Genomic DNA, 57,671 nt, shown 5'->3' with positions numbered 1-57,671 from the left:
AGAACCCCCGCACGACGTTCGTGGCCAACTTCCTGGGTCAGTCCAACCTGATCGACAGCACCATCAAGTCGCGCGACGCCGACCTGGTGACCCTCGACATGCACGGCATCCAGGTGTCGGTCCCCACCGCGCGCTCGCACGCCGACGGCGACCGGGGCTGGCTCGGCATCAGGCCCGAGAAGGTCCTGATCGGCGAGGTGGGCGAGGCGCTCGACGCCCCCGGCAACACCATCCCCGGCGGGGTGGTCACCGACGTCAGCTTCGTGGGCGTCAGCACGCAGTACCTCGTCCGGATGCCCTGGGGCCAGGAGCTCCAGATCTTCGAGCAGAACACCGGTCGCCGCCGCCTGTTCCGCTCCGGGGACAACGTCGAGCTGTCCTGGCGTCCTGAGTACGCCTTCCTGCTCGACGCCCAGCAGGATGCCAACGCGGGTGCGGAGGAGGACGCGTGACCGTCCGCCGTCGCGGCCGGACCGGGTACTTCCTGCTCCTGCCGGGCGTCGTCTGGCTCGCGTTGTTCTTCGTCATCCCGTTCTACTCGCTGGTCGCGACGGCGCTGTACGACCCCAACGGGTCGGTCGTCGGCGGCTACAAGATGACCTGGCACTGGGCCAACTACTGGAACGCGCTCAAGCAGTACGGCAAGCCGGACAGCTGGAGTGACTGGGGTCCGCTGCTGCGCTCGATCGAGTACGGCGCGATCGCGACCATCTTGTGCCTGGTCCTCGGCTATGTGCTGGCCTACGCCATCGCCTTCAAGGCCGGCGCCTGGAAGAACCTCATGCTGGTCCTGGTGATCGCGCCGTTCTTCACCAGCTTCCTGGTCCGCACGCTGTCCTGGAAGCTGATCCTGGCCGACACCGGCCCCGTCGTCGGCGTCCTGCGCGACATCCACGTCCTCGGCCCCGACGGGAGGCTGCTGGCGACGCCGATCGCGGTCATCGCCGGCCTGACCTACAACTTCCTGCCGTTCATGGTGCTTCCGCTGTTCGCCAGCATCGACAAGATCGACCAACGTCTGATCGAGGCGTCCTCCGACCTGTACGCCAACCCGTTCGTGGGGTTCTTCAAGGTCACCTGGCCGTTGTCGCTGCCCGGGGTCGTGTCGGGGACCCTGCTGACGTTCATCCCGGCGACCGGTGACTACATCAACGCTCAGCTGCTGGGCAGTCCCAAGCAACGCATGATCGGCAACGTCATCCAAGACCTGTTCACCAACGCCAACGACTATCCGGCGGCCGGTGCGCTCTCGATGATCCTGATGCTGATCATCGTGGTGATGGTGTTGTTCTACGTCCGCCGCGCAGGGACCGAGGAGCTGCTATGAGGTGGTTCCGCGAGCGCATCGTGCTGTTCCTCGGGATCCTGGTACTGGTCTACACGTTCGTGCCGATCGCGGTCGTCGTGCTGATGAGCTTCAACCAGCCCAAGAGCCGGCTGGTCTACCGGTTCGACAAGTTCACGCTGGCCAACTGGCTGCACCCGTGCGCCGACCCGTCGATGTGCCAGGCCGTGGGCAAGAGCATCACCATCGGCCTCTCGGCGACGGTGGTGGCGACCATCCTCGGGTCGATGATGGCCTTCGCCCTGGTCCGGCACGAGTTCGCCGGCCGCTCGACGATGAACCTCATCATCTTCCTGCCGATGGCCTCGCCGGAGATCGTGATGGGCTCGTCGCTGTTGGCGTTGTTCGTGGCCGCGGGCTTCGGCGGCCAGCTCGGGTTCTGGACGATCCTGATCGCCCACATCATGTTCTGCATCTCGTTCGTGGTGGTCACCGTGAGAGCCCGGCTCGCCGGGCTCGACGACACCCTCGAACAGGCGGCGATGGATCTCTACGCCAATCCCCGGCAGACCTTCTGGCGGGTGACGTTCCCGCTCGCGTTCCCCGGCATCTTGGGGGCGGCGCTGCTGAGCTTCTCGCTGTCCTTCGACGACTTCATCATCACCAACCTGAACGCCGGCACGACCGTGACCTTCCCGATGTACGTCTGGGGCGTGGCCCAGCGCGGCGTCCCGATGCAGGTCAACGTCGTCGGCACGATGATGTTCTTGATCTCGGTGCTGATCGTGGTCGGCGGCGAGGTCAACAACCGCCGCCGCCGCCGGGCCCTCGCCCTGTAGTTGAGCCAACTCAACGTCAGAGGAGAGTGCCGGCCTCGGTGAGGACGGCGCGCAGGATCTGCTCGATCTCGTCGAAGTGCTCCTGGTCGCAGATCAGCGGAGGCGCGAGCTGGACGACGGGGTCGCCGCGGTCGTCGGCGCGGCAGTAGAGGCCCGCGTCGTAGAGGGCCTTGGAGAGGAAGCCACGCAGGAGCTTCTCGGACTCCTCGTCGCTGAAGGTCTCCTTGGTGTTCTTGTCCTTGACCAGCTCGATGCCGAAGAAGTAGCCGTCACCGCGGACGTCGCCGACGATGGGGAGGTCCTTCAGCTTCTCGAGCGTCTCGCGGAAGGCGCCCTCGTTGTCGCGGACGTGCTCGTTGATCCGCTCCTTCTCGAAGATGTCGAGGTTGGCCATCGCGACCGCGGTCGAGACCGGGTGTCCGCCGAAGGTGTAGCCGTGCAGGAAGGTCTCGGTGCCGTGCCGGAACGGCTCCATCAGCCGGTCGCTGGCGATCATCGCGCCGAGCGGGGCGTAGCCCGACGTGATGCCCTTGGCGCAGGTGATCATGTCGGGCTGGTAGCCGTAGCGCTCTGCCCCGAACATGTGCCCGAGGCGCCCGAACGCGCAGATCACCTCGTCGGAGACCAGCAGCACGTCGTACTCGTCGCAGATCTCACGAACCCGGTCGAAGTATCCCGGGGGCGGCGGGAAGCAGCCGCCGGAGTTCTGGACCGGCTCCAAGAAGACCGCGGCCACGGTCTCCGGGCCCTCGTTCTCGATCGCGACGGCGATCTCGTTGGCGGCCCACAGCCCGAACTTCTTCTCGTCGTCCTCGAAGTACGGCGCGCGGTAGTAGTTGGTGTTCGGCACGCGGAACGTCGAGGGCACCAGCGGCTCGAACGGGGCCTTCATTCCGGGTAGGCCCGTGATCGACAGGGCGCCCTGAGGGGTGCCGTGGTAGGCGATCGCGCGGCTGATCACCTTGTGCTTGTAGGGTTTGCCGGTGACCTTGAAGTAGTTCTTGGCCAGCTTCCAGGCGGTCTCGACCGCCTCGCCGCCGCCGGTGGTGAAGAAGACGCGGTTGAGGTCGCCCGGGGCGTAGCCCGCGACCCGCTCCGCCAGCTCGATCGCGTTGGGGTGGGCGTAGGACCACAGCGGCATGAATGCCAGCTGCTCGGTCTGCTTGGCCGCCGCCTCGGCGAGCTCGCGCCGTCCGTGCCCGAGCTGACTGACGAACAGGCCCGCGAGGGCGTCGAGGTACCTCTTGCCGTGGACGTCGTAGATGTAGGCACCCTCGCCACGGACGATGATCGGGACCTCGGCCGAGTCGTAGGAGGAGTGCCGGGTGAAGTGCATCCACAGGTGGTCGCGGGCGGCCTGCTGGAGACGTGCGTTGTCGTAGACGATCTCGCCGGGCATGGATATCGGTCCTCGCGTCTGGGCTTGGGTGGCACCATCATGATGCGCCGAACAACCCCTCGCAAGCGAATCCGAAGGTCCCAACGGCGATTCGTCACTAAATCCGTAGGTAGGCGCGAGGGATACCGGCCTGGTAGGAAGGCCTCATGACGAGGTACGGCGCCCAGTTCGGACCTGACATCACCTTCCTCGGCGTCCCGGCGGTCGATGTCGACGACGCGGCCGCGCTGGCCGCGGCGGACGTCGTGGTCGTCGGCGCGCCGTTCGACGGGGGCACCTCCCATCGCCCCGGCACGCGGTTCGGACCGATGGCCATCCGGCAGACCGACTACCTGCCGCAGGACGGTTCGCGACCTCATCTGGCACTGCGGGTCGACGCCCTCCAAGACGTCACGGTCGTGGACATGGGAGACGTCGAGATGCCGCCCGGCGAGATCGAGCGCGCGCTGCACGCGCTGGAGGACGCGGTGTACGCGATCGCCGCCGCCGGGTCGGTCCCGCTCGTCCTCGGTGGCGACCACTCCATCGCGCTGCCCGATGCCACCGGCGTGGCCCGGCACCTGGGCATGGGCAAGGTGTCGATGATCCACTTCGACGCCCACGCCGACACCGGCGACATCGAGTTCGGCTCGCTCTACGGCCACGGCCAGCCCATGCGCCGCCTCATCGAGTCGGGTGCGGTGCGCGGTGACCGGTTCCTCCAGATCGGGCTGCGCGGCTACTGGCCCGGACCGGAGACCATGGCGTGGATGGCCGAGCAGGACATGCGGTCCTATGAGATGACCGAGATCGGCAAGCGCGGGCTCGACGTCTGCCTCGACGAGGCGTTCGAGATCGCCATGGACGACTGCGACGCGGTCTTCCTGTCGGTCGACATCGACGTCTGCGACCCGGGCCACGCGCCCGGGACGGGCACCCCGGAGCCCGGTGGCCTGTCGTCGCGAGAGCTGCTCGACGCCGTCCGCCGGATCTGCCGGGAGCTGCCGGTGGCGGGTATCGACGTGGTCGAGGTCTCGCCGCCCTACGACCACGCCGAGATCACGGCGTACCTCGCCAACCGGGTGTGCCTGGAGGCGCTCTCCGGTCTGGCGGCGCGCAAGGTGGGGATCACCCACGACCCCGCCGGCCCTCTGCTGGAAGGGCGTTGACCATGTCGACCCTGTTCACCGGCGGCTCCGTCTTCGACGGCCACCGCCACCGTGCCGGCTACTCCCTGCTCGTCGAGGACGGCAAGGTCGTGGCCGTGCTCTCGCCCCCCAGCCTGGAGCGGCTCGACCGCGCCGGCCACGACGTGGTCGACCTCGCCGGCGGCCTGGTCTCACCCGGCTTCAGCGACGCCCACTGCCACCCGATCCAAGGTGGCCTGGAGCGGATGCAGTGCGACCTGACCGACGGCAGCACCCGCGAGGAGTATGTCGCGATGGTCCGCGACTACGCCGAGGGCTACGACGGGCCCTGGGTCACCGGCGGCGGCTGGGCGATGGCCGCCTTCCCCGGAGGCAACCCGTCGGCCGCGGACCTCGACGTGGTGGTCGCCGACCGCCCGGTCCTGCTGCACAACCGCGACCACCACGGCGCCTGGGCGAACTCGCGCGCCCTCGAGCTGGCGGGCCTCACCGCCACCACCCCCGACCCTGCTGACGGCCGGATCGAGCGGCTTCCCGACGGCAGGCCGCAGGGTTCGCTGCACGAGGGAGCGGTCGACATCGTCGCCGCGCTGCTGCCGGAGCTGACCGCCGACGAGTACGCCGCTGGGCTCGTCGAGGGCCAGCGGTACCTGTTCTCCCTGGGCGTGACGGCCTGGCAGGACGCGATCGTCGGCGCCTACGCCGGGATGGCCGACACCGGCTCGACGTACCTGGACGCGATCACCAGCGGTGACCTGGTCGCCGACGTGGTCGGCGCGCTGTGGTGGGACCGCGAGCTGGGGCTGGAGCAGGTCGCCGGCCTGGTCGAGCGACGGCGGACCCAGTCCGGAGGGCGATACCGCGCCACGAGCGTCAAGATCATGCAGGACGGCGTCTGCGAGAACTTCACCGCGGCGATGCTCACGCCGTACCTCGACCCGCACGGGCAGACGACGGACAACGCCGGGCACTCCTTCGTCGACGCCGAGGAGCTGAAGCGGGCTGTCGTCGCGCTGTCGGCCGAGGGCTTCCAGGTGCACGTGCACGCGATCGGCGACCGGGGCACGCGGGAGGCGCTCGACGCCTTCGCGGCCGCGAGGGATGCCGGCCACGACGCCGACCTCCGCCACCACATCGCGCACATCCAGGTGATCCATCCCGACGACGTCGCCCGCTTCGCCGAGCTCGGGGTCTCGGCGAACGCGCAAGCCCTGTGGGCCTGCCACGAGGCGCAGATGGACGAGCTGACGATCCCGTTCCTGGGCGAGGAGCGGTCGACCTGGCAGTACCCGTTCGGCGGCCTGCACCGCGCCGGCGCCCGCCTCGTCATGGGCAGCGACTGGCCGGTCAGCTCGCCGGACCCGGTCGCGGCGATCCACACGGCCGTGAACCGCGCGACGTACGACGACCCGCGCGAGGCCTTCCTGCCGGAGCAGGCGATCGACCTGACGACGGCGTTCGCGGCGTACACCGCCGGGTCGGCGTGGATCAACGGGCGCGACCGGATCGACGGTGCCGGCGTGCTCGCCCCCGGGAACACCGCGGATCTCGCCGTGCTCGACCGCGACCCGTTCGCCGGGGCAGCCGAGGAGATCGGTGCCGCGCGGGTCGTGTCGACGTGGGTGTCGGGCGAGCGGGTCCACCAGAGCCCCTGACGGACGCGCCCTGGCCGGCTCGGGTCCTCGGTCGAGAACGTCGAGCTCGGCGGGCTCCCAGTCCACCTCTCCGCCTCGAACGGCACCGGGTCAGGGGCGAAGCTCGCGGTCCGGACCGCTCCGGTGAGGCACGAGACGTCCGAGCCCGACGTGTCCCGGCACGACCATGCGCCAGCCACGCTGTCGCCGTCCGTGTCCTAGACGACGTTCGAGCTCGAGATGCCGTGCACCGGCTCGCTGAGGCGGACGTGGAGCTCGTCCCCGACCGGCGCGACGAGGCGCGCGCCGAAGCTCTGGCGGTCGTGCGCCCGGATGCGGATGCGGCCCAGCTTCGCGCAGACGTAGTGCCGGCCGCGTCGCCGAGGGTCAGGCCGAGATGTCCGACCCCGTGGACGCGGCCACAACGGCTGATCGGAAGGGCGATCCGCCACACGCCTCGGCGCGCGGACCCGGACACCCGATGCAGGCGCATGGCCAGGGTCAGCCCGGTCGCGCAGGCGTGCCGCACCGCGTGGTCGTCGGCGAGGCGGACCCGCACCAGTGCCTTGGCCGCGTGTCGGCGGACGCCGACGTGCCGGGGTCACGTGGAGGCGTGGAGGAGTCGCGGCGGACGCCGGTCGGGACGCCCGGAGGTGACCCGGAGGCGGGCGTCGAACGCCGCCTCCCGGACGTCGTGCGCCGTCGACACCCGCTCGCGCCCGAGAGCGTCGACCGCGCGGAGCGCGACCTACCCCGAGTGGTCGCCGACGTTCTTGGGGATGGTGACCCACCCGCGGTAGCGACTGGAGCCCGGGTCACGCGTCAGGTGGCCGCTGCGTGCGTGCGGGAACGTGGGCGAGGCGACCACCCTGACCACCCTGGCCACCTGGCCGCCGCGCTCGTGGAGCACGGCGATCACCCGGATCCTGGCCGACCGCTTGGTGGTGTCGACGTGGTGGGGCGAGCCCCGCAGCGGGCACGACGAGGGTGGCTCCCGTGAGGAGCGCCACGGTGAGCAGGGCTGTCCGAGTGCGCATGAGTCGAGCCTCTCGTCGCGCAGGCGACGACGCTCGAGCCACCGCGTTGGTGCGCTGCGGGCGGCTCAGGCCGGCGGCAGGACGATCGTCCAGGCGATCGCCTTGGCGGAGGAGGCGGCAGCCGTCGCGGTCGCGCCGGGCCAGGTCCCGGCCGACTGCGCTCCGGTGTCACCGGTGGTCGACGTGATCATCGCGCTGCCGGTGCCCGCCGTCGCCGACCGCTGGGTGAAGCCGGCGGGGACGGACCAGCCGTGCGCGGTCGGCACCTTGTCCGCCCAGTAGCAGACCACGATCGACCCGGCGACCGAGACCGCTGCCGCGGGTGCCTTGTGCATCGTGCTGGTGCCGGTCTCGGCCGCGCCCTGGACGACGCTGGGTGCCGCGGCCCCGGAGTAGGCCAGCACGGTGGCGTTCGTCTTGGAGGCGGCATCGAGGCTCAGCGTCACGGTCGACCCGGGCAGGCCGGTGGCCGCCGACCGGGTGAGGATCCACGACCGCACCTCCGTCCCGTCACTAACGGTGCCGAGCAGCGTCCAGCCCGATGGCGTGGCGAGGGTCGCGGCCCGGTTGGTGGTCACGACGAGCACCAGCCGGTCGCCGACCTTGGCCTGGGTCGGGACCCGGATCGTGGAGCTGGTGAAGGAGTTGGTCAGCGTGCTGACGGCGTCGAAGGCGGCCGGTGGCGACGAGCCGTCGGAGACGGTCACGCCCTGGGTCGAGGTTCCGGTGGCCTGGTCGTCGTCGGTGACGGTGAGGGTGACCTGGAAGGTGCCCGGCTGGGCGAAGGTGTGGTCGACCACCGAGCCGGAGCCGGTGCTCTGGTCGCCGAAGTCCCACGACCACGACTGGACGGTCCCGTCCGGGTCGGTGGACGCCGTGCCGTCGAGGTGGCAGGTCAGCAGCTGACAGCTGACGCTGAAGCCGGCCTGAGGAGGCTGGTCGACCGGCGCTCCCGAGACCAGGACGACGGTGTACTCCGCGCCACCGCCGCCGGCGTAGGTCGCCCCCGAGACTCCGGGGACGACGATGGCGGTCCTGCGGTTCGTGGTGGTGCCGTCGCCGAGCTGGCCGTTGACGTTGTCGCCCCACGCCATCACGGTGCCGTTGGCGAGGACGGCGTCACCGTGGTCGCGCCCGGAGCCGATCGAGACGGCGTTCGCGACACCCAGCACCGATACCGGGCGCGTGCGCATCGTGGAGGTGCCGTCGCCCAGCTCGGCCACGTAGTTGCGCCCCCACGACAGGACGCGCCCGTCCGTGGTCAGCGCGTAGGAGTGGTTGGCCCCGGCCGCGAGCTGCGAGACCCCGGTGGTGATCTGGATCTGGACCGGGAGCGAGCGGTTGACGGTGGTGCCGTCGCCCACCTGGCCGTACTGGTTCCAGCCCCAGCCCCAGACCGACCCGTCCTGGCGGAGCACCAGGACGTGGTCGCGGCCGGGTGCGATGCTGGACACGCCGGTCAGCCCGCTGACCGGGACCGGAGTGAGGCGCGCGGTGGTGGTGCCGTCGCCGATCTCTCCGTAGGTGTTGTCACCCCAGGCCAGCATCGTGCCGTCGGCCCGGAGCGCGTAGGTCATGTCGCGGCCGGCGTCGATGCTCACCGCGTCGGTGATGCCCGAGACTTGGACGGGGGAGCGTCGGGTGGTGCGGGTCCCGTCGCCGATCTGGCCGTCGGCGTTCCAGCCCCAGCCCCACACGGTGCCGTTGTTGCACAGGGCGAACGTCGTGTAGTGGCCGGCGTCGACCGCCTTCACGCCTCCGGCGCAGGGCACGGTCACCTGCGTCGGCACGCTGCGGTTGGCGGTGTCGCCCAGACCGAGCTGCCCGTACTCGTTGCTGCCCCACGTCAGGACCGCGCCCGAGGTGGTCAGCGCCACGAGATGCTCCCGGCCGCCCTCCACGTCAGCGACGTCGGAGAGTCCGGGGACCATGGCGGCGCCCGACGGCGATGCCGACGTGGTGCCGTTGCCCAGCTGGCCGAAGCCGTTGGACCCCCACTCCCACACGGTGCCGGGAGCCACGGCCCCGTCGGCCGGTGCGGGCAGCTGGGCGGCCAGCGGCAGCGCGAGCACCCAGGCCACCGCGGTGGCGACTCGTCGTCCGGTGTGCGGTCTGGGACTCGTCATCATGGTTCCCCCTGCCGAGACCGTAGCGAGGTCCGCGGGCGCCGCGACACCCTCGGTGCGGGTCATTTCCGCCTGGGGCATGAGCAGCCCACGAGCGCCCCGTCTGCGGATCGGTGGGTTCCAGGCCATCCCAATGACGGATTCCGTTGTTTCCGCGGACCGCCACTGTCGGTTCCGCAGCGGGTCAGGCTACGCTCCCGCCATGGCCGACCAGACGTTCCGCAACGTGATCAACGGCGAGCTCGTCGACAGCGCCTCGGGCGAGACCTACGGCATCGTCGACCCCACCACCGGCGAGGTCTACGCGCAGGCGCCGCTCTCGAGCGCCGAGGACGTCGACCGCGCGTACGCCGCGGCAGCAGCGGCGTTCGAAGGCTGGGGCGACCTCACGCCCAAGGACCGCGGCAACGCCCTGCTCGGCATCGCGGGGGCCATCGAGGAGCGGATCGAGGAGATCAACGCCGTCGAGTGCAAGGACACCGGCAAGCCGCTCGGGCTGACGATGTCGGAGGAGATGCCCTACGCCTCCGACCACTTCAAGTTCTTCGCCGGCGCCGCCCGGCTGCTGGAGGGCCGCTCCGCCGGGGAGTACCTGGCCGACCACACGTCGTGGGTCCGGCGCGAGCCGATCGGCGTCGTCGGCCAGGTCACGCCCTGGAACTACCCCTTGATGATGATGATCTGGAAGATCGCCCCGGCACTGGCCGGCGGCAACACCATCGTCCTCAAGCCCAGCGACACCACCCCGGCGAGCTCGACGCTCCTGGCCGAGATCTGTCAGGAGTTCCTGCCTCCCGGTGTCCTCAACGTCGTGTGCGGCGACCGCGACACCGGGCGCCAGCTGGTCGCTCACAAGACGCCGCAGATGGTGGCCATCACCGGGTCGGTGCGTGCCGGCATGGAGGTCGCCGCCTCGGCTTCCACCGACCTCAAGCGGGTGCACCTCGAGCTCGGGGGCAAGGCACCGGTGATCGTCTTCGACGACGCGGACGTCGAGAGGGCCGCGGAGGGCATCGCGATGGCGGGCTACTTCAACGCCGGGCAGGACTGCACCGCGGCAACCCGGGTCCTGGCCGGACCCGGGGTCCACGACGACTTCGTCGCCGCCATCACCGAGCAGGCGAAGAACACCAGGACCGGGCTGCCCGACGACGAGGACGTGCTCTACGGCGCCCTGAACAACGAGAGCCAGCTGACGCGCGTCGCCGGCATGGTCGACCGCCTGCCCGGCCACGCCACCCTCGCCGCCGGGGGACGCCGGCAGGGCAGCGTCGGGTACTTCTACGAGCCGACGGTCCTGGCCGGGCTCGAGCAGGACGACGAGCAGATCCAGACCGAGATCTTCGGCCCGGTGATCACCGTGCAGCGCTTCTCCGACGAGGCCGAGGCGCTGCGCTGGGCCAACGGCGTCGAGTACGGCCTGGCCTCCAGCGTCTGGACCAGGGACCACGCGCGGGCGATGCGGATGTCGAAGCAGCTCGACTTCGGCGTGGTCTGGATCAACACCCACATCCCGTTCGTCTCCGAGATGCCGCACGGCGGGTTCAAGCACTCCGGATACGGCAAGGACCTGTCGATGTACGGCCTGGAGGACTACACCCGCATCAAGCACGTCATGAGCTACCTCGGCGAGTAGCCCGGCCCACGTCGTACCCCTGCACCGGTCGGCGGGGTCACTCCCCGGGCTCGGTGGCGACCGGGACGGCGACCGGGGCGGCGATCAGGACCGGGCCGGCGACCCGCTCGGCACCACCCCCCCTCGAAGCGACACCCACCCCCACCCACCACCAAGCCACAGAGAGGCTTTCCTGATGAGGATCCTGCTGGTCGGAGCCGGAGGCGTCGGCGGAGCATTCACCGCGATCGCGGCCCGCCGCGACTTCTTCGAGACCATCGTGGTCGCCGACTACGACGTGGCCCGTGCCGAGAAGGCGGCTGCGACCGACGCCCGCTTCGTCGCCGGCCAGGTCGACGCGTCGGACCCCGGGTCCGTGGCGGCGCTGTGTCGCGAGCACGCGATCACCCACGTCATGAACGCCGTCGACCCGGTCTTCAACATGGGGGTCTTCGACGGTGCGTTCGCGGCGGGCGCCGACTACCTCGACATGGCGATGTCACTGTCGAAGCCGCACCCCGACGCGCCGTACGAGAGGACCGGCGTCAAGCTGGGCGACGAGCAGTTCGCGGTGGCCGGTGAGTGGGAGGGCGCCGGCCGTCTGGCGCTGGTGGGGATCGGGGTGGAGCCGGGACTCTCCGACGTCTTCGCCCGCTACGCCGCCGACCACGACTTCTCCGACATCGACGAGCTCGGCACCCGCGACGGTGCCAACCTCGTGGTCACCGACGATGACGGCAACGAGACCTTCGCGCCGTCGTTCTCGATGTGGACCACGATCGAGGAGTGCCTGAACCCGCCCGTGATCTGGGCGGTCGACGAGTCGGGCAACGGCGACTGGCACACCACGGCGCCGTTCAGCGAGCCCGAGGTCTTCGACTTCCCCGAGGGGATCGGCCCCGTCGAGTGCGTGAACGTCGAGCACGAGGAGGTGCTCCTCATGCCGCGCTGGGTCGACTGCAAGCGGGCGACCTTCAAGTACGGTCTCGGCGACGAGTTCATCACCATCTTGAAGGTGCTGCACACGCTCGGGCTGGACCGCACCGAGAAGATCAAGGTCAAGGGGGTCGAGGTCAGCCCACGCGACGTGGTCGCCGCCGTCCTCCCCGACCCGGCGACCGTCGGGCCCCGGATGCGCGGCAAGACCTGCGCCGGGCTCTGGGTCACCGGGACCGGCAAGGACGGTCGGCCCCGCTCGACGTACTACTACCACGTGATCGACAACGAGTGGTCGATGCGCGAGTACGGCCACCAGTGCGTCGTCTGGCAGACCGCCGTCAACCCCGTCGTCGCGCTCGAGCTCCTGGCCCGGGGCACCTGGTCGGGCGCCGGCGTGCTCGGCCCGGAGGCCTTCGACAGCGTGCCCTTCCTGGACCTGCTCACCGAGTACGGCGCACCGTGGGGCCGCAAGGAGCTCAGCGCCTGACCCGTCCTCAGACCGGCCGGACGGACAGGGCGTCGGCCAGCAGCCGCAAGGTCTCCTCGCGATGGGGTGAACGGTCGGCGGGGGCGTCAGCGTATGCGCCGGCGACGGGGTGGATCATCACCTCGTCGACGGCGAACGTCGTGGCCAGCTCGGTCAGCTGCTCGGCGGCGGCCTGCGCGGTACCCACCACCCAGCGCGCCGACATCTGGTCGGCCAGGACGCGATGCTCGTCGGGCAGGCCTTGGGCGACGGCGTCCTCGATGGTCGGCTGCGGGCCCAGCGGCGCACCCGTGCGCAGGGCGACCATCGTGAGCAGGTTGGGCAGCGCGCGGCGGTCGGCCTCCTCCGGGGTCTCGGCGACGACCGCGTTCACCGTCAGGAACGTCCGGGGCTCCGGCCACCGCTCCGAGGGCTGGTAGCCGTCACGGTAGAGCGCGAGCGCCTCCGCGGTGCCACGCCCGGCGAAGTGGTGGGCGAAGACGTAGGGCAGGCCGCGGGCCGCCGCCAGCTGGGCGGAGAAGTCGGAGGAGCCCAGAAGCCAGAGGTCGGGCGCGGACTGGGCGTTGGGAGTGGCGCGGAGCGCCTGGAGCCGGCCGGCCACCTGCATCGAGACGCCGTTGGGCGACATCATCGCCGCGACGTCGTCGACGTACTGCGGGAAGCGGTTCACGGCGTCGTCGCTCACGCCACCCGCGCCGTGCCGCAGCGCGACGCTGGTCAGCGGGTCGGTGCCCGGCGCGCGGCCGATGCCGAGGTCGATCCGACCCGGATGCGCCGCCTCCAGCAGGGCGAACTGCTCGGCCACCACCAGCGGCGCGTGGTTGGGCAGCATCACCCCGCCCGAGCCGACCCGGATCCGCTCGGTCGCCGCCGCGACCATCGCGACGAGCACGGGAGGGTTGGTCGCGGCCACGGCCGGCATGTTGTGGTGCTCGGCCAGCCAGTAGCGGCGGTAACCCAGCCGGTCGGCCTCACGGGCCAGCGACCGCGTCGCCGCCAGGGCCTCTCCCGTCGTCTGTCCCCGTCGGACGGGCACGAGGTCGAGGACAGAGAGCGCAGGAGAGGTCACCTGGGGCGAACGCGTGGCCGGGCGCACCCATTCCGGGGGAGCCGCGGTGGGCCCGGCTCAGGCAGCCGGGCCCCTCGTGCGTACGTCGGCCACCTGGCTCATCGCCGCACGGAGCTCGGCCAGCCAGTCGTCCTCGTGCTGCGCGACCAGCCGGACGCACCAGGCCAGGGCCTCGGAGCGCGACCGGGCGACCCCGGCGTCCACGAGGGTGTCGAGGACCTGCCGCTGGGGCTGGCGCAGGCGGGTCATCGTCGGGGTGGCCAGGTGGGTGAAGAGCTGCTCGTGCTCGCCGACGCGCACGCCCCAGCTCACCGCGCGCTCGTAGCGGTGCTGAGCCTCTCTGGCGATGGCCATCCGCTGCTCGCGGGTGTCCTCACGAAAGGCGCTGGCGCGTCCGGCGCGGGCCTCCGCGGTCTCGGCCTCACCGGCACCCTCGGAGGCGGCGGTGTCCGGCAGGTTGAGGGTCACCACGATCTCGTCGCGGTCGACGCTGATGTCGGCGGGAGAGGCCTGCCAGTCCTCCGGGAGGCGGCCCGAGAACCAACCGCGCACCCGCTCCACTGCTTCGTTCGTAATCATGATTACATCATTACACGAGTCTCCAAATCCGGTAGTCCCTGACAGAACTGTCAATGAGACCAGCGATCGACGACCGTTCTGTCAGGGACTACCCCGTCTGTCAGGGGCTACCGCGCTGACGGCCTCACATCCGGGCGGGTGAGGAGATGCCGAGCAGGCCGAGCCCCTCGACGAGTACGTCGAGAGTGGTCTCGCACAGCGCGAGCCGGGACGCGCGCGAGGCCTCGGTGGCGGCGCCGAGGACGCTGCACGTCTCGTAGAACGCCGAGAAGGCCTGGGCCAGGTCGAAGAGGTATCCGCACAGCCGGTGCGGCTCGAGCGTCTCGCCCACGGAGACCACGAGGTCGCCGAAGCCCAGCAGCCTCAGCGCCAGGTGGTGCTCGGCCGGCTCGGTCACCTCGACCGGACCCGGCTCGGCGCCCTCGGCCTGGCGCAGGATCGATCGAACCCGTGCGGCGGCGTACTGGAGGTAGGGCCCGGTGTTGCCGGTGAGCATCACCATCCGGTCCAGGTCGAAGACGTACTCCGAGTCGTGGGCCACCGCGAGGTCGGCGTACTTCACCGCGCCGATGCCCACCTGCGGAGCGATCTCGGCACGCAGCTCCTCGGGGAGGTCGGGTCTGGCCTCGTCGACGACGGCGCGTGCCCTCGTCACGGCGTCGTCGAGCAGTGCCATCAGCTTCAGGGGGGCGCCGGAGCGGGTGCGCAGGAGCTTGCGGTCGTCGCCGAGCACGTTGCCGATCTGGACGTGCACGACCTCGACGTCGTCGGGTAGCCAGCCGGCCTTGCGCGCGGTGTCCCAGACCATGGTGAGGTGCAGCGACTGGGTCACGCCGATGACGTAGAGGATGCGGTCGGCGTGCAGGTCGCGCACCCGGTGCCGGATCGTCGCGAGGTCGGTCGTGCCGTAGCCGTACCCGCCGTCGGACTTGCGGATGATCAGCGGGACGGGCCTGCCCTCGCGCCCGGTGTAGCCGTCGAGGAAGACGCACAGAGCCCCGTCGCTGACGGTCGCGATCCCGCTCGCCTCGAGCTCGTCGCAGATGCCCGCCAGCTCCTCGTTGTACGACGACTCCCCGGCCAGGTCGTCGTCGCCGAGGGTGACGCCGAGCAGCGAGTAGATCCGGTTGAAGTACTGCTTGGAGAGGTCGACGAGCTCGTTCCAGTGCCGCAGCGTCTCGGCGTCGCCCGCCTGAAGCCTCACCACGCGCGCCCGCGACCGGTCCGCGAACGCCGGGTCGCGGTCGAACGCGGCTCGCGCCGCGGCGTAGAAGGCGTTGGGGTCGGTGACCAGCAACTGGGCCTCGGGGGAGTCCTCCCCGACGTCGAGCAGATGCTCGATCAGCATGCCGAACGGCGTCCCCCAGTCGCCTACGTGGTTCTGCCGGATGACGTCGTGTCCGAGGTGCTCCAGGGTCCGCACGAGCGCGTCGCCGACCACCGTCGTGCGCAGGTGGGCGACGTGCATCTCCTTGGCGACGTTGGGTGCGGAGTAGTCGACCGGGACGATCTGCGGCCTCTGCCGGGGGACGCCGAGCCGGGGGTCCGCCCGGAGCTCGCCGACCGCGCCCGCCAGCCACGCGTCGCGCAGCCGCAGGTTGAGGAACCCGGGTCCGCTCACCGCCACCGGCTCGCAGACGTCGTCCAGCTCGAGGTGCTCGACCAGGGTGGCCGCGACATCGCGCGGCGGGCGGCCGAGCCGCTTGGCCAACGACATCGCGACGTTGGCTTGGTAGTCGGCGAACTGGCTTGGTCGGATCAGCGGGTCGGCGTCGGCGTACTCGTCACCGAACGCTCGCCCGATCGCGTCTCCCACCCGCTGGGTGAGCACCTCGACCGCACTCGTCACACCGCGACGCTACCCACTCCCTCGCCGACCCGGGTCGGAGCAGGGCTGCTCTGTCGAGTTGGCCCAACGAGCCCGCAGGGCCAACTCAACGAGCCCGCAGGGCCAACTCAACGAGGGGTCAGGCGGTGGCGGCGAAGGCCTGGGCGACGACGTCGAAGGCCTCCTCGAGCAGCTCGTCGCCGATCGAGAGCGGGGGCAGGAAGCGGAAGACGTTGCCCCAGGTGCCGCAGGTCAGGACGACGACGCCCTGCCCGTGGCAGTACGCCGCGACCGCGGCCGCACGGGCGGCGTCGGGGTCGAGGGTCCCGGGCTTGACCAGCTCGATGGCCATCATCGCGCCCCGGCCGCGAATGTCGCCGATGACCGCGTGGTCGGCGGCGATGGCCTCGAGGCGCCGGCGGATCAGGGCCTCGACCGAGCGCGCCCGAGCAGCCAGGTCGTGGGTGCGCATCTCCTCGATCGCGCCGAGCGCGGCCGCGCACGCGACGGGGTTGCCGCCGTAGGTGCCGCCGAGGCCGCCCCCGTGCACGGCGTCCATGAGCTCGGCGCGCCCCGTGACGGCGGCCAGCGGCAGGCCGCCCGCGATGCCCTTGGCCGTGGTGATCAGGTCGGGGACGACGCCCTCGTGGTCACAGGCGAACCAGTCACCGGTGCGGCAGAAGCCGGACTGGATCTCGTCGGCGACGAACAGCACGTCGTTCTCGCGGCACCACGCGGCCAGTGCCGGCAGGAAGCCGTCGGCGGGGACGACGAACCCGCCCTCGCCCAGGATCGGCTCGATCACGACGCAGGCGAGGTTCTGGGCGCCGACCTGCTTGTCGAGCTGGTCGATCGCCCGGCGGGCGGCATCCTCGCCCTTGATGCCCGCGGTCTCGCGGAAGGGATAGGACATCGGGACCCGGTAGACCTCGCCCGCGAACGGGCCGAAGCCGTTCTTGTAGGGCATGTTCTTGGCCGTCATCGCCATCGTCAGGTTGGTGCGCCCGTGGTAGGCGTGGTCGAAGACGCCCACGGCGTCCTTGCCGGTCGCGACGCGCGCGATCTTCACGGCGTTCTCGACGGCCTCGGCGCCGGAGTTGAACAGCGCGGACTTCTTCGCGTGGTCGCCGGGCGTCAGCTCGGCCAGGGCCTCGGCGACGTCGACGTAGCCGTCGTACGGCGTGATCATGAAGCAGGTATGGGTGAACGCCGCCACCTGGGCCTGCACCCGCGCCACCACCTCGGCCGCAGCGTTGCCGACGGTCGTGACGGCGATGCCGGACCCCAGGTCGATCAGGGTGTTGCCGTCGGCATCGAGCAGCACGCCCCCGCCGGCGGCCTCGATGAAGACGGGCAGCGTGGTGCCCACCCCGTCGGCGACGTACTTCCTCTTGCGGGCCAGCTTCTCCTGGGACCGTGGTCCAGGGATGTCGGTGACCAGGTTGCGTTGCTGGGCCAGGGAGGTGCCGCCGGCGGTCGTCGTGCTCATGGCGCTCAGCCTACGGCCCACGCGACTGCGGATTCCACCGGTCCAGGCAGCGTTCTGCTACGGAATCCGTCGTCGGACTCGATCGCCTGGGAGCTCTCGCCGTAGCAGATGTTTGCGCGGCGCCCGACCCCGACGTCATGCGAAGCGTGCGCTATGGCTCGCACCGTACGACGTCACGCCGGCGCACGGTGCCACCTGCGAGACTCCCGGCATGGCCCTGGCGACGTTCAAGGATCTCTGCATCGACGTCGCCGACGCCCGGGTGTCGGGCACCTACTGGTCGACGATGTTGGGCTGGCGGCTGGAGATGCACGACGACGCAGACGCCCACCTCCGCGACGACGAGGGCCGCATCCAGGTCTGGCTCAACGTCGTCCCGGAGCCGAAGTCGGTGAAGAACCGCATCCACCTCGACGTGAACGCCGAGTCCGTGCAGCGTGCCGTCGACGCCGGCGCCCGGGTGGAGAGCGAGCTGCCGGGGTGGACCACGCTGCTCGACCCCGACGGCCAGGAGCACTGCGTGTTCGTGCGCGCGGAGCCGATCGCCCGCCGTGCCTACGAGCTGGGCTGGGACACCGCCGAGGGCCAGGAGAGCTGCCACCGCATCGCCGCGTGGTGGGCCGAGGTGGTCGGCGGTTCGGTCACCGACAGCGACGGCTTCTCCTCCGTGGAGGAGATCGCGCACTGCCCGTGGGAGTTCTTCGACTTCGCCGGAGTCCCCGAGGCCAAGACGGCGAAGAACCGCGTCCACATCGACGTCACGACCGACGACCTCGACGCCCTCGTCGCGCATGGCGCGACGGTCCTGCGCGCGAAGGGCGACGGTGGGCTCGGCTGGACGGTCCTGGCCGACCCCGACGGCAACGAGCTCTGCGCCTTCACCGACGACTGACCGCCCGACCCGCCACGTGAGCGGAGATGCGCTCGCAGGCCGTCCGCGTCCGACAAGTGGGAGCTGAGGGTGGCGGGCTGGGGTTCGGGCGCTGGCTCGTCACTGCGGCGGCGAGTCGCCGAACCAGGTCGCTGCTTCTGGCGGCTCTACGAGGACCGCAAGAAGCACGATCTCCCCTGAGCCGGGGCACCACCTGCGAGGCGGCCAGGAGCTGAAGACCGCCGCACGCCTTGCGACCGACCGACCGGTCGAGCGGGCCGGTGTGTGGCTCAGGGGGTGTGGCGCAGCCGCACCGACAGGCAGGTCACGCAGCCCTCGAGCTTGATGAACTCGGTGATGTCGACGGTGACGACGTCCAGCCCGCGCGCGGCGAGGAGCTCCGCGGTCCGCGGAGCGTCGTCGCTCATCAGCACCCGGTTGCCGCCGAGCAGGACGACGTGCGAGCCCGACTCCTCCGGCACCGCGAGGAACGTCGGCCACACGCCGGGATCGTCGACCAGCGGCTCGTAGCCGATCACGCTGCCGTCGGGCAGCGCGGTGACCGCCGACTTCAGGTGCAGCACCTTCTCCAGCGGCACCGCGACCACGCGGGCGCCGGCGGGCTCGAGGTACGACGCAAGCTGGTCGATGCCGGCCTGGTTGGTCCGGCCACCGAGCCCGACCCAGACCGTGCCGTCGTGCTTGAGCACGTCGCCGCCGTCGAGGGTGCCGGGCGCCTCGATCGAGACCACGTCGTAGCCCAGCGCGGAGAGGAGACCGGCGACGGCCGGCGTCTCCGGCTTGCGCTCGTCGGCGCCCGGGCGGGTCACCACGGCTCGGTCGCCGTACATCACCACGGTGTCCTCGACGAAGACCCCGTCGGGGCAGTCCTCGACCGGCGGCACCTCGATCGTCTCCCAGCCGGCCTCGTGCAGCGCCTCGACGTAGCCCTGCCACTGACGCAGGGCCAGGTCGACGTCGACCGGCTGTCGCTCCACGTGGGTGACCAGTCCCTCGGCGAGCCGCCGCGAGGGACGCCGGACCAGGGCACGTCGGGCTTCCATGAGCGGAGTGTAGGGCCAGCGGACGTCAGCGGGACCCGCGCGCTTGCAGCTCGGGGTCGGCCGGAGGACCGTTCTCCGCAGACCCTGGGAGGAGGCGGTGGATGGCGCTGACGGTCGCGGGGAGGATCGCCGAGCTCGCCCGGCTCGACGACCTGCTCGACGACGGCCTGGACGAGCCGCGGTCGGTGCTCATCTCCGGCGCACCCGGGATCGGGAAGACCACCCTCCTCCGGTCCGCCACCCAGTCGGCGCGCGACCGTGGCTACACCGTCGCCCACTGCCAGCCGAGCCGGGCCGAGTCCGAGCTGTCGTACGCCGGGCTGGTCACCCTGATCGGTGAGCTCGGATCGCAGTCCCTCGGCTCGCTGCCCCCGCCGCAGGCGCGGGTCCTGCGGACGGTCGCGCGGCTGGAGGAGAGCCCGGAGCCTGTCGACCGGCTGTCGCTGTATCTGGCTACCGTGGCACTCGTCCGGACGGTGGCTCTCCGGGCCCCGCTGCTCCTGGCGGTGGACGACGTGCAGTGGCTCGACCAGCCGTCGGGTCGGAGCCTGGCCTTCCTCGTGCGGCGTCTCACCGGGAGCAGGGTGCGGCTCCTGCTCGTGCGAGGCGCAACGGCGGGGGCCGCCGAGGATCTCGACTGGTCCGTCGAGCTCGCCAGGTCGATGCCCGAGGGTCGGCACGACGGGATCGACCTGGGCCCGGTCGACCCCGGCGACCTGTCAAGGATCCTGCGCCGCGCGCTCGGGTGGTCTCCGTCGTGGCCTCGGGTCATGCGGATCGCCGAGCTCTCGCAAGGGAACCCGCTGCACGCCGTCGAGCTCACCCGGGCCTTCGGTGCCGTGCGCTCCGCGGAGGGGCTGGACGGTCCCGTCCCGGACGGCGTCCTGGAGCTCGCCCGGTCGAGGATCGCCGGCCTGCCGGCCGATGTCAGAGGGGTCCTCGAGCTCGCGTCGGTGCCCCGCCTGCCCTCGGTGGGCCTGCTCGCCCATCTCGACCCCGCGGCACTCGACCTCCGGGAGTCGCTCGAGGTGGCCGTCGGCCAGGACATCGTGACGTTGGACGGCCGCGGGCGGGTGCGCTTCACCCACCCGACGCTCGTGGCCGCGGCGTACGCGTCGATCGCCCCGGAGCGGCGCCGCGCCCTGCACCGCACCATGGCCCTGCTCTCCGACGACCTGGAGGAGCGGGCCAGGCACCTCGCCACGGCGTCGGTCGGCCCGGACGCCCAGGTCGCGGTCGCGCTGGAGGGAGCCGCGGAGCAGGCGTGGCGACGAGGCGCGCCCGATGCCGCAGCCGACCTGCTGCGCGAGGCGTGCCGACTCACCCCAGCCGGCGACGGCGAGGCCCTGGCGTTGAGACGGATCGCGTTCGGCCGGCTCCTGCACAGCGCCGGAGACGTCCCCGCGGCGTCGGCGGTCCTCGAGGCCGTGGTCGCGGATCTCCCGGCGGGGCCGGTCCGGGCCGTCGCGCTCTTCCACCTGATGTATGTCGCACGGCTCGCGGGGTCCTTGGAGCGTGCCGTCGGGTACGGCGTGCAAGCGGTCGACGAGGCGGGCGGCGACGGGCTCTTCCGGGCCGAGGTGCTCGAGCTCCTCTCCCGGATCAGCGACAACGACATCGCCCGCAAGCTGGGCACCGCCCAGCGAGCGCTCGCAGCGGTCGAGGAGGTGCGACATCCCGACCCCGAGGTGGTCTTCCACGTCCGGGCCGCCCTGGTGGAGGCCGAGTTCTACGCCGGGCTGGGTGTCCGGCTCGACCGGCTCGACGGCCTCGACCCCGGTACGCGCACGCGGTTCCCGCCCGTGCGCACCGCGGCCCGCGGGGACGACCTCGTCGGCCGCCTCCTGGCCTACGAGGGCCGCATCGACGAGGGCCTCGCCCTGCTGCGGGGGATGTACGAGCGGGCCTCGGTCCAGAACCGCGCGGTCCTGCCCGCGGTGCTCGGCTGGATGGCGGACGCCGAGCTGTCTGCCGGTCGCTTCGAGGCAGCTCGCGACCTCACTCGCGAGGCCGCCGACCGCGCGGTCGAGATCGGGAAGGACGACGCTCCTCCCTGGGAGGTCGGTCTGCACGCGCTCGCGCTCGCCCGGCTCGGCGCGCTCGACGAGGCAGAGGAGACGGCCCGGCGCGTGGACGACCCGGCCGCGCCGGGTGGTGCGGTCGGTCTCGACGGCGCACCCGCCCGGCTCGCCCTCGGCGTCGTCGCCCTGGCTCGCGGCGACGCCGCCGAAGCGGTCGTGCAGCTGCGCGCCCTCGACGAGCTGAAGCGGTCCTCGGGCATCCGCGAGCCGCGGGTCTGTGCCCATGCCGGCGACCTGGTCGAGTCGCTGCTGGCCGCGGGCGACCTGGTGGGAGCTGCCGAGGTCCTGGGTCGCCTGGACGACGAGGGCGCGACCTCCGGTGGGCGCAGCACGCTCGCCGTGGCCGCCCGGGGCCACGCGATGCTGCTCGCGGCCCGGGGCGACGTGGCCGGCGCCACGGCCGCAGCCGAGCGCTCGCTGGAGCTCCTCAGGGAGCTGCCGATGCCGTTCGAGCGCGGACGCACGCTGCTCGTCCTTGGCCAGGTGCGCCGCCGACGGCGTGAGAAGCGGGCTGCCCGGGAGTCGCTGCACCAGGCGCTGGAGATCTTCGAGGCGGTCCGGACGCCGGACTGGGCGGCTCGGGCCCGCGCCGAGCTCGATCGCGTCCCTGAGCACCGCTCGGACGCCGAGCTCACGGTCACCGAGGAGCGCGTCGCCAGGCTCGCCGCGGAAGGCCTGACCAACCAGGAGATCGCCGAGCGGGCGTTCCTCAGCCCGAAGACCGTCGAGGTCAACCTGACCAGGGTCTACCGCAAGCTCGGCGTACGGCGCGCTGCACTGGCGGCCCGGCTCGCCGAGCAATCGGTGGGGAACCGCGCGAAGCAGTAGGGGAAACCCTGATTCCTCGCGGCCGTCGCGTGCCTAGCGTCGACGGCGTGACCAGCAGGAGCAAGACCCACTGGATCGCCGAGTGCTACTGGCCCGGCGTCCAGGACCACGAGCTGCGCGAGCTCGGGGACAGGGTCGTGCGCGCCACCTCGGAGCTGGCGGGGCCGGGGGGACCCGCCAGCTATCTCGGGAGCCTGCGGGTGACCGACGACGAGGTCGTCCTGTTCTTGTTCTGCGGACCGATCGGCGTCGTACGCCGCGTGACCGACCGGGCCGGGATCCGTGCGGAGCGGATCCTGCACTGCCTCCCTGACCTGCACCCTCCTGCGCCCGCCGGACCCACCTCCACGTCGATCACCTAGAAGGAGCGACCCCATGAAGCTCGTCCCGACCATCGCCGCCGCAGCTGTCGCGGCGGCCACCCTCGCGGCGTGCGGCGGCCACGGCAAGGCCCACGCCGGCGGCCCGACCGGATCCCTGTCGCCGTCGGTGGCCGCCTCGCCGTCGCCCTCGCACCCGTCGGGCCCGCCGAAGAAGGTCAAGAGGACCCCGGTGGTGACGGCCAGCGGAGCGCCCACGACCCTCGATCCCTGCCAGCTGGTCACCCAGCAGGAGGCCTCGTCGCTGACCCACGCGTCCTTCGGGCCCGGCCAGGAGAGCGGCAACGCCGTGCGCAAGGAGTGCATCTACGGGTCCCAGACCGCCAACGTGCTCTCGGTCTACGTCGTGCAGGCGGCCAGCACCGCGGACGCCCAGTCGGGCTGGAACCAGCTGCTGGCCCAGGCCCAGCAAGCCGCCGGTCAGGCCGCCGGGCAGATCCAGCTGACCTCCCAGTCCGGGATCGGGGACCGCGCCGAGTGGGCCGAGCTGGACCTCGCGGCGCTGCACGTGCAGGCGCGCGGCCTGGCGTTCCAGCAGGGGGCAACCGGCGTCTACATCATCGACCTGGTCAAGGACGGGACGCCGCCGAGTCGCGACGACCTGTCCAACCAGGCGCAGACCGTGCTCGGGCGCGTATAGGGCCGGGGCCGGGGCCGGCGTTGGACAATGGGCGCGTGAGTGACTCCGAGGCTTCGCGCCGTGACGTCGTCGTGCTCGGCTCGACCGGCTCGGTCGGCACCCAGGCGCTCGACATCGTGCGGGCCAGCCCGGAGCGGTTCCGGGTGGTCGGGCTGACCGCCGGGGGCGGCAACCGCGAGCTGTTCGACGCCCAGGTGGCGGAGTTCGCGCCCGCCTTCAGCGGTCTCGGTGCCGAGGCCTCGGCCGAGGCCGCCGCCCAGGCCTGCGACGTCGTGCTCAACGGCATCACCGGCGCCGTGGGGCTAGGGGCGACCCTGGCCGCGCTCGACGCCGGCAACACCCTGGCCCTGGCCAACAAGGAGTCGCTGATCATGGGCGGCCCGCTCGTGCTCGAGCGCGCCAAGCCCGGCCAGATCGTCCCGGTCGACTCCGAGCACTCCGCCCTCGCGCAGTGCCTGCGTGCCGGGGCCACCGAGGAGGTGCGCCGGCTCGTGCTCACCGCGTCGGGTGGACCGTTCCGTGGGCGCTCGCGCGACGAGCTGCTCGGCGTCACACTCGACCAGGCCCTCGCGCACCCGACCTGGGACATGGGGCCCGTCGTCACCATCAACTCGGCGACGCTGCTGAACAAGGGCCTGGAGGTCATCGAGGCACACCTGCTCTTCGGCATCCCCTTCGACCGCATCGACGTCGTCGTCCACCCCACGAGCGTCGTGCACTCCCTGGTCGAGTTCGTGGACGGGTCGACGCTGGCTCAGGCCAGTCCGCCGACGATGCTGATCCCGATCGCACTCGGGCTCTCGTGGCCCGACCGAGTGCCGGACACCGCGCCGCCGGTGGACTGGTCGCAGGTCAACACCTGGGAGTTCCTCCCGCTCGACGACGAGGCCTTCCCCGCCGTACGGCTCGCGCGGGCGGCCGGCGAGGCCGGGTCGACCGCGCCCGCCGTCTACAACGCCGCCAACGAGGTGGCGGTCGAGGCGTTCCGGAAGGGACGTCTGGGCTTCGTGGAGATCATCGACACGGTTGCCCACGTGCTCGGGTCACACGACGTACTCTCGAGGCAAGCACTCACTCTCGACGACGTCCTGGCCGCCGACGCCTGGGCCCGCGGCGAGGCCGCCCGCCTGATCGGCGCCTGAGCGAAAGAGACCGATGACCGCCCTGTTCTACCTGCTCGGAGTCGTGGCCTTCGTGGTCGCGATCCTGGCGTCCATCGGGCTGCACGAGCTCGGGCACATGATCCCGGCCAAGGCGTTCGGTGGGAAGGTCACCCAGTACTTCATCGGCTTCGGCCCCACGGTGTGGAGCCGGACCAAGGGCGAGACCGAGTACGGCGTCAAGGCGATCCCGCTCGGCGGCTACGTGAAGATCGTGGGGATGCTCCCGCCCGACAAGGAGCACGCCGGCAAGGTCGAGTACGACGCCGGGGGCAACCCGGTCGTGACGGTCCGCAAGTCCAACACCGGCCTGTTCGCCCAGCTGGTCTCCGACGCCCGGGCGGCCGAGTGGGAGACGATCACGGCGGCGGACCAGGGACGCCTCTTCTACCGGATGGACTGGTGGAAGAAGGTGATCGTGATGGCGGGTGGCCCGACGGTCAACCTCCTGATCGCCTTCTTCATCTTCGCCGGCCTGTTCGCGACGTACGGCAACCCGGCGGCGCAGGTTCTGCACCCCGTCGTCAGCCACGTCGAGGCCTGCGTGGTTCCGGCGGCGCAGGACGGCCGGGTCTGCACGAGGACCGACCCGGTCAGTCCGGCCAAGCAGGCGGGCCTTCAGGACGGAGACCGGTTCGTGTCGTTCAACGGCACGCCGGTGCACGACTGGTCCGACATGCAACGTCTCATCCGCGACAACCGCAACGGCTCGGCCACCATCGTCGTGGAGCGCGCCGGCCGCGACGTCACGCTGCACACCAACACGATGGTGACACCGCGCCCGACCGACGTGAACGACCCGAAGAAGCTGACCCCCGTCGGGTTCCTCGGCGTCTCGCCGGTGGTCAGCTACACCACGGGCGGACCGCTCTACACCCTCGGGCAGATGGGTGGGCTCGCCAAGGAGTCCGGCCAGGCCCTGGTCACGTTGCCGGTCAAGGTCTGGGGCGTCGCCGAGGCGATCGCCGGTGTGAAGCCGAGGTCGCAGAACAGCCCGGTGAGCGTGGTCGGTGGCGGGCGGCTGGCCGGGGAGGCGGCGTCCTCGCACGACTTCCCGCTCAAGGACAAGGTCGCCAGCCTGCTCGGGCTGGTCGCGGGCTTCAACTTCTTCATCGGCCTGTTCAACTTCGTGCCCCTGCTGCCGCTGGACGGCGGCCATATCGCCGGGGCCCTGTGGGAGGCGCTGCGGCGCCGGCTGGCCAAGCTGCGGGGCCTCCCCGACCCCGGACACGTCGACGTCGCCAAGCTGCTGCCGGTCGCCTACGTCGTGGCCAGCTTCCTGCTGGTGATGGGCGTGGTGCTGATCGTGGGCGACCTCGTCGTCCCCGTCCCGCTGTCCTGATCCCACCCTGCCCGCCGAGTCGGGATCCGTGGCCGAGACCGCCTAACCTGGGACCATGACCGCCGTCAGCCTCGGCATGCCCGAGGCGCCCCCGCCCGTGCTCGCTCCGCGACGCAGGACCCGCCAGATCAAGGTCGGCAAGGTCGGAGTCGGCAGCGACTCCCCGGTCTCGGTCCAGTCGATGACCACGACCCTCACCTCCGACGTCAACGCAACGCTCCAGCAGATCGCGGAGCTGACGGCGTCCGGGTGCGACATCGTGCGCGTGGCGTGTCCCAGTCAGGACGACGCCGACGCGCTGCCGGAGATCGCCGAGCACTCCCAGATCCCGGTGATCGCCGACATCCACTTCCAGCCCAAGTACGTCTTCGCCGCGATCGAGGCGGGGTGCGCCGCGGTGCGCGTCAACCCGGGGAACATCCGCAGGTTCGACGACCAGGTCAAGCAGATCGCGCAGTCGGCCAAGGACCACGGCACCTCGATCCGGATCGGGGTGAACGCCGGCAGCCTCGACAAGAGGCTGCTGGAGAGGTACGGCAAGGCCACGCCCGAGGCTCTCGTCGAGAGCGCCGTGTGGGAGGCGGGGCTGTTCGAGGAGCACGACTTCCACGACTTCAAGATCTCGGTCAAGCACCACGACCCGGTCGTCATGGTGCGCGCCTACGAGCTGCTGGCCGAGCACGGCGACTGGCCGCTGCACCTGGGCGTCACCGAGGCCGGTCCGGCGTTCCAGGGGACCATCAAGTCGGCGACGGCCTTCGGGTCGCTGCTGAGCCGCGGCATCGGCGACACGATCCGGGTCTCGCTCTCGGCGCCTCCGGTCGAGGAGGTCAAGGTCGGGATCCAGATCCTGGAGTCGCTCAACCTCCGGCCGCGCCGTCTCGAGATCGTCTCCTGCCCCTCCTGCGGACGGGCCCAGGTCGACGTCTACAAGCTCGCCGACGCCGTGACCGCCGGCCTGGACGGCCTCGAGGTCCCGCTGCGGGTGGCTGTGATGGGCTGCGTGGTGAACGGGCCCGGTGAGGCCCGTGAGGCCGATCTCGGAGTCGCCTCCGGCAACGGCAAGGGCCAGATCTTCGTCAAGGGCGAGGTCATCAAGACCGTGCCCGAGTCACAGATCGTCGAGACCCTGATCGAGGAGGCGATGCGGCTCGCCGAGGGCATGGAGCCGGTCGACGGTGCCGAGGCGAGCGTCACCGTCAGCTGACCGCCCCGCCGGTCCACAACCCCTGGGGAACGCCGGGGCGCGGCAGCGCGGATCCGCGTAGGCTCGGGGGGTGACCCTGTCCCGGTTCCGAGCCCGTCAGGGAGTGACGGTGCTGGGTCCCGGCGACCTGGCGGACTTCTTGGAGCTCACCGCCCGCAACCCCGTCGTCAACGCGTTCGCCGAGTACCGCGGGCGCACCACCAACCTCGAGCCACGACTGCTGGCCGGCGAGGTGTGGGGCCGCTACGACGGCGGCCGCCTCGTCGCCGCCTGTCACGTCGGCGCCAACCTGGTGCCGGTCGAGTGCGCTCCGGACGACGCGCACGCGTTCGCCGAGCGGGCGCTCACCCGGCCGCGCAGCGTGATCACGATCGTCGGGGTGCAGGACCAGGTCTGGCCCCTGTGGGACCGCCTCTCCGACGCCTGGGGGCCGGCGCGGGAGACGCGCTGGGACCAGCCGCACCTCGAGCTGGCGGGACCGGCACGGGTGGGGGCCGACCCTGAGGTGCGCCGTACGACTCCCGACGACTTCGAGGTGCTGTATCCGGCGTGCGTCGCGATGTACACCGAGGAGGTCGGCGTCGACCCCGAGTCCGACGGCGGGGCGCCGCTCTACCGCTCGCGGGTCCGCCAGCTGATCGGGCTGGGCTGGTCGTTCGCCCGGTTCGAGGAGGGCCGGGTGGTGTTCAAGGCCGAGGTGGCGCACGCGACGCCGTTCGCCGCCCAGATCCAGGGGGTCTGGGTGGCGCCGGACCGGCGTGGCCAGGGCCTCGCCGCCGGGGGCGTGGCAGCCGTGGCGGACGCGGTGCGCCGCGACATCGCTCCGGTGGTGTCGCTGTACGCCAACGTCTGGAACGAACCGGCGCGACGTGCCTACGAGCGGGCGGGCTTCCACCAGTCCGCGACGTTCGCCACGGTGATGTTCTGAGTCCGGGCACCCGGTGCCAGACCGCCTCCCGCGCGTCTGGTAACCGCGTCGACCGGCGCGCGACCGCGACCGTAGGCTTGCGCGCATGAGCACCCTCCTGCGCATGTCGAGCCTCTTCGTCCGCACCTTGCGCGACGACCCGGCGGACGCCGAGGTGCCCTCGCACCGGCTGCTCGTCCGCGCCGGCTACATCCGCCGCAACGCCCCGGGCATCTACACCTGGCTCCCGCTGGGGCTGCGCGTCCTGCGCCGGATCGAGAACATCGTCCGCGACGAGATGGACGGCATCGGCGCCCAGGAGCTGCTCTTCCCCGCGCTGCTGCCCCGCGAGCCCTACGAGGCCACCAACCGCTGGACCGAGTACGGCGACGGCATCTTCCGGCTCCAGGACCGCAAGGGCGCCGACTACCTCCTCGGGCCCACCCACGAGGAGATGTTCACCCTGGTGGTCAAGGACCTGTACTCGTCGTACAAGGACCTGCCGCTGGCGATCTACCAGATCCAGACCAAGTACCGCGACGAGGCCAGACCCCGTGCCGGGATCCTGCGCGGGCGGGAGTTCGTCATGAAGGACGCCTACTCCTTCGACGTCGACGACGCCGGCCTCGATGCCGCCTACCAGCGCTTCCGCGAGGCCTACCAGCGGGTCTTCGACCGGCTCGGCTTCGACTACGTCATCGTCAAGGCCGAGGCCGGCGCCATGGGAGGGTCGAAGTCCGAGGAGTTCCTGGCCAAGGCGGCGGTCGGCGAGGACACCTACGTCAGCTGCACGCGCTGCGACTACGCCGCGAACGTCGAGGCCGTCGACACGCCGGCGCCCGCGGCCACGTCGTACGACGAAGAGCCGGCCGCCCACGCCGAGCAGACGCCCGACACACCCACCATCGAGTCGCTGGTCACCTTCCTCGACCAGGCGTTCCCCAGGCCCGACCGGGCCTGGGCCGCGTCCGACACGCTGAAGAACATCGTCTTCTCGGTCCGCCATCCCGACGGCACCGTCGAGGCCCTCGCGATCGGGCTTCCCGGCGACCGCGAGGTCGACACCAAGCGGCTGGAGTCCAAGCTCGGCGAGGGTGTCGTCTTCGAGCCCTTCGGCGAGGCGGACTTCGCGGCGCGCCCCACCCTGGCCAAGGGCTACATCGGCCCCGGCTCGCTGGGCGAGAAGAAGCCGGCCGGGGTGCGGTTCCTGCTCGACCCCCGGGTGGTCGAGGGGACGCGCTGGGTCACCGGCGCCGACGTCTCCGGCAGCCACGTCCTCGACCTGGTCGCCGGCCGTGACTTCAGCGGCGACGGTGTGATCGACGTCGCCGAAGTGCGCGACGGCGACCCGTGCCCGGTCTGCGGGTCGACGGAGGGAGGCATCCTCCGGTCGGCACGCGGCATCGAGATGGGTCACATCTTCCAGCTGGGTCGCATGTACGCCGACGCGCTCGGCCTCCGGGTGCTCGACGAGAACGGCAAGCTGGTCACCGTCACCATGGGCTCCTACGGCATCGGCCCGTCCCGGGCGGTGGCCGCGATCGCCGAGGGCACGATCGACGAGCTGGGCCTGTGCTGGCCACGCAACGTCGCCCCCGCCGACGTCCACCTGGTGGCCACCGGCAAGGACGACGCCGTCTTCGCCACGGCCGACCGGATCGCCCGCGAGCTGGCTGCCGACGGCGTGACGGTCCTCTACGACGATCGGCCCAAGGTCAGCCCCGGGGTGAAGTTCAAGGACGCCGAGCTGATCGGCGTGCCGACCATCGTGGTCGTCGGACGCAACCTCGCGGACGGCGTCATCGAGGTCCGTGACCGGCGCAGCGGCGCGCGCGAGGACATCACGGTGGACCACGTGGTCAACCACCTCGTCCACCTGGTCAAGGCCTGACAGCCCACCGACTCGGCGCAGAAGTACGTGGACAACTCGTCGAGTCGGCGCAAAGGAGCGTCGAAATCGCGCCGAGTCGTCCTATGACGACTCGGCGGTGAGGCGGGAGCCGATCGCGCCCGTGGACCAGGAGCTCGTCGTCGGGCCGGTACGCCGACACCACGGCGTCGGCGAAGGCCGCTCGGCGCCGAACACCCTCCAGGCGAGGTCGATCACCGGGGCGCGCTCCATCCGTCCCAGCGTGTCCATGATGTCGACGTGGGCAGCCTCGACATCGAGCGCCCCGGGGCGCACCGCATCTGTCGGGTCGGGGTCGTGCAGCGTGCCCAGGAACGCACCGACGGTCTCGCCCTGTGCCGCCGACGTTCCCGGGCACGGGCCACCGGGGAGACAGGCGCGCCGCACCGTGACCGGGTCGTCGGTGACGACCTCGGGCCTCGGCACGGGCAGGGGAGTAGCGGCTCCAGCCAGGGAGCAGCTCGGCCTCGCGTCTGAGCCGGGCCTCCCGGTCGGGGAGCCGCGGCGTCCTGTGCCCCCGTCGGTCGGCCAAGCCGACGCGGTTGTCCCGGCCGCCCTCGAAGTCGTCGGTCGGCTCGTGCCGCACGAGACCGACTCCACCACCTTCTCGATGTGGGCGGCACGCGGGATTCGTCCTAGGTTGTGCGGCGTGGACCTCGACGCGGTGATCTTCGACTGGGGCGGCACGCTGACGCGCTGGCACGACGTCGACTTCCACGCCGAGTCGCTCGCGCTCACGGCGGCGGTGACGACCGCGGGGCACGACCCGGAGGTGTCACGGGCCGCGCTCCACGAGGCGGGCCAGGTCGTCTGGGGGCGCTCGCGAGACCACCAGCAGAGCGCCACGGTCGGCGACCTGTTCGAGGTGGCGGGACTCGACCACGACCCCGCGCTGCTCACGGCGTACCGGCAGTTCTGGGAGCCGCACACCTACACCGATCCCGAGGTCCGCCCGCTGTTCGAGCGGCTCCGCGCCGACGGCCTGCGCGTGGGTGTCCTGTCCAACACCATCTGGCCTCGGGAGTGGCACGTCGGGTTCTTCGAGCGCGACGGCGTCTACGACCTGATCGACGGCGACGTCTACACCAGCGAGATCGCGTGGACCAAGCCCTCCCCGCACGCCTTCGCAGCGGCCATGGCGGCCGTCGGCGTGGCCGATCCGGCGCGCTGCGTCTACGTCGGAGACCGGCTCTTCGACGACGTGTGGGGCGCCCAGCAGGCGGGCATGCGGGCCGTACACGTCCCGTTCAGCGCCATCCCCGGCGACCAGCTCGGCCACACCGAGGGAACCCCCGACGGCGTGGTCCGGGCCCTCGCCGAGCTGCCCGAGGTGCTCGCTCACCTTTGCACTTCATGTTTTGGCATTGCACAAACATGAGGCACGGGCGATCACCCGCGTCCGGCACGCGCGTTGCATGATTGTGCACGAGGTTCTTGGATCCACCCCCCAGAGATCCAGACCGCGGCCGACTCCCCCCCGATCGGCCTCGGCGCCAGGTGCTTCGGGGAATGTCTCGGGAATTCCTCGAAGCACCAGGCGTCCGCCCCTGGCCCATCAGGGCCGGGGGCTTCTTCATGTCGAGGTCCCGATTCCGGGTAGCGCCTGGGGTCGCCCGCCGACGTCGGTCTCCGCGACCGCGGTGGCCACCAGGGCGTCGAGCGCCCAGCGGCGGTCGGCCCCGCTCGTGGCCGCGACCAGCGCGGCGTACGTCGCCGCACACGCCCGCTGCACGGCGAGGGCGCGAGCCTCGATCTGGCCGGCCCCGGTCAGCGGGCCCGGCAGGCGGTACGCCGGTGAGGCGGCCACCGGAGTCGCTCCCGCTGCGGCGACCATGCCACGCAGCTGGTCACGACGCTGCACGTGAACGTCGTAGGCGGTGTCGAGTGCGGCACGCAGCGCGGGCGCGGCCAGCGTCGAGGCCCGGCCGCCCAGGGCGGACAGCACGTAGACCGCCGCATGCTCGCCGGCCAGGGTCCGTTGCAGCGCGTCAACCTCGTCGACCGGGCCTCTCACGCCGGACCTCGTAGCTCGGGCTGCATCGAGACTCCGGCTGCGACGCAGGCCAGCACGCGTGCCAGGTCGCCGTCGCTGCTGCGCAGGGCCCAGCGGCGGAAGCGCTCTGCGGCCCGGCGCTCCCGGTCGACCAGCTCTGCCTGGGTGAGGGCAGGTCCGGGTCGGCGCGCGGTGGCCGGGTGACCACCGAGCGCCGCCAGCTGAGACCGATGGCAGGCCACGAGGTCGGCCGTCCCGGGAGTAGCCCGCAGACGTACCAGCAGCTCCCGCAGCTCCGCCCGCGCGGCCTGCACGATGTGGTCGTCGGGACCTGGTGCCGGTGGCGGAGGTGTCGGAGTCGGCCGAGGGTCGAGGTCGCAGCCACCGAGGGCGCCCGCGGTCGCGACGCCCGCTCCGCCGGCCAGCCAGAGCACGCGCCTGCGCGAGAGGAAGCGCGACCCACGCGAGCCCGACACGACGGCGACCCTATCCCTGACCGAGGCGGGTGCCGCGTGCGCCGGACGATGCCGCCGGTGCGCGGACGGCGTTCGCTATCGTGAGTGACCGACAACAGCACAGGAGGTCAGCGTCGTGAGCCCGTTCAGCCCGGACAGCTCCCGCATCGCCGAGATGCTGCGCGACCCGCTGTCTGCCCTCGGCCTCGACCTCGAGGCGGTCGAGCTGACCCCGGCCGGCAAGCGACGCGTGCTGAGAGTGGCGGTCGACAAGGACGGCGGCGTCACCCTGGACGACATCGCCGAGGCCACGCGGGCGGTCTCCGCCCAGCTCGACGAGGGCGACGTGATGGGCGAGCAGGCTTACACCCTCGAGGTCACCTCGCGGGGGGTCGACCGTCCCCTGACCGAGCCACGCCACTGGCGTCGCAACCACGACCGGCTCGTCCGGGCCCGGCTCCAGGACGGCTCGGAGGTGACCGGGCGGGTGGGTGACAGCGACGACGCCGGAGTCACGCTCGACGTCTCCGGCGCGGGCCGCCGGGTGGCCTACGCCGAGGTCGCCAGGGCCCTGGTCCAGGTGGAGTTCAACCGGCCCGCGTCCTCGCCCGCATCGAAGGAGGCCTGACCACATGGACATCGATCTTGCGATCCTGCGCACGCTCGAGCGCGAGAAGGAGATCTCGTTCGAGGTCCTCGTGGAGGCGATCGAGCAGGCCCTGCTCACGGCGTACCACAAGACACCGGGGGCGGTGGAGCAGGCTCGGGTCGAGCTCGACCGCAAGACCGGGCACGTCACGGTCTATGCCGCAGAGCTCGACGACGAGGGCGGCAAGGTCGGGGAGTACGACGACACGCCCGAGGGCTTCGGCAGGATCGCGGCGACGACGGCGAAGCAGATCATGCTCCAGCGGCTTCGCGACGCCGAGGACGACGTGAGGTACGGCGAGTTCTCCGGCAAGGAGGGCGACCTCGTCTCCGGGGTGATCCAGCAGGGTCGCAACCCCGACGACGTGATGGTCGACCTCGGCAAGCTCGAGGCGCTGCTGCCCCTGGGGGAGCGGGCCCCCGGTGAGCGCTACCAGCACGGCGAGCGGATCAAGTGCCTGGTCATCTCGGTGCGCAAGGGCATGCGCGGGCCCCAGATCACGCTGTCGCGCTCCCACCCCAACCTGGTCCGCAAGCTCTTCGCGCTGGAGGTCCCCGAGATCGCCGACGGCACGGTCGAGATCGCCGCGATCGCCCGGGAGGCCGGCCACCGCACCAAGATCGCGGTCTTCTCGACCACCCCCGGGGTGAACGCCAAGGGCTCGTGCATCGGCCCGATGGGCCAGCGCGTGCGCAACGTGATGTCGGAGCTGCACGGAGAGAAGATCGACATCGTCGACCACTCCGAGGATCCCGCCGAGATGGTCGCCAGCGCTCTCTCGCCGGCTCGCGTCACCTCGGTCGAGATCGTCGATGCCGAGGCACGGTCGGCGCGGGTCGTGGTCCCCGACTTCCAGCTGTCGCTGGCCATCGGCAAGGAGGGACAGAACGCGCGGCTGGCCGCCCGGCTCACGGGCTGGCGCATCGACATCCGGTCCGACGAGGTCGAGACGGGCAGCGCCGAGTGAGGAGCGAGCTCGGCGGGTGGAGCCGGCCAGGTAGAGCATGCGGGTCGAGGCCCGGTGACGGTTTCTCGGGCCGTGCCGGAGCTGCCCGGCGATGAGACTGCTCGGCGTCCTGGGTGGCATGAGCTGGACCAGCACGGAGGCGTACTACCGCGCGCTCAACACGCAGGTCGCCGGGCGCCTTGGCGGACTGCACTCGGCGCGGCTGCTGCTGCACAGCGTCGACTTCGACGGCATCGCCGAGCGCCAGCACTCCGGCGACTGGCCGGGCACCGCCGAGATCCTCGCCGAGGCGGCGCGGGGGCTGGCTGCCGGCGGCGCGGAGGGACTCCTGCTGGCGACCAACACCATGCACAAGGTCGCTCCCGAGATCGAGGCGGCGTCGGGCCTGGAGCTGCTTCACATCGCCGACGCGACGGCGGCCGCGGTGCGCGCGGCGGGTCTCGGCCGCGTGGGCCTGCTCGCCACGGCGTTCACCATGGAGGACACGTTCTACGTCGGCCGGCTCGCTGCGCACGGGGTCGAGGCGCTCGTCCCACCCGCTGCCCAACGCGCCGAGGTGCATCGGATCATCTACGACGAGCTGGTGCTCGACGTCGTCCGTGACGAGTCTCGCGCGGTCTACCGACGGGTGATGGCCGACCTCGTGGACGCGGGGTCCGAGGGGCTGATCTTGGGATGCACCGAGATCGGCCTCCTCGTCGGCTCGGGCGACACGACCGTGGAGGTCTTCGACTCCACCGTCATCCATGTCGCCGCCGCGGTTGAGTGGATCCTCGGGTGACTGCGGCGGGCCCCGGCTGAGCCTGCGCGTCCCGCGCGGTTCGGGGAATACGAGGCAGGCGCGGTAGGGTTTCCACCAGTGGTTCGTGCATCGGTATCTCGTGCCTCGACGGCGGTCCTCGGACCGGTCCGCACCTGCATCGGATGCCGAGTGCGGGCCGCGAAGAGCGAGTTGTTGCGGGTGACCGCCGGCTCGGACATCGATGGCCAGCCGGTCGTGGTGCCCGATCCGGCAGCCGTCCGGCCCGGGCGAGGAGCGCACCTGCACCCCGAGTCCGAGTGCTACGACCTCGCCGTGCGCCGTCGAGCGTTTGCACCTGCCCTCCGGGTCAGGGCGCCGCTGGACCTCGCACAGGTGGTGGCGTACCTCGCCTCGCTCGACGAGAGCACCGACAGCACGACAGACCGAACACCCGACCAGGAAGTGGAGCAGTAGCTCATGAGCACTCGATGAGTACCTCCCGATGAGTTCGCAACACCCACCAACGGTCTGAGGATCCACCCCTCGCGCAGAGGGAAGCGGGTCTCCAGGCCAGAAGGAGAACAGTGGCCAAGACCCGAGTACACGAGCTTGCCAAGACCTACGGCATCGAGAGCAAAGAGGTTCTCGACAAGCTGAAGGAGCTGGGCGAGTTCGTCAAGAGCGCTTCCTCGACGATCGAGCTTCCCGTCGAGATGAAGTTCAAGAAGACCTATGGCGATGCCCTGCTGGCCGCCAAGGCCACGCCCGAGCCCGCCGCGCCGGCAGCCGAGCCGGCGGCCGCGAAGGCCGAGACCTCAGCGGCGCCGGCACCTGCGGCCGAGTCCAACGGCGCAGCGGTGGCCGAGGCCGAGGTGCCCGTCGAGCGGAGCGCTGCGCCCAGGCCCGGTCCGAAGGCCGCCCCGAAGGCTCCGGAGCAGCCCGAGCCCGAGGCGCCGGCCGATCTCGAGCCCGAGGCCGTCGAGGAGCCCTCGGCGGCGGCGCCGTCCCCGACGCCTCGCCCTTCGGCACGCCCGGGGACGCCGCGTCCGGGCAACAACCCGTTCGCCCCCAGCCAGGGCATGGGCAGGCGTCCCGCTCCCGCGCCTCGCGAGAGCGAGGACGACGACTCCCGTCCGCCGCGTCCGGCGGCCGGCGGTCGTCCCGGGATGCCTCGCCCCAACCCCGCGATGATCGCGCGCAACCCCGGCTTCGGTGCCAACCGCGGCCCCGGCGGTCCTGGTGGTCCGACTGGCGGCCCCGGACGTGCCGGTGCTCCGGGGCGTGGAGCGCCGACTCGCGGCGGAGCCCCCGGTCGCGGAGGCGTGGGTGCCCCCGGTCGTGGTGGCGCCGGCCCGGGTGCCGGGGCCGGTGCGCCGGCAGGTGCCCCGGGCCGCGGCGGACCGTCGTTCGGTGGCCGGGGTCGCCCCGGTGGACGCGGCCAGACCCAGGGCGCCTTCGGCCGTCCGGGCGGACCGTCGCGTCGTGGCCGCAAGTCGAAGCGGGCACGTCGCCAGGAGTTCGAGCAGATGGAGGCGCCGACGATCGGCGGCGTGCGCGTCCGCAAGGGCAACGGCGAGACCGTGCGTCTCGCGCGTGGCTCGTCGCTGACCGACTTCGCCGAGAAGATCAACGTCGACGCGGCCTCGCTGGTGCAGATGCTGTTCTCGCTGGGCGAGATGGTCACCGCGACGCAGTCCGTGGGCGACGAGACGCTCGAGCTCATCGGTGAGGAGCTCAACTACGTCGTCCAGGTGGTCTCGCCCGAGGACGAGGACCGCGAGCTGCTGGAGTCCTTCGACCTCGAGTTCGGCGAGGACGAGGGCGACGAGTCCGACCTGGTCGTGCGGCCGCCGGTCGTCACGGTCATGGGCCATGTCGACCACGGCAAGACCAAGCTGCTCGACGCGCTGCGCTCGGCCAATGTGGTCGACAAGGAGGCCGGCGGCATCACCCAGCACATCGGGGCCTACCAGGTGTACACCGAGGTCGACGGCGCCGAGCGCGCCATCACCTTCCTCGACACCCCGGGTCACGAGGCGTTCACCGCCATGCGTGCTCGTGGCTCGCGATCCTCCGACATCGCGGTCCTCGTGGTCGCGGCGGACGACGGCGTGATGCCCCAGACCGTGGAGGCGCTGAACCACGCCAAGGCGGCCGAGGTGCCGATCGTGGTCGCGGTGAACAAGATCGACAAGCCCGACGCAGACCCGACCAAGGTTCGCGGACAGCTGACCGAGTACGGCCTGGTGCCCGAGGAGTACGGCGGCGACACGATGTTCGTCGACGTCTCGGCGAAGTCCGAGCTCAACCTCGACAAGCTGCTCGAGGCGATCGTGCTCACGGCCGACGCATCGCTCGACCTGCGGGCCAACCCCGACCAGTTCGCCCAAGGCCTGGTCGTCGAGGCCCATCTCGACCGTGGCCGAGGTCCGGTCGCGACGGTGCTGGTGCAGCGCGGCACGCTCCGCGTGGGCGACTCGATCGTGGCCGGTCCGGCGCACGGACGTGTCCGGGCGCTGCTCGACGAGAACGCCGAGTCGATGGACGAGGCATTCCCGGCGCAGCCGGCGATGGTGCTCGGCCTGTCGGCCGTGCCCGGGGCGGGACAGAACTTCCTGGTCGTCGAGGACGACCGGGTGGCCCGCCAGATCGCGGAGAAGCGCGAGTCGCGCGAGCGCGCGGCCATGCAGGCCCAGCGTCGGGTGCGCCGTACCCTCGAGGACTTCATGGCCTCCATGGAGAAGGGCGAGAGCCAGGAGCTCAACCTCATCCTCAAGGGCGACGTGTCCGGCTCGGTGGAGGCCCTCGAGGACTCCCTGGCCAAGATCGACGTGGGCGACGAGGTGTCGCTGCGCGTGATCGACCGCGGTGTCGGTGCCATCACCGAGACCAACGTCATGCTGGCCGCCGCGTCCGACGCGATCATCATCGGCTTCAACGTCCGCCCGCAGGGCAAGGCGACCGAGCTGGCGGACAAGGAAGGCGTCGAGATCCGCTACTACTCGGTCATCTACAACGCGATCGAGGAGATCGAGGCCGCCCTCAAGGGCATGCTCAAGCCCGAGTTCGAGGAGTCGACCCTCGGCCAGGCGGAGATCCGGGCGATCTTCCGCTCGTCGAAGATCGGCAACATCGCGGGCTGCATGGTGACCAGCGGCGTGATCCGGCGCAACGCCAAGGTCCGGCTCATCCGCGACGGCGCGGTCGTGGCGGAGAACCTCGACCTGGCATCGCTGAAGCGGGAGAAGGACGACGCCGCCGAGGTCCGGGAAGGTTTCGAGTGCGGTCTCGTGCTCCGCAACTACCAGGACGTCAAGGAGGGCGACATCGTCGAGGCCTTCGAGCTGCGGGAGATCCCCCGCGCCTGAGCTGTTGAGTTGGCCCTGCGGGCTCGTTCAGTTGGCCCTCGCGGCCAGCCCACGACCCGGAGGGCCAACTCGACAAGCCGCGAGAGCCAACTGAACGAGCCCGCAGGGCCACTGAACGAGCCCGCAGGGCCAACTCAACGGAGTAGTCATGACCAGCCCACGAGTCCGGAAGATCGCCGACCGGATCCAGGTGATCGTCGCGGAGATGCTCGAGCGACGGATCAAGGACCCCCGTCTCGGGTTCGTCACCGTCACCGACGTGCGCGTGACCGGTGACTCGCAGCAGGCCACGGTCTTCTACACGGTGCTGGGCGAGGAGACCGACCGGGTCAGCACCGCCGCCGCCCTCGAGTCGGCCAAGGGGCTGTTGCGCTCCGAGGTCGCCAAGCAGCTGGGCATGCGCCACGCACCCACGCTGACCTTCGTCGCCGACGCCCTGCCCGAGAGTGCCCGTCACGTCGACGAGGTGCTCGCCCGGGCCAAGGTGCTCGACGAGGAGGCCGCCGCCCGCCGCGTGGAGTCGTACGCCGGCGAGGCCGACCCCTACAAGAAGCCCCGCGAGGACGACGAGGACGACGAGGACGACGAGGACGACGACCCGGAGACCGACGCTACGTGACCACCGGCTCCGGTCTGGTCGTCGTCGACAAGCCGGGCGGCATGACGTCGCACGACGTCGTCGCCCGCGTACGCCGTCTGGCGGGCACCCGCAAGGTCGGTCATGCGGGCACCCTCGACCCGCTGGCGACCGGCGTGCTCGTGCTGGGCATCAACCGCGCCACGCGGCTGCTCGGACACCTGGCGCTGAGCGACAAGCGCTACGCCGCCGTCGTCCGGCTCGGGGTCTCGACGACGACCGACGACGCGGACGGCGAGGTCGTGGCGAGCCGCCCCCTCGACGGCCTGACGGTGGCCGACGTACGCGCGGCGCTGGCGGCGTTCCGCGGTGAGATCGACCAGGTGCCGAGCGCCGTCTCCGCGATCAAGGTCGACGGGAAGCGCGCCTACGCGCGCGTCCGCGCGGGCGAGGAGGTCAGGCTCGAGGCCCGTCGGGTCACGGTGCACGCCCTCGACGCGGTCTCCGTCGACCTGCCGACGGTCGAGCTCGAGGTGCACTGCTCCAGCGGCACCTACATCCGGGCGATCGCCCGCGACCTCGGTGCCGCCCTGGGCGTCGGCGGGCACCTGACCGCGCTGCGGCGGACGGCGGTCGGGCCCTTCGACCTCGACGGCGCCATGACCCTGGAACAGCTCTCCGCCGCCTTCGCGATGACGCCGATCGCCGAGGCGGCTCGGGCGACGTTCCCCAGCCGCGACCTCGACGAGGCGCAGGCCGCGCACGTGCGGGTCGGTCGTCGCCTGGAGCTCGCCCTCGACGCGACGACGGCGCTGTTCGCGCCCGACGGCACCTTCCTGGCGCTCTACGAGCCGGGAGACGGATCCGCCCGGGCCGTGGCGGTCTTCGTCTGACTCCTCCCGAGCGGGTGAGGCGGCTGTCCGGCGCGCCGTGACAGGCTGGTCGCGATGACCAGTGTCCTGTGGCTCCGCCGCGACCTCCGGCGCCGCGACCTGCCCGCCCTGGACGCAGCCGCCGACGCGGGCGCGGACGGCGTGCGCGTGCTGTTCGTGATCGACCCGGTGCTGTGGGACAGCGCCGGGCCGGTGCGCCGGGGCTGGCTGGCGGCCAGCGTCCGCGCGGCCGCCCAGTCCTACGACGGGCGTCTGAGCGTCCGGGTGGGTGACCCGGAGACGAAGGTCGCGGCCTTCGCCCACGAGGTCGGCGCCGACTCGGTGCACGTCAGCGCCGAGACCACGCCGTACGGCGTGCGCCGTGACCGCAGAGTGCGCCGGCGGCTTGCCGAGCGCGACGTCGCGTGGGTCGCCACGGGCTCGCCGTACGCCGTGGGGCCGGGCCGGGTGACGACGAGGCAGGGCCGCCCCTACCGCGTCTTCACGCCGTTCGCGCGGGCCTGGCGCGAGCACGGCTGGGCCGACCCCGCGACGTCGCCGCGGGGAGTGCGGCTCGGCGAGGACCGCTCCGAGGCACGCGCCGCCATCCGGCTCGACCGGGCGCTCGCGGACTGCCCGGTCGAGCTCCCGACCGCGGGAGAGGGCGCTGCCCTGCGCCGATGGCGCGCCTTCCGCGACGCAGAGCTCGCCGACTACGCCGACGGGCGGGACCGGCCGGACCGGCCCGGCACGAGCAGGCTCTCGCCGTACCTCAAGGTCGGCGCGATCCACCCCCGCACGATCCTCGCCGACCTGGCGGGCGCACGCTCCGAGGCGGCCCGCTCCTTCGTCGACGAGCTGGCCTGGCGCGAGTTCTACGCCGACGTCCTCTCCTGCGAGCCGGAGTCGGCGTGGCGTGACCTGCGGCCCGAGCTGGGTTCGATGCGCTACGACGCCCCGGGTCCGGTCGCCGACCTCGTCGAGGCGTGGAAGACCGGGCGCACCGGGTTCCCGATCGTCGATGCCGGGATGCGGCAGCTCGCCGAGACCGGCTGGATGCACAACCGGGTGCGGATGATCACGGCGAGCTTCCTGTGCAAGGACGTCCACGTGTGGTGGCCGGCGGGTGCGCGACACTTCCTGGACCATCTCATCGACGGCGACCTCGCCAGCAACAACCACGGGTGGCAGTGGGTCGCGGGGACGGGGACGGACGCCGCGCCGTACCCACGCGTCTTCAACCCGGTCACCCAGGGCCGCACGTTCGACCCCGAGGGCGACTATGTCCGCCGCTGGGTGCCCGAGCTCGCGCACGTCTCCGGGCGTCGTGCGCACGAGCCCTGGACGGTCGCCGACGGTTACGACCGCGGCTACCCCAGGCCGGTGCTCGACCATGCCGAGGAGCGGGCCGAGGCCCTGCGCAGGTACGGCGCCACCCGGTGACCAATAGGCTGCGACGCGTGCAGATCTGGCGGTCCCTGGACGACGTCCCACCAGACCTCGGCCGCACCTGCGTGGTGATCGGGAACTTCGACGGCGTCCACCTCGGCCACCAGCACGTCGTACGCGAGGCCCGCCAGGCGGCCGAGGGGCAGGGCCTGCGGGTCGTCGCGGTCACCTTCGACCCGCATCCGATGGCCGTGCTGCGCCCCGAGCACGCCCCGGTCGCCATCACCGACATCGCGACCCGGGCCGAGCTGCTCCGCACCGCCGGCGTCGACGACGTCCTGGCGCTTCCCTTCGACCTCGACGTCGCCTCCTGGCAACCCGAGGAGTTCGCCCGGCGGGTCCTGTCCGAGGTCCTGCATGCGGCCGTGGTTGTGGTCGGCACCAACTTCCGGTACGGCGCCCGAGCCGCCGGAGACGTCGTGACGCTGACCGCCAGCGGGGTCGACCTCGGGTTCCAGGTCGTCGGCGTCGCCCTCGACGGCGGCCCTCAGGTGTGGTCCTCGACCTACGTGCGTACCTGTCTGGCCGCCGGTGACGTCGCCGGCGCCGCGGAGGCGCTCGGCCGTCCCTTCGTGGTGCGTGGTGTCGTCGTCCGTGGCGACCGACGAGGTCGCGAGCTCGGGTTCCCGACCGCCAACGTGCCGACCCGTGCGCTCTCGGCCGCCCCCGCCGACGGCGTCTACGCCGGGTGGCTGCGCCGCATCGACACCGGCCAGCGCTACCCGGCGGCGATCAGTGTCGGCACCAACCCGACGTTCGAGGGCGAGCGTGAGCGTCGGGTGGAGTCCTATGTGCTCGACCGCGACGACCTCGAGCTCTACGACGTCGAGGTCGAGGTCGCCTTCGTCGAGCGGATCCGGGGGATGGAGAGGTTCGACGGGGTGGAGGCGCTGGTGGCGACGATGCACGACGACGTACGCACGGCCCGCGAGCTGCTGGGGCAGCCGTGAGCGAGCGGCGTCCGGTCGTCGACCTGACCGACGAGGAGGCGCGGCGTGCGCTCATCCTGAAGTGGGGCACGGTGCCGGCCGACGTGCTGCCGGCCTGGGTCGCCGAGATGGACTACGCGCTCGACCCGATCGTCCACGAGGCGGTGCTGCGCGCCGTCCGCGACGGCGTGACGGGGTACCCGGTCTTCGGCTACACCCCGGAGCTGGGGGAGGCCTACGCCGGGTTCGCCGCCCGCCACTACGGCGGCGAGGTGGAGCCGGAGTGGGTCTACCCCGTCGTCGACGTCACGGCGGGGGTGCGGGTCGCGATCGACGTGCTCTCCGAGCCCGCACCGGTGGTGTTCCTCGTGCCGGGCTACTCGCCCCAGCTCGACGTCGCCGACCTCACCGGGCGGCGCCGGGTCGACCTCGTGCTCGACGCCGACGCACAGCGCGCCGAGATCGACCTCGACCGGCTCGACGCGCTGCTGGCAGACGGAGCCCGGACGCTGCTGCTCACCCAGCCGCACAACCCGTGGGGCCGCGTCTTCTCGCGGGCCGAGCTGGAGGGGATCCGCGACGTCGTGGTGCGGCACGGCGCCCGTGTCGTCTGCGACGAGATCCACGCGCCGTTGGTGCTGCCGGGCGCCGCGCACACGTCGTACCTCGCCATCGAGGGCACCCACGACCACGCGGTGGCCGTCGTCGCGGCATCGAAGGCGTTCAACACCGCCGGCCTGCGCTGCGCCCAGCTGCTGGCGCCCGACCCCGAGACCCGCCGCCGCCTCACCGAGGTGCCGATGTCGCGCAACGACTCGTGGTCGCCACTGGGAGTGGTGGCCGCGGTCTCGGCGTACACCGACGGGGACGGGTGGCTGGCCTCCCTGGTGGAGCGCCTCGACGGGTTGCGGAGCCAGCTGTCCGACCTCCTCGCCGAGCAGCTGCCGCTGGCGCGGATGCGGCCCCTGGAGGCGACCTACCTGGTGTGGCTCGACGCTCGCGCCTACGGGCACGCAGACCCGGCCGAGGTCGCCTTCGACCGAGGTCGGGTCAAGGTCGCGCCCGGTCACGACTACGCGCCCGGGCTCGCCGGTCACGTGCGGCTGAACATCGCGACGAGCCCCGATCGGCTCCGCGAGATCGTCCGCCGACTCGCCGCCGCCTGGTCCTACCACCGTTGAGTTGCGTGTTCCAACCCGTCGAATTGCGTGTTCCAACCCGTCGAGTTGCGTGTTCCAACCCGTTGAGCGGCGAGTTCCGACCCGGACCTCAACGGGCCGGAACACGCAACTCGACGGGTTGGAACACGCAACTCAACGGGTTGGAACTCGCCTCTCAACGGGCGAGGACGGCGGCGACGACGGTGGGGATCGGGAGCGGGTCGCTGGCAGGCAGGGAGTCGCGGAGGAGTGCGACCCGGGCCGCCAGAAGGGCCGGGACCGGCCGGTCGCCCTGCACGCGGATCTGGGCAGCCGTGGCCACCCACGGGGCGACCTCCCCGGCCGGTACGCCGCGGGCCGTCGCGACCAGAGCCGCGGCCTCCAGCGCGCTGGCCAGCGGGAACTGGTAGGTCAGGGCCACGGCAGCCGTGACGGCTGCTCGCGCCCGGTCGTGAGCCTCGTCGAGGTCGCCGCGCGCCAGCAGCGCCAGGGCGAGCAGTGAGCGGACCAGCGGCAGCTCGCGCTCGACGCCCAGCTCGGTGCCCTCCAGGTCGGCGGAGCGCCCGACCTCCACGGCCGCGTCGAGGTCTCCGTCGACCAGATGCAGGCCGCAGGCGACCTGGAGGAGCACCACCCGGGCGATCCGACGCTGCTCGGTGTGCATCGGCATCGCGCGCTCGACCCACCGTCGGACCCGGTCCAGGGCACCGACCTGCCAGGCCACCATGGAGGCCGTCGGCAGGCTTGCGGCCAGCTGCTCGGCCGACCCACCGCTCTCGCAGAGGTCGAGGGCTGCCTCGGCGTACGCCGCTGCCTCGGGGTCCCCGCGTTCGCCGAGCACGCTGCCGAGTCCCATCGCAGCACTCACCCGCAGGTCGATCCCGTGCCCGGAGGCCGACTCGATCGCCTGCCGGACCAGTGCCACTGCCGCAGGGCCGCGGTCGAGGTCGTCGAGGATGCCGGCGAGGAAGATCTGGGCGCGGGCCACGTAGGCGCTGTCGACGTCGGCGAGCAGCTCGATGGCCCGCTCGAGCTGGGGCACGGCTGCGGTGTCCTCGCCCGCCCAGTAGTTGAGGTAGCCCAGCGCGTACGTCGCGTACCCGGCCCACTGCTCGTCCTCGTCGCCGCGGTCCGCGAGCAGCCGGCTCAGCCAGAAGCGGCCCTCGCCGACGTTGGTGGCGGCCCAGTAGCGGTGCAGCCGGAACGCCACCTCCAGGCAGCGGGTCCTGTCGGCGGTCCCAGCCACGCCCGCGCCCAGCAGCCCACGCACCGAGGGCAGCAGCGCGCTCACCGACTCGGCGAACGGTGCCGGGGGCGAGCGCGGGTCGTCGGGAAGCGTCGACTGGACGAGGTCGGCCAGGCGCAGGTAGGCCTCCCGCTCCTCACCCGCGGCGACCAGGTGCTGACGGGCGAACCGGTGCAGGTCGTCGTCCTGCTCGTAGGTCCATCGCGAACCCGACCGGTGCGCGGTGACCAGGTTGCGGTCGCCGAGCTCGCGCAGGAGCCGAACGACGCGCACCGCGGCGACGTCGTCGCCGGCCGACACCGCACGCACCGCGATCAGGTCCGCTGCTCCCTCGAGCACCGACATCCGGCGAAACACCGCCGCCTCGTCGGGCTGGAGCAGGGCATGGCTCGCCTCGGCGACCTGGCGTACGGCGTCGACCGAGCCGGCGGCCATCTCGTCGAGATGCTCCACGACATCGGCCGGGGACATCGCGGTCAGCTGCGCGGCCACCAGCTCCAACGCCAGCGGCAGGCCGGCGCAGTGGCGGCACAGTGCGTCGAGGTACGACGCGAGGTCGGCGTCGACGACCAGCTCACCGCCGTACTCCGAGATCCGGTCGGCGATCAGCCGGACCGGCTCGCTGGCCGCGAGCTCGTCCGGGGTGGCGTCCTCGGGCAGCGCGAGTGGCGCGAGGACGATGACGCGCTCCTCGGAGAGCCCGAGCGCCACTCGGCTCGTGACCACCACGGTCGTGTCGGGCGCGCCCTCCAGGAGCGAGTGGGCCATCGACGCCGCGCCGTCGCGCACGGCCTCGCAGCCGTCGAGCACGACGACCGTGCGCCCGAGCCTGGCCAGATGGCGGGCGACGGTCCGGGCCGGCTCGTCGCCGCTGGCGGGAAGCCCCAGGGTCATCGCCACGGTCGCGTCGACGAGGGCGTCCTCGGCGACGTGTGCCAGGGAGACCCAGTGCCGACCGCCGGGCAGGTCGACCGCGCGGGCGGCGACCTCCTGGGCCAGCCGCGACTTGCCGACGCCTCCGGGCCCGGTGACTGTCACGAGTCCCGGTCGGCTGGCCGCGCTGGCCAGTCGGCGCAGGTCGGACTCGCGCCCGACGAACGACGTGCCTGACTTCGGCAGGCGAGCGGGCCCCGTCGGCTCCGCCGTCTCCAGGACGTGGAGGTACGTCGCGACCGTGTCGGCCGAGGGGTCGACGCCGAGCTCCTCGGTGAGCAGGCTCCGACAGGCCTCGAAGGCCTGCACCGCCGCCGACCGGTCGCCGGCTGCTGCGAGGGCCGAGATGAGGGCGCGATGCACGCGCTCGTCCAGCGGGTGTGCGGCCACGAGGTGCCGGCCGAGGGCGACCGCGGCGGGGTGGTCGTCCAGCTCGCCGTACGCCGCGGTGGCGAGCAGCCCGGCCTGGAGCACGGTCTCGCGCAGCCGCGCCCGGTGCGGGTCGAGCCACGCTGCGTCGAGGCCGGCGGCGAGGTCGGCGGGGTCCAGCGTCGGGGCTGGCCCCAGCCGCGAGACCAGCGCGTGCCAGCGGCCGGTGGCACGTAGCCCGGCGGCGGTGGCCACCGTCGCCTCCAGCTCGGCCACGTCGGTGGTGACACCCGCGGCCAGCCGGTAGCCGGTCGGCGTGGTCACCACGACGTCTGACCCGATCTCGGCGAGGCGCTTGCGCAGGTCGGCCACGAGGCCTCGGACCGCCACCCGCCAGGTGGAGGGCGGCTCGTCCCAGATCAGCGAGGCGAGTCGGTCGGCGGCCATCGGCCCCGGCTCCAGCGCGAGTGCCGCGACCAGGAGATGGGCGCGCCGGCCCCCCAGGTGGGCGCCCTCGACCGTCTCGGTCGGCTCACCCCCGGTGACCGCGACGCCGCCCAGCAGGCCGATGCGCACACGCCGATGATAGGACCGTCGTCGGCCCGCCCTCCTCGGAGGACGGGCCGACGTACGCCCACGGACGTCCCCGCGACTCCGGGTCAGAGTCGCCCGAGCATCGTGAACGTGCCCGCGTGGCCATGAGCACCCCGGTGATGGTGGTGGTGCTTGGGCGGCATCGGGACCTTGATCGCCTGGGCCCGCAGGATCTGGCCGGTGACCCCTGTCTTGTCGATGCCCCAGATCAGGAAGCCACGACCGTTCGACCGGGTGGTGATCTGGGGTGCGCCGCCGGCGATGGTCTGCTTCACCTTGAACAGGAAGCGGTACGCGTGCGAGCCCTTGGCGAAGTTCGCGACCATCAGGCCGCCGGACTCCTCGTCGACGGTGACCAGGCGGCCGGTGCCGTCCGAGTTGGCGTCGATCGAGGAGATGTTGTTGCCGTCACCGCTCTTCTTGGCCTTGCCGAACGACTTGCCCTTGAAGGTCCAGGTGTCGGGTGTGTAGATGTCCTTGGCGCTGACGCCCACCATCCGGATCTTCTTCCCGGCCCTGACGATCTGCTCGATGTTGCCCCGGGTGTAGGAGCCGGCGACGTTCTTGAACCCGGTCCACCCGGAGCCGTGGGAGGGCTTCGAGGCGACCGCCACCTTGCCCGACAGCGAGCCGTAGGCGCTGGTGGTGAGCACCGTGCGCTTGCCGTTGTCGGCCAGCTGGGCATTGCCCACGAAGTAGGGCCGGACGAAGGTCTTCGGCGTCGCCGAGACCGTCGAGTAGTAGTACGCACGCCTGTCCAGGGTGCCGACCTCACCGACCGCGGCGATGCTCACGCCTCCACCCTTGTGGGCGATCGCCGAGGTGAGCGTGCCGAGAGTGGGTGCGCCGGGGACGGCCAGGGACGTGCCCAGCTTGTTGTGGGAGACGACGTTGGTGCCGAACACGCCGCTGAACTCGCCGCTGTCCGGGTCGACCTGGGCGATCCAGACGAGCTCGACGTTGTTGCCGGAGACGACGACCTTGACGTTCTGGGCCGACGAGTCACCGAGGGCGGTGGTGCCCTGCACGCCCCCGACGCACGACTTCGACTTGGTCTTCAGCACGCACAGGTGGAGGTTGCGCAGACCCGGGGTGCTCGACTTGTCGCCGATCCACGCGACGTACGTCGTGCCGTTCTTGGTCGTGGCCGCGTCGTACCCGGACAGCGTCGTGCCGGACTGGAGGTTGAAGGTCTTGCCGGTCTTGCCGCGGTCGGGGGTTGCGGCGCCGGCCGACCCGGCGGCGAGGCCGGCGACGGCGCTGGCCAGGACGAGCCCGGCGACGGCGGTGAGTGCGGGTACGGCGACCCGCCTGGAGCGTTGCATGGCGACTCTCTTCCGGTCATGGGGTGAGCCCGTGGGCTCAGGTCACGACCAGTCCAGCCACCCGGCGTAACGCCGGCGTAATGCCCCCACGCGATAGTACGGATCACGAGGCGGGTCTCGGGGTCCTTGGAGGCAGCCTCGTGATCCGTACTATCGCTCGGAACTCAGGCGTCGAGGTCTTGCTCGACGAGGGTCGCGATCGCGTCGACGTCCGCCTCGACGTCGCCGGAGACCTCGACCGTGTCGCCCTTGCCGGCGCCGAGGGTCATGATCATCAGCGCCGAGCTGGCGTCGACCGGGTCGCCCCCGGGCACTCCGAGGAGCACCTCGGAGTCGAGCTCGCCGGCGGCCTCGGAGATGATCGCGGCGGGACGGGCGTGGAGGCCGACGGCGGAGCCGACGACGACGGACTTGGTGGGCATGGGGGTCTCCTTCTGCGGTGGGATGGTGCTCGGGGTCAGACGGTGGCGAGCTCGGGGTCGCTGGGCCAGGCGGTCTTGGCCGTCACCACGGCGAAGGCGCCGACGACCACGCCCACAGCCAGAGCGATCACGTAGCCCAGGATGTTGTGGACGGCGAAGATCACGAAGATCCCCCCGTGCGGGGCGCGGACGGCGACTCCGAGGAGCTCGCTGAGCCCACCGGTCACCGCACTGCCGATCATGATCGAGGGGATCACGCGCAGGGGGTCGGCGGCCGCGAAGGGAATCGCGCCCTCGGTGATGAACGACGCCCCGAGCAGCCAGCCCGCCTTGCCGTTCTCCCGTTCGGCGACGGTGAACAGCTGCGGCCGCAGCACCGTGGCCAGCGCCAGCGCGATCGGCGGGACCATGCCGGCCAGCATGACGGCAGCCATGATCTTCAGCTGCGGCGCGTTGCTGGCCAGCCCGGCGGCGCCGATCCCCGTGGTGGCGAAGACGTAGGCGACCTTGTTGAGCGGACCGCCCATGTCGAAGGCCATCATCAGGCCCAAGATGATGCCCAGGACCACCGCGCTGCTGCCGCTCATGTTGGTCAGCCCGGCGTTGAGCCTGTCCATCAGCCAGGCGATGGGCTTGCCCAGGACGATGATCATCAGCAGTCCGGCGATCACCGACGTCAGCAGCGGGATGACCATCACCGGCATCAGGCCACGAGCCCAGGTCGGCACCTTCCAGCCCGCGATCCAGTGGGCGATGACGCCGGCCAGCACACCGCCGGCGATGGCGCCGAGGAAGCCGGTCGCGGGGAGGGCGGTGCCGTTGGTCGCCGTCACGTTGAACAGGTTGGTCGCGAGCCCGCCCAGGATGAAGCCCGGGGCGATGCCCGGCCGGTCGGCGATGGCATAGGCGATGTATCCGGCCAACGCGGGGATGAAGAGGGCGAACGCCGTCTTGCCGATGATGAAGAACAGCGCGCCGACGTAGGCGAAGAAGCCACTGGCGAAGAACCCGGTGCCGAAGAGCACGTGGTGAAGGCCGAGGGCGCCGGCGTCCGGCAGGTCGAACAGCGTGTTGTGGACGGCGATGTCGCCGTAGGGCCCGACGATCTCGTAGCCGCCGAAGAGGAAGCCGAGCGCGATCATCAGACCGCCGGCGGCGACGAACGGGATCATGTACGACACGCCGGTCATCAGGACGCGACGGGTGCGCGCGCCCCACGACTCGCCGGCGCCACCGCCCGTGCTCTCGCCCGCCACGACGCTGCCCTCGACGCGCGGGGCGTTGGGGTCCTCGGCGTACCTCAGGGCCTCGGCGATCATCGCGTCGCCGTCGTCGATGGGGCGCTTGACCCCCGAGGAGACCACCGGCTTGCCGGCGAAGCGGCCACGGTCGCGGACCCCCACGTCGACGGCGAAGATCACCGCCGACGCCGCGGCGATGGTCGCGGGGGAGAGCGGCTTGGATCCGGCCGAGCCCTGGGTCTCGACCGCTATCGGGACACCGGCCTTGGCCGCGGCTGCCTCCAGGGCCTCGGCCGCCATGTAGGTGTGGGCGATGCCGGTGGGGCACGCCGTCACCGCGACCAGGGACTTCTCGCCGGTCCCTGCCGCAGCCGGGCCGGGGGCGGCGGCAGGGGTGGCCGCGGGTGCGTCCGCGACGACCTCGAGGACGAGGTCGACGACCTCCTGGTCGGTCGTGGCGTCGCGCAGCCCGGCGGTGAAGTCGGCGCGCACGAGGGCCCGGGCCAGCTTGGTCAGCAGCTGGAGGTGGGTCACGTCGCCGCCGGCCGGGGCGGCGATCAGGAAGGCCAGGTCCGCGGGCCCGTCCTTGGCACCGAACTCCACGGTCGGCTGGAGGCGGACGAACGCCAGGGTCGGCTCCTCGACGGCCGCGGTCCGGCAGTGGGGGATCGCGATGCCGCCGGCCAGCCCGGTCGGGGCGGTGCCCTCGCGGGTGATCGCGTCGGTGGCGAGCTGGTCGGGGTCGGAGGTGCGCCCGGCGTCGGCCACGATGGCGGCCAGTGCTCGGATCACCTCGTGCTTCTCGGTGCCGAGATCGGCATCGAGTCGCACCAGTGCGCTGGTGATGAGGTCGGACATGGGGTCAGACTCCTTGTGGCAGGTTGAGACGGGTGACGTGCACGAGCTCCGTGCGCACCTGCCGGGGGTGGGGGATGGTCGTGCCGGGTAGGCCTGCGGCGGCGCTGCCGTAGGCCACGGCGAGGGAGAGTCGCTGCTCGGGCGCGCGACCGGTCACGTCGCCCAGGAGGTAGCCGAAGAGGCTGGAGTCGCCGGCCCCGACGGTGCTGACGACGGTCGTGGGCGGGGGAGCGGCATGCCAGGCACCCCCGCGGTTGACGAGCACCGCACCGTGCGGGCCGAGGGTCACCAGCACCGACTCGACCCCGCGCCGGACCAGGTCGAAGGCGGCCTCCGCGGCCGCCGCGGGCTCGGCCTCGAGCTGCTCGGCGTGCTGGCCGGTGAACGACGCGAGCTCCTCGCCGTTCGGCTTCATCAGGTGGGGCGCGCAGGTCCGGTCGCGGGTGAGACCGTCGACCAGGGCGCGCAGGGGTGCGTCGCTGGTGTCGACCGCGACCCTGGCGCCGGCGGCTCGCAGGGCGACCACGAGTCCGGCGTACCACTCCGGAGGGGCACCGGGGGGCAGGGAGCCTGCGAGCACCGTCCAGTCGGCCCCGGCGGCACGCCGTACCAGGGCGTCCTGGAGCTCGGCGAGCAGCCGGGGGGTGGCCTGGGGGCCGGGGCTGTTGAGCTTCGTCGTCGTGCCGTCGGGCTCGGTGATCGTGACGTTCACCCGAAGGTCGCCCTCGTGCTCGACCGGGCGGCAGTCGATCCCGGCGGCGAGCAGCTCGTGGACGAAGGGGTCGCCCTTGGGCGCCGGCAGCACGGCGATGGAGGGGAGATCGGCAGCGACGCAGGCGCGCGAGATGTTCACGCCCTTGCCGCCCGCCTGCGAGATGACCGACTCGGCGCGCTGGACGGCGCCGCGCTCGAGCCGGCCGGTGAGGTTGACGGTGCGGTCCAGGCTGGGGTTCGCCGTCAGGGTCACGATCATGGGGCGAGGCCGTCCCGGCCGCGGACGATGCTCATGCCACGACCACCTCGACGCCGGCCTTGGCCAGCGCGCGACGGTCTGCCGTGGAGACGGCGCTGTCGGTGACCAGGACGTCGATCTCGCCGGGCGCGGCGAACCTCACGGCCGTCTCGATCCCGAACTTCGACGCGTCGGCGACCGCGACGACCTGGCGACCGGCGCCGATCAGAGCGCGCTTGACCGCGGCCTCGTCGGGGTCGGGGGTGGTCAGGCCGTGGTCGGGGGTGACGCCGTTGGTCCCGACGAAGGTCACGTCGACCCGGAGGTGCGACAGGGCCTCCACGGTGTCCGCGCCCACGGCGGCCTGCGTGGTCCGGCGCACGCGTCCAGGCAGGAGGCGCAGGTCGAGATGGCGCTGACCGGCCAGCCGGGCCGCGATCGGCACGGCGTGGGTCACCACCGTCAGCGGATGGTCGAGCGGCAGCAGGGAGGCGAGCCTGCTGGTGGTGGTCCCCGCGTCGAGCACGATGGTCCCGTTCGCCGGTGGCAGCAGCTCGAGGGCGGCGCGCGCGATCCGCTCCTTGGTCTCGGTGTTGACCAGGTCGCGCTCCCGCAGCCCGGCCTCGATCAGGGAGATGGACGACGGCGGCACGACGCCGCCGTGGACGCGGCGTACCAGGCCCATCCGCTCGAGAGTCGACAGGTCGCGGCGCACCGTCTCGGTGGTCACGTCGTACTCTCGTGCCAGCTGGTTGACCGACACCCGGCCGCGCTGGCTGACCAGGCGCGCAATGGCCTGCTGACGCTCCTCGGCGTACATCGTCAACGCGGACTCCTGTCTGTGTATGTGTGGTTTTACGCCCGAATCTGTTGACTTGTCAAGCCGGTCCGTGGCAGCGTGTCGCCATGAGCGACCTTGCGTCCAGCCCCGAGTCGTCGACCACGCTGCACGGGACTCCCGTCGTCCCCGGGGTCGCCTACGGTCCGGCAGTCGTGGTCCGCGGCGAGGTGTCGCCGCAGGCGATCGCGCGATTCGACTCCTCGGGACTCGACGCCGAGTCCGGCCTCGCCGTCTACGACCAGGCGGCTGCGGCGGTCTCCGAGGGTTTCGTACGCCGGGCGGAGAAGGCCTCGGACGCCGCGGCCGAGGTGTTGACGGCCAGCGCGGGACTGGCGCGCGACAAGGGGCTGCGCTCGGCGGTCCGCAAGCATCTGGCCTCCGGCGACGACCTGCTCGCGTCGGTGCACGCCGCGGTCGAGCAGTTCGCCCAGGTCTTCGACTCCATGGGAGGGCTGATGGCCGAGCGGGTCACCGATCTGCGCGACATCGAGCGGCGCGTGGTCGCGCACCTGGTCGGCGAGCCGGAGCCGGGGGTCCAGCTGCCCGACACGCCGGTGGTGCTCGTCGCCGAGGATCTCGCCCCCTCCGACACCGCGACCCTCGACCCCCGCGTCGTCGTCGCCCTGGTGACCGAGCGCGGCGGACCCACGAGCCACACCGCGATCATCGCCCGGCAGCTGGGCATCCCCTGCGTCGTCGGCACCGCGGGCGCACTCGGCCTGACCCCCGGCACCCCGCTGCTCGTGGACGGCGTCGCGGGCACCGTCGCGACGTCCCCCGACGCCGCCGAGGCGCGGCGCCTGGTCGAGGCCGACCGGGCGGATCGTGCGGCGCTCGCCTCGTGGAGCGGGCCGGGCGAGACCGCCGACGGCACCAAGGTGAAGATCCTGGCCAACGTCGCCGACGGCGAGTCGGCCCGGGCCGCCGCCACCGGCCCCGTGGAGGGAGTCGGCCTCTTCCGCACCGAGCTGTGCTTCCTCAACCGCACCGAGGAGCCGTCGGTCGAGGAGCAGGGGGCCATCTACGCCGAGGTGCTGGCGCCGTTCGCCGGACGCTACGTCGTGGTGCGCACGCTCGACGCCGGGTCGGACAAGCCGGTCGCCTTCGCGACCCACGAAGGCGAGGAGAACCCGGCGCTCGGCGTGCGTGGGCTGCGGCTGTCCTTCGACAACCCCGACCTGCTCGAGCGGCAGCTCGACGGCATCGCCGCCGCGGCCCGCGAGACGGGCACCGAGACCTGGGTGATGGCGCCGATGGTCGCCACCGTGGCCGAGGCCGCGGAGTTCGCCGAGAAGGTGCGCACGCGAAAGCTGAGGCCCGGAGTGATGGTCGAGGTGCCATCGGCGGCGTTGCTGGCACACCGGATGCTGGAGGTGGTCGACTTCTTGTCCATCGGCACCAACGACCTGACCCAGTACGCCATGGCCGCCGACCGGATGGCGACCGACCTCGCGCATCTGACCGACCCGTGGCAGCCCGCCGTGCTCCAGCTGGTGGCGATCACCGCCGAGGCGGGCAAGCAGGCAGGCAAGCCCGTCGGCGTCTGCGGCGAGGCCGCCGCCGACCCGCTGCTGGCCTGCGTCCTGGTGGGCATGGGCATCACGTCGCTGTCGATGGCCTCGGCCGCGGTCCGGCCGGTCGGAGCGCGCCTCTGCGCAGCGACCATGGACGTCCTCGAGGACGCCGCCGAGGCCGCCCTGGCCGCCAGCGACCCGAAGGCCGCCCGTGCGGCCGTGCGCCAGGTCCTCGATCCCCGTTGAGTGGCGAGGTCAGGCAGCGGCCTCGGTGACGGGCTGGTGCTCGACCAGGCCGAGCAGGACACCCAGGAACTTCGCGAAGACCTCCGGGTCCTCGAACACGTCGGCGTCCAGGGTCGAGTGCGAGAGCACCAGGTCGGGGACCACGTCGGCGCCGGCAACCGTGGCCGATCGGCGCGCGTCGTCGTGCGACCACCTGCCGCCGGACCGGGTCGGCGTCGCGCCGACGACCGCGAACGGCTTGCCCTTGAGCGCCCCCGCGCCGTACGGACGGGACAGCCAGTCGATCGCGTTGTTGAGGACCGCCGGCATCGTGCCGTTGTACTCCGGGGTGACCGCGAGCACCCGGTCCGCCGCGGACACCTGGGCGCGCACCTCGCGCACGGCGGTCGGCAGCGTCTCGGTGGTGTCGAGCTCCTCGTTGTAGAACGGCAGCTCGGCCAGCCCGGTGGCGATCTCGAGCGTGACGCCCTGGGGTGCCTCGGCCTGGAGGCGCTCGGCGATCCGGCGGTTGTAGGAGTCCGCGCGCACGCTGCCGAGGAGGACGACGACGTGGGAGCTGCGGATGTCGCTGTGATCGGTCATGCGGCACTAAACGGACCATGGTCCGTTTCTATTCCGAGCACTGGGTCGCTGTCTCCGGGGAGGGCTAGCGTGACCACGTGCCGATCCGCCTGCCGCTCGCCGACGACGAGCCGGCCGAACGCCGCGACGCCGCGCGCAACCGCGACGCGCTCCTCCGGGCGGCGCAGGCCCTGATCGACCACTGCGGGGTCGGCGCGGTGACGATGGACGCCGTCGCGGCGCGCGCCGGCGTGGGCAAGGGCACCGTGTTCCGGCGCTTCGAGAGCCGCGAGGGACTGATGGCCGCGGTCCTCAACCGCAGCGAGACGGGGTTCCAGGCCGCCATCCTGTCCGGTCCGCCGCCACTGGGACCCGGGGCGCCCCCGATGGAGCGCCTCCTCGCACTGGGCCACGCCCGGATCGAGCTGAACCTGCTCCATCGGTCGCTGATCTCGGCGGCGGGCCGGGCGGGCACCCGCAGCTACGCCGCGATGTCCTTCATCGCGATGCACGTGCGCTACCTCCTCGGCGAGCTGGGAGTCCGCGGCGACGTCGCGTTCCTGGCCACGGCCCTGCTCGCGCCTCTCGAGGTGCCGATCCTGGAGCAGCAGGTCGAGATCGAGGAGATGCGGCTGGCGCGGATCACGGAGGCCTGGGACGACCTCGCCCGCCGCATCGTCGAGGGCTGAGCCACGCCGACTCGGCACATAGGTACGCACGAGACCCGCCGACTCGGCACACAGGTACGTCGAAACCGCGCCGAGTCGTCATATGCCGACTCGGCGCATGATGCGGCGCAGAAGGGGAACGGCTCCGCCCGACGTCCTACCCGCCCGGGTGGACCGACGGAAGGAGCGCTACATGGGCTACGGACTCGGCATCTTCCTGCTCGCGGTGGGCCTGATCCTCGCCCTGGCCGTCCGCGACACGATCAACAACGTCGACCTGACGATGATCGGCTGGATCCTCGCCGCGGTCGGCGTCCTCGCGATCGTGCTCAACGCCGCCGCGATGACCCGCGGCCGCGGGTCCCGCACGGTGTCGACGACGACACACGCCGACGGCACGCAGACCACGACCGAGCAGGCGCAGCGCCAGGACCCCCCACCGAGCGTCTGATCGCGCCCGCCCGACTCCGTCCGCTGGCGGGTCGACGGCGTTTTGGGCAGCGTGAGAGCCCGCTGATAGCCTCCTTCGGTTGCCGTGCAACGGCCGCGGACAGAGAGTGCCCGGGTGAACAGGCCCCGGCGCGCCGCGCAACGAGCGTGCCCCTCAGGGGCCGAGAGGGAGCCTGGATGTCGATCGGTACCGACGCGGATACCAAGAAGAAGATCATCGCCGACTACGCCACGACTGAGGGCGACACCGGCTCGCCCGAGGTGCAGATCGCGCTGCTCAGCCACCGCATCAGCCACCTGACCGAGCACCTGAAGGAGCACAAGCACGATCACCACACGCGTCGTGGTCTGCTGCTGCTCGTGGGTCAGCGTCGGCGACTGCTGAACTACCTGAACAAGACCGACATCGAGCGCTACCGCTCGATCATCGAGCGTCTCGGCCTGCGCCGCTGACGCCGCGGAGCGGCCGCCCCACCGGGTGGCCGCTCCTTCCACGTTCCGGGTCTCCCGGATCCTTCTTGCATAATTGAACACGCAACCGAACCAGGAGCGGCCCGCACACGTCGGCCCCGGTCCTCGGTAGTGGTCTTCGGACCGTCCCCCTGGGATGGGCCGCGGATCTCGATCGAAGACCGGCCGGACGCAGGACAAGTCCAGCGGGCGTTCGCGGGGTCGCTCCGCGAAGAGAAAGGACAGGGCACGAGAGCCCATGTCTGAACCCATCATTTCCGCCGTAGAGACCGTTCTAGACAACGGCCGCTTCGGCACCCGCACCCTCAAGTTCGAGACCGGCCTGCTGGCCCGCCAGGCTGCGGGAGCAGTCACGGCCTACCTCGACGACGAGACGATGCTGCTGTCGGCGACGACCGCCGGCAAGCAGCCCAAGGACCAGTTCGACTTCTTCCCCCTCACCATCGACGTCGAGGAGCGGATGTACGCCGTGGGCCAGATCCCCGGCTCGTTCTTCCGCAGCGAGGGTCGTCCGGGTGAGGACGCGATCCTCACCTGCCGCCTGATCGACCGGCCGCTGCGCCCGACTTTCAAGAAGGGCCTGCGCAACGAGGTCCAGGTGGTCATCACCGTCCTCGCGCTCGACCCCGACCAGCCCTACGACGTGCTGGCGATCAACGCCGCGTCGATGTCGACCCAGCTCTCCGGCCTGCCGTTCTCCGGCCCGGTCGGCGGCGTGCGGGTCGCCCTGATCGAGGGCCAGTGGGTCGCGTTCCCGTCCCACAGCCAGCTCGAGCACGCCGTCTTCGACATGGTCGTCGCCGGCCGCGTCACCGAGACCGGCGACGTCGCGATCATGATGGTCGAGGCCGAGGCCACCGAGCAGACCTGGGACCTCGTCCAGTCCGGCACCCAGGCTCCCACCGAGGAGGTCGTGGCCGGTGGCCTCGACGCCGCGAAGCCGTTCATCAAGCAGCTGTGCGAGGCCCAGGCCGAGCTGGCGAAGCAGGCGGCCAAGCCGGTCCAGGAGTTCCCGGTCTTCCTCGACTACGAGGACGACGTCTACGACGCCGTCGAGGCCGCGACGAAGGCCGATGTCGCCTCCGCGATGACCATCGGCGACAAGCAGGAGCGCGAGGCCCGCACCGACGAGATCAAGGCCGGGCTGCTCGAGAAGCTCGCCGGCCAGTTCGAGGGCCGCGACAAGGAGATCGGCGCGGCGTACCGCTCGGTCACCAAGGCCGTGGTCCGCGAGCGCGTCCTGCGCGACAAGATCCGCATCGACGGGCGCGGCCTGGCCGATATCCGGCCGCTGCACGCCGAGGTCGACGTCATTCCGCGCGTCCACGGCTCGGCGCTGTTCGAGCGGGGAGAGACCCAGATCCTGGGCGTCACCACCCTCGACATGCTCAAGATGGAGCAGCAGCTCGACACGCTGTCGCCGGAGAAGCACCGCCGCTACATGCACAAGTACGTGTTCCCGCCGTTCTCCACCGGCGAGACCGGCCGGGTGGGCTCGCCCAAGCGCCGCGAGGTCGGCCACGGTGCGCTCGCACGTCGCGCGCTCCTGCCGGTGCTGCCGACGCGCGAGGAGTTCCCCTACGCGATCCGCCAGCTCTCCGAGGCCATGGGCTCCAACGGCTCGACCTCGATGGGCTCGGTCTGCGCCTCCACGATGGCGCTGCTCCAGGCGGGCGTGCCGCTGCGGGCCTCGGTCGCGGGCATCGCGATGGGCCTGATCTCCGGTGAGGTCGACGGCCACACGCAGTACGTCGCGCTGACCGACATCCTCGGCGCCGAGGACGCGTTCGGGGACATGGACTTCAAGGTCGCCGGCACCAAGGAGTTCGTCACCGCGCTCCAGCTCGACACCAAGCTCGACGGCATCCCCGCCGAGGTGCTGGCCGCGGCTCTCACGCAGGCCCGCGACGCCCGCCACACGATCCTCGAGGTCATGGGCGAGGCGATCGACGGTCCCGAGGAGATGTCGGTCCACGC

50 protein-coding genes (1 of these 50 running past the window's edge) are annotated in these 57,671 nt (G+C 71.8%); 32 read left to right on the top strand and 18 right to left on the bottom strand.

What is annotated here, in order from left to right:
• The 3 genes in view from VHW64_RS09890 to VHW64_RS09880 are tightly spaced (each overlapping or abutting the next) and all read left to right on the top strand, a layout consistent with a single transcriptional unit that may run on beyond the window.
• On the top strand, positions 1-452 hold the end of the coding sequence (locus tag VHW64_RS09890) for an ABC transporter ATP-binding protein (RefSeq protein WP_329650373.1). 700 nt of this gene lie to the left of the window's left edge; only the last 452 of its 1,152 coding nucleotides appear in the window; its start codon lies beyond the left edge, outside the window; it ends in the stop codon at positions 450-452.
• Complete coding sequence (locus VHW64_RS09885) at positions 449-1,327, top strand: ABC transporter permease (protein WP_329650372.1); 879 nt, start codon at positions 449-451, stop codon at positions 1,325-1,327. Before VHW64_RS09890 ends, VHW64_RS09885 begins: the two co-directional genes overlap by 4 nt.
• Positions 1,324-2,124 (top strand): ABC transporter permease, encoded by an 801-nt coding sequence (locus VHW64_RS09880; protein WP_329650371.1) that lies wholly within the window; start codon positions 1,324-1,326, stop codon positions 2,122-2,124. Before VHW64_RS09885 ends, VHW64_RS09880 begins: the two co-directional genes overlap by 4 nt.
• A gap of 16 nt (positions 2,125-2,140) precedes the next feature.
• Here VHW64_RS09880 and VHW64_RS09875 read toward each other — a convergent pair whose 3' ends face one another.
• Complete coding sequence (locus VHW64_RS09875; RefSeq protein WP_329650370.1) at positions 2,141-3,523, bottom strand: aspartate aminotransferase family protein; 1,383 nt, start codon at positions 3,521-3,523, stop codon at positions 2,141-2,143.
• Between the two features lie 146 nt (positions 3,524-3,669).
• Between VHW64_RS09875 and speB the strand changes: the two genes are divergently transcribed.
• Both speB and VHW64_RS09865 read left to right on the top strand, forming a co-directional pair.
• Positions 3,670-4,671 (top strand): agmatinase, encoded by a 1,002-nt coding sequence (gene speB / locus VHW64_RS09870; RefSeq protein ID WP_329650369.1) that lies wholly within the window; start codon positions 3,670-3,672, stop codon positions 4,669-4,671.
• 2 nt (positions 4,672-4,673) lie between these two features.
• Entirely contained in the window at positions 4,674-6,305 is a 1,632-nt protein-coding gene (locus tag VHW64_RS09865) for an amidohydrolase (protein WP_329650368.1), read from the top strand.
• Between the two features lie 727 nt (positions 6,306-7,032).
• Here VHW64_RS09865 and VHW64_RS09860 read toward each other — a convergent pair.
• Both VHW64_RS09860 and VHW64_RS09855 read right to left on the bottom strand, forming a co-directional pair.
• Positions 7,033-7,203: a hypothetical protein gene (locus VHW64_RS09860; RefSeq protein WP_329650367.1), complete on the bottom strand. Its 171-nt coding sequence runs from the start codon at positions 7,201-7,203 to the stop codon at positions 7,033-7,035.
• 183 nt (positions 7,204-7,386) lie between these two features.
• Complete coding sequence (locus VHW64_RS09855) at positions 7,387-9,447, bottom strand: PKD domain-containing protein (RefSeq protein ID WP_329650366.1); 2,061 nt, start codon at positions 9,445-9,447, stop codon at positions 7,387-7,389.
• 202 nt (positions 9,448-9,649) lie between these two features.
• Here VHW64_RS09855 and VHW64_RS09850 point away from each other — a divergent pair, with 202 nt between their 5' ends.
• The gene (locus VHW64_RS09850) at positions 9,650-11,083 is read left to right on the top strand and encodes a gamma-aminobutyraldehyde dehydrogenase (RefSeq protein ID WP_329650365.1); all 1,434 of its coding nucleotides are present in this window, start codon (positions 9,650-9,652) and stop codon (positions 11,081-11,083) included.
• Positions 11,084-11,258: 175 nt separating this feature from the next.
• Positions 11,259-12,488, top strand: coding sequence for a saccharopine dehydrogenase family protein (locus tag VHW64_RS09845; RefSeq protein WP_329650364.1), 1,230 nt, complete (start codon positions 11,259-11,261; stop codon positions 12,486-12,488).
• A gap of 7 nt (positions 12,489-12,495) precedes the next feature.
• On the opposite strand, the gene VHW64_RS09840 is transcribed toward VHW64_RS09845, so the two are convergent.
• From VHW64_RS09840 to gabT, 4 genes are all read right to left on the bottom strand, one after another.
• Entirely contained in the window at positions 12,496-13,557 is a 1,062-nt protein-coding gene (locus VHW64_RS09840; protein WP_329650363.1) for an LLM class flavin-dependent oxidoreductase, read from the bottom strand.
• Between the two features lie 57 nt (positions 13,558-13,614).
• Positions 13,615-14,136 carry a hypothetical protein gene (locus tag VHW64_RS09835; RefSeq protein WP_329650362.1) on the bottom strand — a complete coding sequence of 174 codons (522 nt, stop codon included), beginning with the start codon at positions 14,134-14,136 and terminating at the stop codon, positions 13,615-13,617.
• A 124-nt stretch (positions 14,137-14,260) separates the two neighbouring features.
• Positions 14,261-15,952 carry an arginine--tRNA ligase gene (gene argS / locus VHW64_RS09830; protein ID WP_329650397.1) on the bottom strand — a complete coding sequence of 564 codons (1,692 nt, stop codon included), beginning with the start codon at positions 15,950-15,952 and terminating at the stop codon, positions 14,261-14,263.
• Positions 15,953-16,103: 151 nt separating this feature from the next.
• Positions 16,104-17,453 (bottom strand): 4-aminobutyrate--2-oxoglutarate transaminase, encoded by a 1,350-nt coding sequence (gene gabT / locus VHW64_RS09825; protein WP_329650361.1) that lies wholly within the window; start codon positions 17,451-17,453, stop codon positions 16,104-16,106.
• Positions 17,454-17,664: 211 nt separating this feature from the next.
• On the opposite strand from gabT, the gene VHW64_RS09820 reads away from it, so the two are divergent.
• Positions 17,665-18,345, top strand: coding sequence for a VOC family protein (locus tag VHW64_RS09820; RefSeq protein WP_329650360.1), 681 nt, complete (start codon positions 17,665-17,667; stop codon positions 18,343-18,345).
• A gap of 269 nt (positions 18,346-18,614) precedes the next feature.
• On the opposite strand, the gene ddaH is transcribed toward VHW64_RS09820, so the two are convergent.
• A complete protein-coding gene (gene ddaH, locus VHW64_RS09815) occupies positions 18,615-19,388 on the bottom strand; it encodes a dimethylargininase (protein WP_329650359.1) in 774 nt (257 codons plus the stop codon).
• Positions 19,389-19,489: 101 nt separating this feature from the next.
• Between ddaH and VHW64_RS09810 the strand changes: the two genes are divergently transcribed.
• From VHW64_RS09810 to VHW64_RS09775, 8 genes are all read left to right on the top strand, one after another.
• Positions 19,490-22,297: a helix-turn-helix transcriptional regulator gene (locus VHW64_RS09810; RefSeq protein ID WP_329650358.1), complete on the top strand. Its 2,808-nt coding sequence runs from the start codon at positions 19,490-19,492 to the stop codon at positions 22,295-22,297.
• Between the two features lie 47 nt (positions 22,298-22,344).
• Positions 22,345-22,659, top strand: a complete 315-nt coding sequence (locus VHW64_RS09805; RefSeq protein WP_329650357.1) for a hypothetical protein — start codon at positions 22,345-22,347, stop codon at positions 22,657-22,659.
• 13 nt (positions 22,660-22,672) lie between these two features.
• A complete protein-coding gene (locus tag VHW64_RS09800; RefSeq protein WP_329650356.1) occupies positions 22,673-23,317 on the top strand; it encodes a hypothetical protein in 645 nt (214 codons plus the stop codon).
• Positions 23,318-23,352: 35 nt separating this feature from the next.
• Positions 23,353-24,459: a 1-deoxy-D-xylulose-5-phosphate reductoisomerase gene (locus VHW64_RS09795; RefSeq protein ID WP_329650355.1), complete on the top strand. Its 1,107-nt coding sequence runs from the start codon at positions 23,353-23,355 to the stop codon at positions 24,457-24,459.
• A 13-nt stretch (positions 24,460-24,472) separates the two neighbouring features.
• Positions 24,473-25,819: a site-2 protease family protein gene (locus VHW64_RS09790; RefSeq protein WP_329650354.1), complete on the top strand. Its 1,347-nt coding sequence runs from the start codon at positions 24,473-24,475 to the stop codon at positions 25,817-25,819.
• A gap of 55 nt (positions 25,820-25,874) precedes the next feature.
• The gene (ispG, locus tag VHW64_RS09785) at positions 25,875-27,026 is read left to right on the top strand and encodes a flavodoxin-dependent (E)-4-hydroxy-3-methylbut-2-enyl-diphosphate synthase (protein WP_329650353.1); all 1,152 of its coding nucleotides are present in this window, start codon (positions 25,875-25,877) and stop codon (positions 27,024-27,026) included.
• A gap of 70 nt (positions 27,027-27,096) precedes the next feature.
• Positions 27,097-27,954, top strand: a complete 858-nt coding sequence (locus VHW64_RS09780; RefSeq protein ID WP_329650352.1) for a DUF4081 domain-containing protein — start codon at positions 27,097-27,099, stop codon at positions 27,952-27,954.
• An 85-nt stretch (positions 27,955-28,039) separates the two neighbouring features.
• Positions 28,040-29,824 (top strand): proline--tRNA ligase, encoded by a 1,785-nt coding sequence (locus VHW64_RS09775; RefSeq protein WP_329650351.1) that lies wholly within the window; start codon positions 28,040-28,042, stop codon positions 29,822-29,824.
• Positions 29,825-29,905: 81 nt separating this feature from the next.
• Here VHW64_RS09775 and VHW64_RS09770 read toward each other — a convergent pair whose 3' ends face one another.
• Positions 29,906-30,268: a hypothetical protein gene (locus VHW64_RS09770; RefSeq protein WP_329650350.1), complete on the bottom strand. Its 363-nt coding sequence runs from the start codon at positions 30,266-30,268 to the stop codon at positions 29,906-29,908.
• 223 nt (positions 30,269-30,491) lie between these two features.
• Between VHW64_RS09770 and VHW64_RS09765 the strand changes: the two genes are divergently transcribed.
• The gene (locus tag VHW64_RS09765; protein ID WP_329650349.1) at positions 30,492-31,220 is read left to right on the top strand and encodes an HAD family hydrolase; all 729 of its coding nucleotides are present in this window, start codon (positions 30,492-30,494) and stop codon (positions 31,218-31,220) included.
• A gap of 195 nt (positions 31,221-31,415) precedes the next feature.
• Here the strand turns inward: VHW64_RS09765 and VHW64_RS09760 are convergent, their stop codons facing one another.
• A complete protein-coding gene (locus VHW64_RS09760; protein WP_329650348.1) occupies positions 31,416-31,856 on the bottom strand; it encodes a DUF4439 domain-containing protein in 441 nt (146 codons plus the stop codon).
• A complete protein-coding gene (locus VHW64_RS09755; RefSeq protein WP_329650347.1) occupies positions 31,853-32,311 on the bottom strand; it encodes a hypothetical protein in 459 nt (152 codons plus the stop codon). The genes VHW64_RS09760 and VHW64_RS09755 overlap by 4 nt, the downstream gene beginning before the upstream one ends.
• Before the next feature lie 115 nt (positions 32,312-32,426).
• On the opposite strand from VHW64_RS09755, the gene rimP reads away from it, so the two are divergent.
• The 10 genes from rimP to VHW64_RS09705 all read left to right on the top strand — a co-directional run bounded on the left by rimP (position 32,427) and on the right by VHW64_RS09705 (position 43,024).
• Positions 32,427-32,918: a ribosome maturation factor RimP gene (rimP, locus tag VHW64_RS09750; RefSeq protein ID WP_329650346.1), complete on the top strand. Its 492-nt coding sequence runs from the start codon at positions 32,427-32,429 to the stop codon at positions 32,916-32,918.
• A 4-nt stretch (positions 32,919-32,922) separates the two neighbouring features.
• Positions 32,923-33,906 carry a transcription termination factor NusA gene (nusA, locus tag VHW64_RS09745; protein WP_329650345.1) on the top strand — a complete coding sequence of 328 codons (984 nt, stop codon included), beginning with the start codon at positions 32,923-32,925 and terminating at the stop codon, positions 33,904-33,906.
• 91 nt (positions 33,907-33,997) lie between these two features.
• Positions 33,998-34,687 carry an aspartate/glutamate racemase family protein gene (locus tag VHW64_RS09740; protein WP_329650344.1) on the top strand — a complete coding sequence of 230 codons (690 nt, stop codon included), beginning with the start codon at positions 33,998-34,000 and terminating at the stop codon, positions 34,685-34,687.
• Positions 34,688-34,765: 78 nt separating this feature from the next.
• Positions 34,766-35,122, top strand: coding sequence for a YlxR family protein (locus tag VHW64_RS09735; RefSeq protein WP_329650343.1), 357 nt, complete (start codon positions 34,766-34,768; stop codon positions 35,120-35,122).
• Between the two features lie 110 nt (positions 35,123-35,232).
• Positions 35,233-38,016 carry a translation initiation factor IF-2 gene (infB, locus tag VHW64_RS09730; RefSeq protein ID WP_329650342.1) on the top strand — a complete coding sequence of 928 codons (2,784 nt, stop codon included), beginning with the start codon at positions 35,233-35,235 and terminating at the stop codon, positions 38,014-38,016.
• Between the two features lie 148 nt (positions 38,017-38,164).
• Positions 38,165-38,635 carry a 30S ribosome-binding factor RbfA gene (rbfA, locus tag VHW64_RS09725; RefSeq protein WP_329650341.1) on the top strand — a complete coding sequence of 157 codons (471 nt, stop codon included), beginning with the start codon at positions 38,165-38,167 and terminating at the stop codon, positions 38,633-38,635.
• The gene (gene truB / locus VHW64_RS09720; protein ID WP_329650340.1) at positions 38,632-39,486 is read left to right on the top strand and encodes a tRNA pseudouridine(55) synthase TruB; all 855 of its coding nucleotides are present in this window, start codon (positions 38,632-38,634) and stop codon (positions 39,484-39,486) included. Before rbfA ends, truB begins: the two co-directional genes overlap by 4 nt.
• A gap of 54 nt (positions 39,487-39,540) precedes the next feature.
• Entirely contained in the window at positions 39,541-40,908 is a 1,368-nt protein-coding gene (locus VHW64_RS09715) for a deoxyribodipyrimidine photo-lyase (RefSeq protein WP_329650339.1), read from the top strand.
• Between the two features lie 17 nt (positions 40,909-40,925).
• On the top strand, positions 40,926-41,864 hold the full coding sequence (locus tag VHW64_RS09710) for a bifunctional riboflavin kinase/FAD synthetase (protein ID WP_329650338.1): 939 nt from the start codon (positions 40,926-40,928) through the stop codon (positions 41,862-41,864).
• Positions 41,861-43,024 (top strand): MalY/PatB family protein, encoded by a 1,164-nt coding sequence (locus VHW64_RS09705; protein ID WP_329650337.1) that lies wholly within the window; start codon positions 41,861-41,863, stop codon positions 43,022-43,024. The genes VHW64_RS09710 and VHW64_RS09705 overlap by 4 nt, the downstream gene beginning before the upstream one ends.
• Before the next feature lie 154 nt (positions 43,025-43,178).
• On the opposite strand, the gene VHW64_RS09700 is transcribed toward VHW64_RS09705, so the two are convergent.
• From VHW64_RS09700 to VHW64_RS09675, 6 genes are all read right to left on the bottom strand, one after another.
• Positions 43,179-46,127: an ATP-binding protein gene (locus tag VHW64_RS09700; RefSeq protein ID WP_329650336.1), complete on the bottom strand. Its 2,949-nt coding sequence runs from the start codon at positions 46,125-46,127 to the stop codon at positions 43,179-43,181.
• 83 nt (positions 46,128-46,210) lie between these two features.
• Entirely contained in the window at positions 46,211-47,470 is a 1,260-nt protein-coding gene (locus VHW64_RS09695; RefSeq protein ID WP_329650335.1) for a hypothetical protein, read from the bottom strand.
• 164 nt (positions 47,471-47,634) lie between these two features.
• The gene (locus tag VHW64_RS09690) at positions 47,635-47,892 is read right to left on the bottom strand and encodes an HPr family phosphocarrier protein (RefSeq protein ID WP_329650334.1); all 258 of its coding nucleotides are present in this window, start codon (positions 47,890-47,892) and stop codon (positions 47,635-47,637) included.
• A 35-nt stretch (positions 47,893-47,927) separates the two neighbouring features.
• Positions 47,928-49,991, bottom strand: a complete 2,064-nt coding sequence (locus tag VHW64_RS09685) for a fructose-specific PTS transporter subunit EIIC (RefSeq protein WP_329650333.1) — start codon at positions 49,989-49,991, stop codon at positions 47,928-47,930.
• A gap of 4 nt (positions 49,992-49,995) precedes the next feature.
• Positions 49,996-50,964, bottom strand: a complete 969-nt coding sequence (locus VHW64_RS09680; protein WP_329650332.1) for a 1-phosphofructokinase family hexose kinase — start codon at positions 50,962-50,964, stop codon at positions 49,996-49,998.
• A 31-nt stretch (positions 50,965-50,995) separates the two neighbouring features.
• Entirely contained in the window at positions 50,996-51,763 is a 768-nt protein-coding gene (locus tag VHW64_RS09675; RefSeq protein WP_329650396.1) for a DeoR/GlpR family DNA-binding transcription regulator, read from the bottom strand.
• Positions 51,764-51,849: 86 nt separating this feature from the next.
• On the opposite strand from VHW64_RS09675, the gene ptsP reads away from it, so the two are divergent.
• Positions 51,850-53,544: a phosphoenolpyruvate--protein phosphotransferase gene (gene ptsP / locus VHW64_RS09670; RefSeq protein ID WP_329650331.1), complete on the top strand. Its 1,695-nt coding sequence runs from the start codon at positions 51,850-51,852 to the stop codon at positions 53,542-53,544.
• Between the two features lie 9 nt (positions 53,545-53,553).
• Here ptsP and VHW64_RS09665 read toward each other — a convergent pair whose 3' ends face one another.
• On the bottom strand, positions 53,554-54,126 hold the full coding sequence (locus tag VHW64_RS09665) for an NAD(P)H-dependent oxidoreductase (RefSeq protein WP_329650330.1): 573 nt from the start codon (positions 54,124-54,126) through the stop codon (positions 53,554-53,556).
• A 77-nt stretch (positions 54,127-54,203) separates the two neighbouring features.
• Between VHW64_RS09665 and VHW64_RS09660 the strand changes: the two genes are divergently transcribed.
• The 4 genes from VHW64_RS09660 to VHW64_RS09645 all read left to right on the top strand — a co-directional run.
• Entirely contained in the window at positions 54,204-54,794 is a 591-nt protein-coding gene (locus VHW64_RS09660) for a helix-turn-helix domain-containing protein (RefSeq protein ID WP_329650329.1), read from the top strand.
• A 172-nt stretch (positions 54,795-54,966) separates the two neighbouring features.
• The gene (locus tag VHW64_RS09655) at positions 54,967-55,224 is read left to right on the top strand and encodes a DUF6458 family protein (protein ID WP_329650328.1); all 258 of its coding nucleotides are present in this window, start codon (positions 54,967-54,969) and stop codon (positions 55,222-55,224) included.
• Between the two features lie 176 nt (positions 55,225-55,400).
• Complete coding sequence (rpsO, locus tag VHW64_RS09650) at positions 55,401-55,676, top strand: 30S ribosomal protein S15 (protein WP_349256877.1); 276 nt, start codon at positions 55,401-55,403, stop codon at positions 55,674-55,676.
• A 256-nt stretch (positions 55,677-55,932) separates the two neighbouring features.
• Positions 55,933-57,671 (top strand): polyribonucleotide nucleotidyltransferase (locus tag VHW64_RS09645; protein ID WP_329650327.1); only part of this gene is annotated, 1,739 nt, incomplete at its 3' end.

The organism is Nocardioides sp., from assembly GCF_036267815.1.
In the GTDB taxonomy this organism is placed as follows: Bacteria; Actinomycetota; Actinomycetes; order Propionibacteriales; family Nocardioidaceae; genus Nocardioides.
The sequence above is the reverse complement of the archived record's forward strand: the minus strand, read 5'-3'. Positions and strand labels throughout refer to the sequence as shown.

Bases quoted from the DNA above. Each gene is read 5' to 3' on its own strand.
- VHW64_RS09850 (WP_329650365.1), top strand. From the start codon at position 9,650: ATGGCCGACCAGACGTTCCGCAACGTGATCAACGGCGAGCTCGTCGAC.
- VHW64_RS09845 (WP_329650364.1), top strand. From the start codon at position 11,259: ATGAGGATCCTGCTGGTCGGAGCCGGAGGCGTCGGCGGAGCATTCACC.
- VHW64_RS09675 (WP_329650396.1), bottom strand. From the start codon at position 51,763: ATGTACGCCGAGGAGCGTCAGCAGGCCATTGCGCGCCTGGTCAGCCAG.
- nusA (WP_329650345.1), top strand. From the start codon at position 32,923: ATGGACATCGATCTTGCGATCCTGCGCACGCTCGAGCGCGAGAAGGAG.
- VHW64_RS09790 (WP_329650354.1), top strand. From the start codon at position 24,473: ATGACCGCCCTGTTCTACCTGCTCGGAGTCGTGGCCTTCGTGGTCGCG.
- VHW64_RS09865 (WP_329650368.1), top strand. From the start codon at position 4,674: ATGTCGACCCTGTTCACCGGCGGCTCCGTCTTCGACGGCCACCGCCAC.
- gabT (WP_329650361.1), bottom strand. From the start codon at position 17,453: ATGAGCACGACGACCGCCGGCGGCACCTCCCTGGCCCAGCAACGCAAC.
- VHW64_RS09665 (WP_329650330.1), bottom strand. From the start codon at position 54,126: ATGACCGATCACAGCGACATCCGCAGCTCCCACGTCGTCGTCCTCCTC.
- rpsO (WP_349256877.1), top strand. From the start codon at position 55,401: ATGTCGATCGGTACCGACGCGGATACCAAGAAGAAGATCATCGCCGAC.
- ddaH (WP_329650359.1), bottom strand. From the start codon at position 19,388: ATGGAAGCCCGACGTGCCCTGGTCCGGCGTCCCTCGCGGCGGCTCGCC.
- VHW64_RS09690 (WP_329650334.1), bottom strand. From the start codon at position 47,892: ATGCCCACCAAGTCCGTCGTCGTCGGCTCCGCCGTCGGCCTCCACGCC.
- ptsP (WP_329650331.1), top strand. From the start codon at position 51,850: ATGAGCGACCTTGCGTCCAGCCCCGAGTCGTCGACCACGCTGCACGGG.
- VHW64_RS09685 (WP_329650333.1), bottom strand. From the start codon at position 49,991: ATGTCCGACCTCATCACCAGCGCACTGGTGCGACTCGATGCCGATCTC.
- VHW64_RS09855 (WP_329650366.1), bottom strand. From the start codon at position 9,447: ATGACGAGTCCCAGACCGCACACCGGACGACGAGTCGCCACCGCGGTG.
- VHW64_RS09740 (WP_329650344.1), top strand. From the start codon at position 33,998: ATGAGACTGCTCGGCGTCCTGGGTGGCATGAGCTGGACCAGCACGGAG.
- VHW64_RS09835 (WP_329650362.1), bottom strand. From the start codon at position 14,136: ATGATTACGAACGAAGCAGTGGAGCGGGTGCGCGGTTGGTTCTCGGGC.
- VHW64_RS09800 (WP_329650356.1), top strand. From the start codon at position 22,673: ATGAAGCTCGTCCCGACCATCGCCGCCGCAGCTGTCGCGGCGGCCACC.
- VHW64_RS09880 (WP_329650371.1), top strand. From the start codon at position 1,324: ATGAGGTGGTTCCGCGAGCGCATCGTGCTGTTCCTCGGGATCCTGGTA.
- ispG (WP_329650353.1), top strand. From the start codon at position 25,875: ATGACCGCCGTCAGCCTCGGCATGCCCGAGGCGCCCCCGCCCGTGCTC.
- VHW64_RS09715 (WP_329650339.1), top strand. From the start codon at position 39,541: ATGACCAGTGTCCTGTGGCTCCGCCGCGACCTCCGGCGCCGCGACCTG.
- VHW64_RS09810 (WP_329650358.1), top strand. From the start codon at position 19,490: ATGGCGCTGACGGTCGCGGGGAGGATCGCCGAGCTCGCCCGGCTCGAC.
- VHW64_RS09680 (WP_329650332.1), bottom strand. From the start codon at position 50,964: ATGATCGTGACCCTGACGGCGAACCCCAGCCTGGACCGCACCGTCAAC.
- VHW64_RS09820 (WP_329650360.1), top strand. From the start codon at position 17,665: ATGGCCCTGGCGACGTTCAAGGATCTCTGCATCGACGTCGCCGACGCC.
- VHW64_RS09775 (WP_329650351.1), top strand. From the start codon at position 28,040: ATGAGCACCCTCCTGCGCATGTCGAGCCTCTTCGTCCGCACCTTGCGC.
- VHW64_RS09695 (WP_329650335.1), bottom strand. From the start codon at position 47,470: ATGCAACGCTCCAGGCGGGTCGCCGTACCCGCACTCACCGCCGTCGCC.
- VHW64_RS09655 (WP_329650328.1), top strand. From the start codon at position 54,967: ATGGGCTACGGACTCGGCATCTTCCTGCTCGCGGTGGGCCTGATCCTC.
- speB (WP_329650369.1), top strand. From the start codon at position 3,670: ATGACGAGGTACGGCGCCCAGTTCGGACCTGACATCACCTTCCTCGGC.
- VHW64_RS09875 (WP_329650370.1), bottom strand. From the start codon at position 3,523: ATGCCCGGCGAGATCGTCTACGACAACGCACGTCTCCAGCAGGCCGCC.
- rbfA (WP_329650341.1), top strand. From the start codon at position 38,165: ATGACCAGCCCACGAGTCCGGAAGATCGCCGACCGGATCCAGGTGATC.